The following is a 57,671-nucleotide window of genomic DNA, read 5'->3' as shown; positions in this document are numbered from 1 at the left end:
CAAGTTATTCTGTACATGATGATTTCTTATTATACGACGGAGTAAATACTTCAGGGGATATCTCACTAAAATACAAACCGCTAGCAAAAAGCAAAATTGCATCCAATGGCAACGAATTGCTTTTTGTAAAGGGTGCACGCTACGGCAGTTGGTTTGCCGATGGAAAAAGAAGTCTGGTAAAGACGGTTTCATTGCCTGGTTTAACAGCGGTCTCCGTTTCTCCAAATCCATTTGTCGATCACATTGTAATCAATTTAGAATCAAAAGAAGCGTTGGATGTCAATGCTAAAATAGTGAATGCTGCAGGTGAAATTGTTAAAAATCAGAATTTTAGTATGATATCTGGTTCAAATCAATTTGTTATGAACACAGATGACTTGACCTCAGGAGTTTACTTTTTGAGTTTGACTACCAAAGATGGATTCGCTAGCTTAAGCTTGATTAAATCTGGACATTGATTCGGTTTTAAATAGTTTACTTTAAGCGAATTAGAACAGTTTAATCGTTGAAACGGAAGATCTTGCTTATCCGCTTTAGTTCCATTGGGGACCTGATTCTAATTACACCAATAGCTCGTTGTTTAAAAATGCAATTGGATGCAGAAATCCATTTAATCACTAAAGCAGGATTTAAATCGGTATTAGGTAATAATCCTTATATCGAGAAACATTGGAGTTTTGAAAAGTCAATTTTAGAATGCCTGAATGATCTGAAATCTGAGTCCTTCGACCTGGTAATCGATCTACACAAAAATACCAGATCCTATTTATTGAGAATTTTACTTCGTAAACCAGTTTATAGTTTTAATAAAATTAATTTCTGGAAATGGCTTATGTGTGCATTTAAAATCAACTTAATGCCTGATAAACATTTAGTAGATCGTTATTTTGAAGGGTTGCAAGCACTACATGTTAAGAATGATGGCAAGGGACTTGATTATTTTTTTAACAAGAATTATAACTTTGATGCAATTATTGAGAGCTTGCCTCCAAAATATATAGTCGGCGTTTTGGGAGCTGCTCATTATACTAAGCAAATTCCTTTAGAAAAGTGGCGAGATTTAATTGGCAGCGTAAAATTTCCAGTTGTATTAATTGGTGGAAGAAAAGAAATTAATTTAGGGAGGCAATTAGAAATGGAATTTCCGGATGGATTTATAAATCATGCCGGCCAATTTTCAATAGAGCAATCAGCTGCAATCATAGCAAATGCCTTTATGGTTATTACACCGGATACTGGAATGATGCATATCACAGCAGCCTTAAGGAAACCCATGCATGTGTTTTGGGGAAATACCATTCCTCAATTTGGTATGTATCCTTATTACGGAACAAAACCAGGAATACATCGTAATCATGAAGTATTGAATTTAAGCTGTCGTCCATGTTCGAAGTTAGGTTTTCCTAAATGCCCTATGAATCACTTCAATTGCATGATGCAACAGCAGATTACATCAGACCTTTTAGATTTAGAAATGTGATGAAAAAAGCTTTTTATTATTCTGGTATAAAACCAAATCCTATACCAGTTGAAGTTAGTTTCGAACCCGATTCATTTAAATTTATAATTCAAAAAGATAATCAGGTTCAATCGGTTGAATGGCCTATTAATCAAATAAAACCAGACTCTAATTATTCTGGTACTAAATTGATCCTTTCGCATGGTGCCAAACCACCTTTTGAATATTTAGAATTTGATTCAATAGAAATATTGGACTTCCTTCAAAGTAAATATCCATTTTATAAATGGATAAAAAAGGATGATTGGATCAACAAACATGCAATTGGATTAATTTCTGGGGGAATAGCCATATTGGTCATAGGAATTTTAGGACTCTATTTCTTAATTGCTCCAAAAGTTTCAGATGGGTTAACAAAAACAATTCCGATTAAATGGGAAGTTGAATTGGGCGACAAAATTTTTGCGCAGTTTATGTCTGCAAATAAAGAAAATCAGCTAAAATCAATGCAGCTGGATTCTTTTTTTAAATTAATGAATGTAGCTACAGAGTATCCTATTCGCATGCATTTTTCTGAGGATACGATTGTGAATGCATTTGCCATTCCTGGAGGTCACATTGTGGTTTATAAAGGATTGATAAATAAATTAAACAATTACGAAAGTCTTGCAGGATTGCTTGGACATGAATTCACTCATGTTGATAAGAAGCACAGTTTGAAAACGATCTTGAGATCCGCATCCTCTTATTTGATTTTGGCAGCGGTCTTTGGTGATTTAACTGGTTTAGCCGGAATCATCCTGGAAAATGCAAATTCAATTCAAAATTTGAGTTACTCTAGAAAATTTGAACAAGAAGCAGATCAGTATGCGGTTTCGATCCTATTGGATCGTAAAATAGGATTGACAGGAATGCTTGATTTGTTTAAAGTGTTTTTAAGTATAGGTAATAAAGGCTTATCGGTGCCAGCATTTTTAAGTACGCATCCAGTTACAGAGGATCGGATTAAATACATTGAATTACGTATGGCTACGAGTGAATCTGAAACGATAGAACATCAAGAACTTAAACAACTTTTTCTTAGATTGAAATTATAAGCATTGTTGAAAATTAGCAATTGAAAGCCTTTTTCATGAGTATATTCGCATGTTTTTTGAATTTTACCCAATAATTTGGGACTTTTTTCGTAATATCAGCATACACAAAACGACGAAACATGGAGGTATTAAGTTTTAATGAACTCTTTAGATTGATCTGGAAAAATTTCCGACTGTTATTTATCATTGGTTTGTTGACAGTAATAGGTTCAGCCTGTATTGCATTAGTTCTTCCTGTATATTATAAATCAACAACAACAATTTTTCCGGTAAAACTTGCCCAGGTTCCTGTAAATGAAACTGCATTCAGAAGAGGAAATATCAGTGATTTTGGAGAAACAGGGGAGGCCGAACAAGCTCTTGAGTTGCTAAACTCTACGAGTTTAATGGAACGGGTCGTAAATAAATTTGACCTTTATACACATTACAAAATCAAACAATCCGATGCTGCAGCTAAGTTTTTTGTTTTTAAAACATATGAAGGCAATGTAGACATAAAGCGAACAAAATTTAATTCGATCCAAATTACAGTAAAGGATAAAGATCCAAAAATAGCTTCTGATATGGCCAATGCAATTGCATCTTATCTTGATACTTTAAAATATGAAATGGTTCAGCTTCGTGCAAATGAACTTGTTACAAATTTAGAGCGTCAACATACAATTCAACAAGATTTAATTGACAGTCTTAAATTAGAAATGGATTATCTGACCAATAAAGGAATCATGAGTCAGTTTCAAAGGGGCTATTTATTAGAAGCATATGCACAGGCAGTAGGAGCCGAGCGAAATCAATTAAAAACGCTGGTTGATTCAAATATTAAATACGGAGAAGAATTTGATAAAGTGGAACGAATATTTGATCGTGAAATAGAAAACATCATGCTAATTAATAAATATTTAGTTCAAACAAAAGCAGATGGAGAGATCCAGTTTTCTCAAAAATTTGTTGTCGATGCAGCAGAACCAGCTGAACGAAAATCATACCCTGTTCGTTGGCTAGTTGTTTTAGTTAGTCTGATTAGTTCAATGTTTATTTCCATTGGCTTATTATTGATTAAGCAAAGTTGGCCAGAGTACAGAAAGAACCTGGAGGCTTAATTCCGTAAACATGGAAAATAGTAGATCTGTATTTTACAGCAGTCTCATTCTTTCATTGGGAACCATTTATTTTGCATTTCGTTTTGAATTATATCCCTTGCTCGGATTGCCTTTAATTATTTTGTTTATCCCTTTAATAATTAAAAAACCGGATCTTCTTTTTTTTCTATTGGCTTTTATAACTCCTTTATCAATTAACCCTGCGGATGTAGAATGGTCTCATTTGAGTCTTGCATTACCCTCCGAACCTTTAGGATTAATTCTGGTACTCTTCTTTTTTCTTCTCTTTGTTACCAGCGATAAAGTGGATGCAAGTTTTCTAAAACATCCTATAACAGTTTTAATTTATTGTTTTTTTATTTGGTGGGTAATCACAAGTTTTACCAGTGTACACAAATTAGTATCCATTAAATTTATTATTGCAAAACTTTGGTTTATTATACCATGTTACTTTTTAGCGGGTGTATTCTTTAAAGACAACTTAGCTATTCGGAAATATTTGTTTCTATTTGTATTAGGGATGTTTTTTGTAAGCCTGTTTAATATTGTTCATTTGTCTTCCTATGGTTTTGAAGATAAACCTTCACAATGGACCATGCAACCATTTTTTAAAGACCACACCATATTTGGGGCTATTTTAGCATTGGTAATTCCTTTGAGTATTGGATTAATCAAATGGTATAAAGGAAATTTCATCCTTCAATGGTTCTTACGTATTGTGCTTTTAGTTTTAATTACTGGCTTGGTACTAACTTTTTCTAGAGCGGCTTGGGTTAGTATTGTGCCTGCATTATTATTGTTCTTGATTTTTTTATTTAGAATTCGAATGAAATGGGTATTGGCAGGGGTTGCTGTCGGGCTCTATTATCTGATAGTCAATTTGGATCCATTAATTATGGAAATGGAGCGTAACAAGGTAGCAGGCAGTGATGACATAGTACAAAATGCAGAATCTATTTCAAATATTAGTTCAGATCCGTCTAACCTGGAGCGAATCAACAGGTGGTCTTCAGCAATTGAAATGTGGAAAAGCAAACCCATTTTTGGCTTTGGTCCTGGAACTTATATGTTTGAATATGCCCCATACCAATTATCTGGAAATTTCACAAGTATCAGTACCAATTTTGGTGATGTAGGAAATGCACACAGTGAATATTTGGGACCTTTGGCTGAATCTGGATTGATCGGTCTGCTGTTGTTTCTGGCTTTGTTTGTGAGCGTATTCATTATAGGATTTAGAGCATATTATCATCCGCAAATAAATAAAGAAGATCGATTTATTTTATGCACAGTATTGTGTGCATTGTTAACATATTTTGTGCATGGCTTTTTAAATAATTTTCTAGACACAGACAAAGCCAATAATATTTTCTGGCCTTTAATTGCATGTGTTGTTGTTTTGGATTTAAAAAATAGGATGTCGAAATTACAAGCTACGATTCCAGATCACAAAATCGGCGATGTAAAATAGAATACATTTTGCCTTTTAACAAACTGTCTCTTTCATCATCTTTAAAACGTATGATTCCTTTTGTGAAATTTAAAATATAATCTTTCTCCCATTCTTTAAAATTGGCAGCAAGCTCTTGAATGGATTTTACTAAATAATGGGCTTCCTGGTTCGTCATGCAAGGATGGATGGATATGCGGATCCAACCAGGTTTGGTGGAATAATCTCCAGTATTGATTCGATCCGTAATTTTATGAGAAATTTCCGGGCTAACATTTAACAGATAATGTCCGTAGGTTCCGGCACATGAACAGCCGCCGCGAGCTTGAATTCCAAATCGGTCATTTAATAATTTAACTCCTGCATTATAATGTAAATCATCAATGTAAAAAGAAATGATACCAAGCCGATGTTTATGTTGTGATGCTAAAATGTGTAAATTGGGAATTTGTGATAAACCGTTCCATAATATTTGCATCAACTCTTCTTCTCGCAATAACATCAATTGAACATTCATTTCTTCTTTTAGTAAGATGCACATGGCCGCTTTAATCGTTTGGAGAAATGCAGGGGTTCCACCATCTTCACGCTCTTCAATATTCTCAAGAAATTTATGTTCTCCCCAGGGATTGGTCCAATCTACAGTGCCTCCTCCAGGATCATCCGGAATGGTATTTGAATACAATTTATTATCAAAGACCAACACCCCTGAACTTCCGGGACCTCCTAAAAATTTATGTGGTGAAAAATAGATTGCATCCAAGCTGGCATCCGGATCCTCAGGGTGCATATTAATTTGAACATAAGGAGCAGAGCAGGCAAAATCAACAAAGCACAACCCCTGATATTTATGAATCAATTTTGCAATTTCATGAAAAGGGGTGATGATGCCGGTTACATTTGAACAGGCAGTTATTGCAGCAATTTTATAGGGTCTTTTGATGTATTGGAAGATGCAATTTTCAAAAGATTCTAATGAAATCAAGCCATCAGTTGCTGGTGGAATAACAACCACATCTGCAATGGTTTCAAGCCAACTGGTTTGATTTGAATGATGCTCCATGTGGGTGATAAATACTACAGGACGTTCTTCCTCATCCAACTGCACCTTAGAACGAAATCGTTCATGTAACTTTAATCCGAGAATTCGTTGAAATTTATTGACGACTCCGGTCATCCCGGAATTTGATGAAATTAATACATCTGTATTATGCGCATTTACATGCTTTTTGATAATCTGATGCGCTTCATGATAGGCAAATGTCATGGCCATACCGGTGCCACTCGTCTCAGTATGGGTATTAGCTACAAAAGGCATAATTTCCTTTTGGATGCGTTCTTCAATCAACTGATAGCTTCGTCCACTTGCAGTCCAATCAGCATATACAATTGGATGCGTATGTCCATCTGGCGTCTCCAGACATTGATCAATGCCAATTATATTATTGCGAAAAACTGAAAAATATTCTTCCAGATTGATCGCTCCGTTTTTTGTTTGTTCTGTCATTAATAAATACAAAGATCAAATAAACAATTCATTTTCACAAAAAGAATCCTTGAAAGATCATCTTATTTAGGTTCGTATTGGTCAAGTTTAAATTGACTTATTTCTAGGAGCTGCTTGGACCTATTCCAGATATAACACTTAAATTCATCTTTATGTGATCTCATTTCTGGGGTGAGAAATACCATTTTATAATTTACCCAATTCATGGGCAGGCTGTCTGGTTTTAACTCAAGGGCATGATATGCATAGATTCCATGTTTGTGCTCCATAGACATAACCAATAAAGGGGATCTTGTTTTGACTCAACAGAGTAATCCGGAAATCTAATGGAAATGCTTGCTTCTATCCATGCATGATCTTTAGATGTGATTTCATTAAAACGATAGGAGAATGTTTTTGAAAATTCTTCATCTTTTACCATGCGATAGATACCAATGCCAGCGCTATCCTTTTCAAAACGTGTGTCTTTTTCATTAATAAAATCCCAGGATGCTAATACTTTATGCAAGTAATTTTCTCTGTTCTTAAATTCAAATTTTCCGGAAAAATCTCGTTCAACCAATTTGTATTGGTCCCATTCTGGATTTTTATGTGTTTTTCCAAATATTGCCCAGTAATATTCCTTTGTTGTTCGATATGGATCTAAAATAAAATGACGCAATTGCCACCATTGAAATTGATTTAAAATAATTAAAATACAAATACTTAAGTAAACAGAATATTTAATTGGTTTACTCTTTTCAGAAATAAAATTCAGAAAATAACCTAAACTTATTGCCAATAGTGGATAGCTGGTAATCATCGGTCTTAGTGAATACGCAGCGCCATACCACCATTCCGACCAACTGCAAATAATGTAAAATGTTACCAGAAAATAAATGAATATTCCTGAAAATAAAGGTTTGTCTTGTTTCTTTAAAATGTAAAATCCTACGATTGAAAAAACCATAACCGGTGTATAGATAAACCATCCTTTCCGATAACTAAATAAGGCTTCTAAAATATGCGGTGAAAACAAGTCCAGGCCTACACCCGGATTTTTGTAGCTGTCATACAACCATTTGCCTGTGCGTTCATGCCAATAATACATTTGTGGAAAAAACAAAAGCAGTCCGCCAAGTAGACAAAGTAGAATCGTTCCTTTGAATTGAACTATCAAACGCATTTTGTCTTTAAATGCAGCAATTGAACTTACATTCCAAAAGAGTGGAATTAACAGTGCAACAATTTCACTTGGCTTTACCAGACCCATTAAAAAAATAGGAGCGGCAATCCAAACTAAATTTCTGGTATTCGCCTGTTTGTGAAATTGGATCGTATTCCAAACTAATATGCTCATCAGCATAAACAATACATTTACCGTAGCAAGATTGTCAATTGTGAGATGGTGAATGTAATTCGTACCAAGGACAATGATCAGCATCGTAAAAACGGTAGTGCGCTCTGAAAAAAAGTTCAATAAAATTTTGCGTAGAAAAATTAATCCGATCAGTGTATAGACTAAACCACCAAAAACCAAAGCAATTTGGTAGGGCGGACTAAATCCATCGGGCAAATAATGGGTCAATTGGACTATTCCATGTCCCAATAAAAAAAACGGAAGATAAAACAGAGCCATTCCCATCAAGAAAAAATACATGGGCTCTCCCTTTGAATTTGATCCGACCTGGTAAAAAGTAGCCGTTAATTGTTGTTCATCATTGATTTTTTGTAACCATTCAATTGAATGCAAACCGGGATCATGATGAATAAAACTGGCAGGTAAATAGAGATAATATCCAAGTACATCCCAGGAAATTTCTTTAGTATGAATATGGCTTATCCTGAATATAAAGATTGCTGAAAACAGAATGATCAGGCAAATAAGCGAGGTTTTCTTGTTAATTTGGTCGGGCATCTGCAAAGTTTAGCTAACTATTTAATTAAGTAAAATAAGGTCATTCTATAGAACATTCTGACTTCTTGGTCTAAATTTATAAATATTTTAATTTAAAGGAAACTTTTAATTTCGTTGTTTGGTTATCAAATAAAAAAGTAAAATATGCAACTAACCCGGTTTTCTAGAATTCTCATCGTATTATTGATTTTAGGGCTTGTTTTTTTAGCCTATCAAAAATTCGCACCCTCATTGCAGGAAAAATTTGGGGCCGTTCAATCAACTGAAGAACCTGCACAGAATGAGAATACAACTCCCGAATCGCAGCTTCCCGATGCAAATGCATCTAAACAAGGCGAAAATACTGCTGCCGCGGCTAGGCCATCTTTTGACTATCAAGCTCCAGAACCTGTAAATGGCAGTTTAAAAGGAGTGGTGGAATTAGGGGCTGCTGGGTTTAATTCGTTTATAGTGCGTATTGATAAAGATAAAAACTGGAAGTTGGAAAAATCAGAATTTGGTTCCAGCTTGGTTCATGAACACATGGCAACAGACGATGATGTGCGTGGAGGACTTAAAAACTATATTAGGGGAATGCTGGATTTTGGAGTTCCTGGAAAGGACATCCATTTTGTGGTAAGTTCCGGTGCAAAATCTGAACCGAATGTGGTTAAAATATCGAATGGTCTGAAGGCCTTGGGATATTTCGTCAACGAGGTGACTCCCCAACAGGAAGGAACCTTTGGCTTGAAATGCGTGATGCCTGCAAGCCTTGAGTCTGAATCCTTTATGGTGGATATTGGTTCAGGAAACACCAAAATTTCTTGGAAAACCGGAACAGCAATTCAAGCTTTGGAATCCCATGGGTCAAAGTATTTTCAAAAAAACTTGACAGACGATCAGGTTTACACGGATGTGCGTAAAACAATTTCAAAGATACCTTCAGCAAACAGAGGTTATTGTTTTATAATAGGTGGAATTCCCTTCGAATTGGCTAAACAAGTCCGCACTGGAAAAGAGCGTTATACGGTATTAAATGCCCCAGCTGATTACAAAGTAAACGGAGAGAAACAACGTGCTGGAATTAACATTTACAAAGCGATAGCTGAAGAAACCGGATGTAAGAAATTCGTTTTTGACTGGGATGCTAATTTTACAATCGGGTTTTTACTTGGTTTAAAATAACTTTTGCAATCAGATTGTTTGCTATTGATTTATAGAAACCTGCAATTGTGAAGATTCTTCATATTGTAATATTCAAGCATTTCGTTGGATCTTTTCATGATTTCAGAAAATAATGAATTACATGATCCGAAACCAATTGATGACTTCATATGCTTTGATCCTTTTAAAATCTGGAAATACCTGATCTGCATCCTGGAATTTTTCAAAATCACCAATGCAAACAATTTTCATTTTGGCCCTGATGGCAGCTTCCAATCCGAGTTGTGAATTTTCAAATACAATGCATTGTTTTACTGGATATTTGAACCTTTCTGCTACAGTTAAATAAATAGATGGATCAGGTTTTGGAGGCGAAGCCTGATTTCCATCCATAACTAGCTGAATCATAGGCTTTAAGCCGGTTTGTTCAATTACAAAGTGGGCATTTACATTTTCTGAAATAACTGCAATCGGAATTTGAATGCGTTTTGCACCAACCAAAAAATTTCGTACACCGGGCAACAAATCATCTTCATTGAGATATCGAATGTTGTGGAGATATTTTTGATTCTTTTTTATTATGATTTCATCGCGATCGGAAATAGGAAGCGAAATTTTTGACGATTTCAAGAGATGATTTAAAAATTCTGCATCACGAAGACCTTGTAATTTGTAAAATTGAGTTTGATTTAAGTCAATGTTAATTTCTTTTAATTGTTCTTGCCAGCTTGTATAATGGGCAAATAAACTGTCTGTTAACAGTCCATCCAGATTCATTAAAAACAAATAACCCTGAGGCCCTTTTTGATCAAGTAAATTAACAGATTTCAAGATTAATTAATTGAGCGTTCTTTTCCACCAAAAATTAATTTAGTCACTTTACATCCGGCCACCTCTGCATCATTACATTCCAGCAAGTTCCTATCCAAGATTATAAAATCAGCAAGCTTTCCAACTTCAAGACTGCCTTTAATAGATTCTTCAAATGCAGCATAAGCATTCCAGATGGTATAAGACCGTAAGGCTTCGATCCGATTCATTTTTTGTTCAGGAAAGAACTCCAGTCCGTTGTCCAATCGCTTTCTGGTAATGGCAGCATACATGCATTCAAAAGGATTTACAGACTCTACCGGACAATCTGTACCATTTGCTAAATGTGCTCCAGCATTTAATAAAAATCTCCAGGCATAAGCTCCTTGTCGGGCTCTTTCAAATCCAAGTCGTTTGATTACAAATGGCGCATCTGATGTGCAATGGATTGCTTGCATGGAGGCAATGACGCCTAAAGTTTTAAAACGGGGTATGTCTAATGAATCCAAATGTTGAGCATGCTCGATTCGCCAGCGTTGATCGTAGTTTGATGATTTTAATTGGTTTTCAAATACGTTTAGTATTTCTCTGTTTCCACGATCGCCAATTCCATGTACACAAAGTTGGAGTCCTTTCTGCTTGCAGGTTGTAGCAATCTGTTGAAGTTTTGAAATGGGCAAGGTGTTTTGCCCATAAAAATCAGATTTATCAGCATAAGAGGCGAGTAGCCAGGCACCATAGCTTCCCAGTGCTCCATCCAAATAGGCTTTGACTGCTTTACAACTAAACGATTGATTCTGATTCATTGGAATTGGTAATTGGTCGAGATCAGTTAAAGTGCTGTCCGTATCATTCAGCAACATGACGTAAAGCCTTATGGAAAGTTGTTGTGAATCACAAAGTGATTTCAATGCCCGAATTTCTTCCAAACTGCTGCCAGCATCCTGAAAACTAGTAATCCCAAATTGATTGCATAAGGTATTTGCATGGTATGCCTGTAATTTTAATAAATCCAGTTGCTGGCTTTTGGTTTTTTGTTGAAAGGACTGTTGAAATGCATTGAATATCAAATTCATGGCATTTTCTTCAAAGACTCCGGTGAGTTTTCCACTTGCATCTTTTACAATTCGACCTCCAGCAGGTGAATTGGTTTCAGAATTTATTGAAGCAAGTTCCATCGCTTTTTGATTTGCGATTAATGCATGACCACTGGCATGTTTTAAAATAACAGGATTATCAGGGCTTATTTTGCTGAGATCATCATGAAATGGGTAACCATTTACTGTTAAGCCAGGATTTTCATTCCATTTTTCCTGATGCCACCCCATACCCTCAAGCCATTCACCTTCAGGGATCGTTTTTAATTTTTCAGCAACCTTTTGGGTAATTTCATTCCAATTTTTAGTTTGAAGCAAATTTAAATTCAAAACACTCTTGCCTAAACTTAAAAAAATGACCATGCCCTTCAATCAATCCGGGCATCACAAATTGACCTTCCAAGTCATTCATTTGCGTAACATCCGATTTGAATTTGAGAATGTCTTGATCAGTCCCAACTGCCAGAATCTGCCCTTTTTTTATAGCCAGGGCCTGAACAACTGCATCTTTAGAATCAGCGGTATAAATTTTACCGTTGAAAAATATACTGTCCGCTTTTTCTTCTACCTTGCATTGAACAAAGAAAATAATCAGTATCAATCCATATTTTTGAATCATCAGCATGCCCATTTTATTATGACAAATGTAAATTCAATCGGCGAGTTACTCAAATCCTTTGAAATGTATATGGCCAAAGTTCAATGGACTAAACAACCTGTTGAATTGTATGATCCGGTAACGTATATCTTATCGATAGGCGGGAAACGACTTCGGCCAATTACCTTATTATATCTGGTTGATATTTTAAAAGGGGATAAGCTCCGTGCACTGGATGCGGCTTATGGTATCGAACTTTTTCACAATTTCAGCTTGATCCATGATGATATTATGGATGCATCTTCCAAGCGAAGAAGTTTTGATACAGTTCATGTGAAATATGGACAAAATGAAGCCATATTGTCGGGCGATTTAATGTTGATTGAAAGTGTTTCATTTATACAGAAGGCGCAAGCCGGAGATACTAAAATCAACTTGATGGATTTATTTTTAAATACGGCACGCGAAGTTTGCGAAGGCCAGTCTCTGGATATGAGTTTTGAAATCAAGCTGGATGTTTCATTGGAACAATATCTGGAGATGATTCGACTTAAAACAGCTGTTTTATTGGCGTGTTGCTTTGGGTTGGCTGCCAAAATTTCTAAACGTGAAGATTTAACAAATGCGCTCTACTCACTTGGAATTCAAATAGGATTGGCATTTCAATTGGAAGATGATTGGTTGGATTTTTATTCTGAAACCACGGATTTTGGTAAAATAAAGGGAGGAGACATTCTGAGGGCAAAAAAATCAGCTTTGATTTTAGAATTGTGTGAAGCCATGAATACGGAAGTTCGTAAAGAATTTCTAGAAAAATACGTAACGGGTAATGATCCAGCAAAACGCTTACAGGAAGTCGCCTCCTTGTTGAATCAATATTCAATTAAAGAAAAACTAAAGCAGCGGATTACGAATTATAAATTAAAAGCACAATCCGTATTAGATGATTTATATATAAACGACGAACAAAAAAATGAATTAAAACTTTGGATGCAATTTATTTTAGATCGACGGCATTAGTTTGATTGCAGATTCTCTTAACTTACTTCGTGTTAAAATTTTAAATAATTCAGCATTTCGAGCCGTCTTTTAGCATAATTGAGTTCGGAGCACAATTTAATTCGAATTTCATTTTTAGGGATTTCTTGATGTGTATAATAATAACTACAAGATACCAATTTTGGTTTAACATGTTTTAAAGACATTCCAGCAATCAAGAAAGCTCCATGCCATTGATTGGAATTAAAAATATCATAACAAAAATTGCCTAAGGAAAATGCAATTAATTTTTGTTCATTTTCAAATGGGATCAATTCTGCAGGTTGTGGACAATGGGTATGATTTCCAATAATCATATCCCAGGTATTTAATAAATTATATGCAAAATCCTGATGTTTCTTAATGGGGTAGCGTTGCATTTCGTAGCCCCAATGAGGTAAAAAAATATTAAAATAATTTTTTGAAATATTCCGATTAATTTCTTCATGCATTTGGTAAGTAAAGCGGTTGATCACATTAAATTCCTGATTGGACCAAAGTGATGCACTGTAAAATCGGATATTATTTAGTTCAAAAAACGGATTTTCACGATATCCAAAAATAGGAAAATTATTCCGGTTTAAATATTCCAGATGTTTATAAAATGCATTTTCTCCAAAATCACCGGAATGATTATTGGCCACATTCAATAGTATAGGTCCCTGATAAATTGTTCTGAGCTTTTCTAAGATTTCCGGATGATGAACTTGTGCTAAAAACCGCTTCGAATCTGTAATGACACCTTCAAAATTTACTACAAGCAAATCAAGTGATTTCAAGTGGTCTGATAATTCAGGAGATAAAACAAAATTTTTACCATTAATAGGCATTAAGTCTCCTATAAATCCAATATTAAAGTCAGAAGGTTCTGAAAGAATTTGAAGTTGTTCAGGACTGATTTCAAAATGAAAGTTGTTGCGATATTGTGTCCGTGGAGTTAAAATTCTGTATTGAAATAATTCTAAAATTTCTGCAACCGAAAGTCCGGAAGACCACCAATAAAATTTTTCTTGTTCAACTCCATTTTTAATTTCTGACATGATCATGTATTAATAAAATCATGTGAATGTAATTTGAACTATTGAACTAGATTGAAATAAAACATATGCAGAATTAAAAATCATTTTTTAAAATACAAGAATATTAATTTATAATTTAAATTTCCACAAAGGGGGCAATTCATCATCTTTCGAATTGGAAGTACTCACCTTGTCATAAATTTCAGGATGCGTGTAATAATAAAATCTTCTAAGGAAATAACAGACAAGATATGAAATCACGATAGCACCTAAAATATCAATGGTGTAATGAATGTGTTGAATCAAAATTAATGGAATGATCAAACTTAAACTACACAAATGAAATATTTTTTGATTAGGAGTTTTAGCAAAGAAATACAAAATATACATTGCGGACGTATGACCTGAGAAAAACAAATCTTTGCTATAGATTTTGCCTGAATAAACAACGGCTCCTAAAATCGCATCTTTTAACGGGACATACCCTTCAGGTGGTTCTAAAGGCAATAAATAAATAGTGAAAAGTCGAATGGTCTGAAGAAGAAGAAAAGCAGCAATTACATTAACCATGGTATCGTAATTCCTGATATTGAAAAATAAAAACACACCGATGCTGAAATATTGAATTAGAAATACAAACAATGCAACATTATGTGAAGGAATAATATTAAGTAAATAATCATTAAGCAGGGCACCGGGGCGGGATTCAAAATAATGGATGGCATGCGGATGAATGGCCGTATAAATTACGCTCATTACAATTAGTATGAGGATGGTAATATGTTTTTTGTAGCGTTTCATGCGTCCGATATACTGATCCTATTGTCTTAATTTAAATTTTATCGAATTGAAATCCGAGTCAAGAAGATCAGAATTGTGTCGAAAATATTGAATTTAAAAATTGATTCAAAATTTTCTTTTAAGCGCAGTCCGATTAGGGATTGGATTATATGATTGCCTGTAGTCATATATTCGGGCAAATATATATAAAATATCTATCGGTGGTTAGAATCCTGTCGAATTAGAAGGCAGATCGAAATTCAGCCAAATTCAATTTATCCAACATCTGGTTAAAGGGGTTCAAACTCGATGATTCCATTTTCCCAACCAGAGATAAATTTAGTGGAGTAGTGGCGATAGAAATTTTTAGCGGGTTCATTCCAATCCAAGACTTGCCACTTTAATTTTCGGGCTCCTTGAACTTTTGCTTCTTTAATAAATGCCTCAAAAAGGATACGGCCCAATCCAAATCCTCTAAAAGACTCTTTAACAATAAAGTCCTCTAAATACATTGTTTTGCCACCCCAGGTTGAAAAATAGGGAAAGTATAAGCACATTCCGAGGATTCCAAAATTCGGGTGTTCTGCTAATAACACCTGAAACAGACCAGTTTGAAGCCCATTTTGGTAATCTGAAGGCTCCGTTTTTACCTCATGGGCAGCTTTTTCATAAACCGCCAGTTCTTTTACTAGGTCCAGAATAGCTTGTGCATCCAGCGCTGTAGCCTTCCGAAGGCAAATCTCTTTTATAAAATCCATGGTTTCTGATGGTTATGTGTGTTAAGGTCTTGCAAACTTATTGAATAAATATGCAATTGGATTTTGCTATTTATCGAAAGAGTTCTATTTTTGCGTCTCCTTATGGGATAGGTATGTCATAAGGCGTTGAAAATCTGTTATATATAAAATATTAAAATTAAGTACAAGCCAATTTATGCCTACTATTAACCAGCTAATTCGGAAAGGAAGGGAAAAAGTTGTGTACAAAAGTAAATCTCGTGCACTGCAATCCAACCCTCAAAAAAGGGGTGTTTGCACCAGAGTTTATACTACAACTCCCAAAAAGCCAAATTCCGCTTTACGTAAAGTGGCCAAAGTTCGTTTGACCAACGGTATTGAAGTTATTTGTTATATACCAGGTGAAGGCCATAACCTTCAAGAGCACTCAATTGTGTTAGTAAGAGGGGGAAGGGTAAAAGATCTTCCAGGAGTACGTTATACCATTGTTCGGGGTGCATTAGATACAGCCGGGGTAAACAACCGGAAAAAAAGCCGTTCGAAGTATGGTTCTAAAATGCCTAAAAAATAATTTGATAAAATCTCTTTTTCAATAGTCCATGAGAAAACATAAACCAAAGAAACGAATTATAGAAGCCGACCCGCGTTTCAATGATCCACTGGTAACTCAATTCGTAAATAATATGATTTGGGAAGGTAAAAAAAGTACCGCCTATAACATATTCTATAAGGCTATGGATACAGTTGAAACGAAAACAACTGAAAATCCACATGAAGTTTGGCAAAGAGCTCTTAATAATGTAATGCCTCATATTGAGGTAAAACCTAAACGTATTGGAGGAGCCACTTTTCAAATTCCTCAAGAAATGCGTCCAGCTAGAAAAATATCCACCGCCATTAAATGGTTAATTAAATATTCAAGAGCACGTGCTGGTAAAGGAATGGCAGACAAATTAGCCAATGAGGTTATTTCAGCAAGTAAAAATGAAGGTGCGGCTGTTAAAAAACGGGAAGACACCCATAAAATGGCTGAATCCAATCGTGCATTTGCCCATTTTAAATCGTAATTCAATAGAATATTAAGTAAGTAGGAATGTCAAGGGATTTAAAATATTTGAGAAACATAGGGATTGCAGCACACATTGACGCAGGCAAAACAACTACTACAGAACGTATATTATATTATACAGGTCTCACGCATAAAATTGGAGAGGTTCATGATGGTGCAGCAACTATGGACTGGATGGCCCAAGAGCAAGAGCGTGGAATTACCATTACTTCTGCTGCCACTCAGACAAATTGGATTTGGAAAGATTCTCCTTATATCGTAAATATAATCGATACACCAGGTCACGTTGACTTTACAGTCGAAGTAAACCGGTCTTTAAGGGTATTGGATGGCCTTGTTTTCTTATTTAGTGCCGTCGATGGGGTAGAACCTCAAAGTGAAACCAATTGGAGATTAGCTGACAATTATAAGGTGCCTCGCTTGGGATTCGTAAATAAAATGGATAGACAAGGTGCTGACTTTTTTAATGTCATCAGTCAGGTTAAATCCATGTTAGGTTCTAAAGCCGTTCCATTACAAGTACCAATCGGTTCAGAAGAGCATTTTAAAGGAGTCGTTGATTTAATAACAAATAAAGCCATTGTTTGGGATGAAGAATCTCGTGGCATGACGTATCAGGAAATTCCAATTCCAGCAGAAATTGCTGAACAAGTGCATACCTGTCGTCAAGAATTAATAGAATCGATTGCGGAATATGATGATGATCTGATGGTCAAGTTTTTTGACAATCCAGACAGCATTACAGAAGAAGAAATGATCAAAGCGATCCGTGCTGCAGTTTGCGATATGAAATTCGTACCCATGCTGTGTGGTTCTGCTTTTAAAAATAAAGGAGTTCAAGCGGTATTAGATGCTGTTTGTGCATTTTTACCATCTCCATTGGATGTGGAAGCGGTTAAAGGAACACATCCGAAAACGGATGAAGAATTATGGAGAAAACCATCAGTAACAGAGCCATTTGCAGCGCTAGCTTTTAAAGTTGCAACAGACCCTTTTGTTGGAAGACTTGTATTTATGCGGGTTTATTCCGGGAAACTGGATGCAGGTTCCTATGTAATGAAAGTGCGTTCTGAAAAAGACCGGGTCAATATGGATAAAGAGCGAATATCAAGAATATTCCTGATGCACGCAAATGACCGTAAATCAATTGATTCTATCGAAGCTGGAGACATTGCTGCGGCAGTAGGTTTTAAAGATATTAAAACAGGAGATACTCTTTGTGATGAGAATCATCCAATTATTCTTGAAGCAATGAATTTCCCTGAACCGGTAATTTCCATTGCAATTGAACCTAAAACACAAAAAGATCAAGATAAATTAGGGATGTCTTTGGCAAAATTGGCTGAAGAAGATCCAACGTTCAGGGTATTTACAGATGAAAACACCGGCCAGACGATTATTAGTGGTATGGGTGAATTACACCTGGAAATTATTGTAGATCGTTTGAGAAGAGAGTTTGGTGTTGAATGCAATCAAGGAGCTCCTCAAGTAAATTATAAAGAAACACTTACCAAAACCATTACCCACCGCGAGCGACTCAAAAAGCAAACTGGAGGTTCCGGTATGTTTGCCGATATGGAATTTGAAATTGGCCCAGCGGATGAAGTGTTTCTTGAAAGTGATGAATATAAAAATGGCAAAACCAGGATGCAATTTGTTTGGGATGTATATGGTGGAGCCATTGATAAAACATATATAGCCCCAATTACCAAGGGATTTGATTCAATGATGAATAACGGTATTTTGGCTGGCTATAACATCGAAAACATGAAAATCAGGGTTTTTGATGGGTCTATGCACGCGGTCGACTCTAAGCCACAGGCATTTGAATTGTGTGCTAAAGACGGTTTCCGGGAAGCTGCGCCAAAAACAGGTCCGCAGTTAATGGAACCGATTATGAAATTAGAGGTGATCACACCTGAAGATTATGTTGGTCCGGTTATTGGGGACTTAAACCGTCGTCGGGGGATGCCTAAAGGACAAGAGCAAAGAATGGGTGGTGCTGTAGCAATTCAAGCAGATGTACCGCTTTCAGAAATGTTTGGGTACGTAACACAATTGCGTACAATTACGTCCGGACGTGCGAGTTCGACCATGGAATTTTCACATTATGCACCAGTGCCAAAGCAAATTGCAGAAGATGTAATTGCAAAGGCAAAGGGTTCAGTTAAAGTATAAAACGTTTAATAAATAAATAAAAAAACAAATTAGTAATAGGCATGAATCAAAAAATTCGGATCAAACTTCGTTCTTACGACCATAACCTGGTTGATAAAAGTACGGAGAAAATTGTAAAAACCGTGCGCAACAGCGGTGCTGTAGTTGCCGGTCCGATTCCGCTGCCAACTGAGAAAGAAATATTTACCGTGTTGCGCTCGCCACACGTGAATAAAAAAGCTCGGGAGCAGTTTCAACTTCGGACGCACAAGCGCCTTATCGAGATTTACACACCCACCAATAAAACGGTGGATGCATTGTCAAAACTCGAATTGCCGAGCGGGGTGGATATTCAGGTTAAATTATCCTGATCCATTATTAATCCTAATTTTTTATTCAGCATCTTTTCACTTGTTGGAAAGGTGATTTAAAAACAATTAAAATATCACGTATCGTGAATGGAATAATTGGAACGAAAATCGGAATGACCAGCATCTATGGTGCAGACGGTAAATTTATTGCCTGTACTGTTGTAGAAGTTTCTCCAAACGTGGTCACTCAAGTTAAAACAGAAGAATCGGATGGTTATTCTGCTTTACAGTTTTCTTATGGTGAAGCAAAGGCAAAAAATGCCAACAGAGCCATAACCGGACACTTTGCCAAAGCAAACACAGGTCCAAAGAAGAATTCATTTGAATTCAGGGATTGCTCTTTGAATAAAGGACTTGGCGAAGAAGTTAGTTTGATGGACATCTTTAATGAAGGGGACACCATACATGCTTCTGGTATATCAAAAGGAAAGGGATTTCAAGGGGTAGTTAAAAGACATGGGTTTAGTGGAGTTCAAAATGCTACCCACGGTCAACATAACAGACAACGGGCTCCAGGTTCAATTGGTGCATCTTCTTATCCATCAAAGGTGGTCAAAGGATTGCGTATGGCCGGACAAACAGGAACTGACAACATTAAAGTGCGAAATTTGAAAATTGCTCGCATTTTGGCAGATAAGAATTTATTATTGGTTAAAGGAGCCATTCCAGGTCACAAAGGCTCTATTGTTATCATAGAAAAAAAGTAATCGCATGAAATTGGATATACTTAGCGTAAATGGTTCCAGCACGGGAAGAAGTATCGAACTTCCTGAAAGTGTTTTTGGAATTGAACCAAATGAGCATGTCTTATACCTGGCGGTAAAAGAATATTTGGCAAATCAACGTCAGGGAACACATGATTCAAAAGAGCGTCATGCGGTTGCTAGATCAACTCGTAAAATAAAGAGACAAAAAGGAACCGGTGGAGCCAGAGCAGGTTCAATGAAGAATATCATGTTTAAGGGTGGAGGTCGTGCCTTCGGACCGCATCCTAGAGATTATTCTCAAAAGTTGAATAAGAAAGTAAAGGTATTAGCTCGAAAATCAGCACTTTCTCAAAAAGCTTCTGCAAATGGGATCGTGGTTGTTGAAGATTTTAACATCAACGCTCCTAAAACAAGTGAGTTTGTAGGAATTGTGAAAAATCTCAATATGGTGAATGTAAAGTCCTTATTTGTTACACCAGACTATAATGAGAATATACATCTGTCTTCCAGAAACATTCCATATGCTGCATTGCAGGTAGCAAAGGATTTAAGTACCTATGATATATTAAATTGCAAAAAACTGGTATTGTTGGAATCTAGTATTACTAAAATAGCAGAAACGCTTGCATAAATTATTAGAATCATGAAGCAAATAATTATAAGACCAATGATTACGGAGAAAGCTGAAAAACTTTCTACCAAAAGAAATCAATACACTTTTGTTGTTGCAAGAGATGTCAATAAAATTGAAGTATCAAAAGCAATAGAGAAAATGTATAACGTTTCTGTAGAATCAGTAAATACCCTGATGATGCCCGGCAAAGCTAAATCCAGAAACTCCAGAAATGCAGTGATCAAAGGACGCAAGCCATCCTATAAAAAAGCAATGGTTACCTTGAAAGCAGGTGATGAAATAAACATATTTGGTGAATAGTATTAATCAAATCAGACTATGCCAGTTAAAAAATTAAATCCCATTACGCCCAGCATGCGTTTTCGCGTGCAGCTGACTCATGAAGAGTTAACTACCGATCGTCCTGAAAAATCATTGGTAGAAAGTATCTCTTCAACAGGCGGAAGAAATAATCAGGGCCACCGGACTATGAGAAATCGTGGAGGTGGTCATAAAAAGCAATATCGTAAAATTGATTTTCACAGAGATAAGGATGGTATTCCAGGAACTGTGAAAACAATTGAGTACGATCCAAACCGTTCAGCACATATTGCATTGATCAATTATGCAGATGGGGAAAAACGATACATTGTTGCGCCACATGGATTAAAAGTTGGGGCAAAAATTTTAAGTGGAAAAACAGCCACTCCTGATGTAGGAAACACCCTGTTTCTTGGAGATGTGCCGCTCGGTTCCAGTATTCATGCCATTGAATTGCATCCTGGACAAGGAGCTACGATGGTACGAAGTGCCGGTACTGCTGCAACGATGATGGGAAAAGAAGATCGCTACGCAGTAATTAAAATGCCTTCTGGTGAAATCCGAAGAATTTTAACAACCTGTAAAGCTACTATGGGATCTACTTCAAATCCAGATCACAGTTTGGAGGTAGTAGGGAAAGCAGGAAGAAACAGATGGTTTGGTTGGAGACCACGGACCAGAGGGGTTGCAATGAACCCAGTCGATCACCCAATGGGTGGAGGTGAAGGACGTGCATCCGGAGGACATCCTCGTTCCAGAAATGGTCAATTTGCAAAAGGAGCAAAAACCAGATCGCGGAATAAGCAATCGTCTAAACTTATTATAACAAGAAGAAAAACAACTAATTAATAGGAATTCCTATGGCAAGATCAATTAAAAAAGGTCCATTTGTACATCATAAGTTGATGGAAAAAATCCAAAAATCAAAAGGAGCCGGTAAAAAAACCGTGATCAAAACCTGGAGCAGGGCTTCTATGATTATTCCGGATATGGTTGGGGAAACCATTGCGGTACATAATGGAAAAACGTTTGTTCCGGTTTATGTGACGGAAAATATGGTTGGACATAAATTAGGTGAATTTTCTCCAACGCGTACATTTAGATCACACGCAGGTAACAGATAAACTTAAATAAAGCAAAATAAATAATATGGAAGCTGTAGCCAAATTGAGAAACTGCCCAATGTCTCCTAGGAAAATGAGACTTGTGGTGGATTTGATCAGAGGTAAAAATGTAAACGACGCACTCAATATATTGAAGTTTACCAAAAAGGAAGCATCAATTTGGCTTGAGAAGTTGTTGCTTTCTGCCATTAATAACTGGGAGCAGAAACATGGAGAAGGCGGTGCGGAAGCAGCAAAACTTTATGTTAAAACAGCATTTGTGGATGGGGGCATGGTTATCAAACGATTTCAACCCGCACCTCACGGACGTGCACATAGAATTCGCAAACGCAGAAACCATGTTACACTTATTGTTGCAGGGAGTCAGGCTATTAATACACAATCAGAAAATTAAAATTTAAAATAAATTCTCAATGGGTCAAAAAGCAAATCCGATAGGCAATCGCTTAGGTATTATCCGAGGCTGGGAATCCAATTGGTTTGGTGGTAGGAACTTTGCACAAAAAGTAGTGGAAGATGAAAAAATCCGAATCTATTTAAATGCTCGTATCGCCAAAGGAGGAGTCGCCAGAGTGATCATTGAACGAACACTGAAGAGAATTACAGTGTCCATTCAAACATCAAGACCGGGTATTATCATAGGTAAAGGAGGTAGTGAAGTAGATAGCTTGCGTGAAGAATTGAAAAAACTCACCAATCAAGATATTCAAATCAATATCATTGAAATTCGGAAACCTGAATTGGATGCTGCGATCGTTGCAGAATCAATTGCAAAACAAATTGAATCCCGTATCAACTATCGAAGAGCCGCTAAAATGGCTATTCAATCAACCATGCGGGCAGGAGCAGAGGGAATTAAGATTAGAATTTCCGGTCGTTTAAATGGTGCGGAGATGGCCCGTTCTGAAGAATACAAAGAAGGACGGATTCCATTGCACACGTTTCGTGCAGATATTGATTATTCTATTAAAGAAGCACAAACCGTTTATGGAAAAATAGGAATTAAAACCTGGATCTGTAAAGGGGAGGTGTTTGTAAAAAGAGATCTTTCTCCATTGGTTGGATTAGAAAAGAAGGAAACCAAACCAGGAATGGGTGGTGGAAACCGTAGAGGTGGTAATGACCGGGGAGATCGTGGAGGGGATCGCGGAGACCGCAGAGGGGGAAGTGATCGTGGAGGTGATAATCGTAGAGGCGGAGGTGGAGACCGTGGACGAAGAAAATAGGTTTAATAATTTATCGTAATTTTGCGACTCTTTTTTAAAAATAAGATCATGTTACAACCAAAGCGCCTGAAATACAGGAAACAGCAGAAAGGAAGAAATAAGGGAATGGCTCACCGTGGAAGTACCATAGCTTTTGGCACATATGGCTTAAAATCAATGGATTCTGCTCGTTTAACCAGTCGGCAAATTGAAGCCGCAAGGGTGGCTATGACCAGACATATGAAAAGAGAAGGGACGGTTTGGATTCGAATTTTTCCAGACAAACCCATCACATCCAAACCTGCAGAGGTTCGTATGGGAAAAGGTAAAGGGGCCTTGGATCATTATGTAGCTGTAATCAAACCAGGTACCATCCTTTTTGAAATGGACGGCATTCCTTATGATGTTGCTGTAGAAGCTTTTGCACTTGCAGCTCAAAAATTACCAATAAAAACGAAAACGATTGTACGAAGAGAATTTCAAAATCTTGCAACCGCTTAAATAAACTGACATGGCATTAAGAAAATATGAGGTATTTACCGGAATGAATCAGGAGACGCTTGAGAAAGATCTTACCGGTGCACTAAATCAATTGCATTCATTAAAACTGGAGCACAAAGTAAAAGGGCTGCAAAATCCAAAGCAAATCCTCTTTTTAAGAAGAGAAATTGCAATGATGAAAACTGAATTAACTAAACGATCAACAGTACAAGCATAATACGCAATTATAATGGAAAGAAATCTTCGAAAGCAAAAAGTGGGAGTGGTCAGTAGCAATAAAATGGCCAAAACTATCACAGTTAAGGTTGAGCGAAGTTTGTTGCATGACAAGTATGGCAAACGAATGAATAAGAGTAAAAAATATTTTGCTCATGATGAAAACAATGAGTGTACAATAGGCGACTTGGTTCGTATTATGGAAACCAGACCGCTCAGCAAGAATAAATGCTGGAGACTCGTAGAAATTATTAAGAAAGGAGAATAATAAATTTAAGCAGCGATGATACAACAAGAATCAAGACTAAACGTAGCGGATAATAGTGGTGCAAAAGAAGTGCTCTGTATTCGTGTGTTAGGTGGAACCAAAAGAAGATATGCTTCTATTGGAGATAAAATCGTTGTAACGGTAAAATCAGCTACACCAGGTGGTGTAAAAAAAGGTACTGTTTCAAAAGCGGTGATTGTTCGAACCAAAAAAGAAATTCGTCGTAAAGACGGTTCTTATATCCGTTTCGATGATAATGCGGTAGTACTCTTAAATGCTGCTGACGAACCAAGGGGTACACGTATATTCGGGCCAGTTGCACGGGAGCTTCGTGAAAAAGATTATATGCGGATTGTTTCATTAGCTCCAGAAGTACTCTGATTATTTTACAAGATTAATTTGAATAGGAATTATGAAATTTAAAATAAAAAAAGGCGATAAAATCCGGGTCATTTCCGGTTCCAATAAAGGAAAGGAAGGAATCGTAAGCCAGATTGTAAGTGAAAAAAACAGGGCAGTTGTTGAAGGGATCAATATTGTTAAAAAACATATGAAACCTACAAACAACAACCCAGGTGGAATTGTAGAATTTTCAGCTCCAATTCACATATCCAATTTGTCTTTGTTAGACCCAAAGAGTGGAAAACCAACACGTGTAGGTTATGAAATTCGCAATGACCAAAAAGTACGTGTTTCTAAAAAATCAGGTGAAATAATTAAGTGATGAGTTACACAAACAGACTTAAAGCACATTATCAAAAAAATGTAGTTCCGGTATTGATGGAAACGTTTCAATACTCTTCTATTATGCAGGCTCCTAAATTGGTGAAAATAAGCATCAATCAAGGAGTAGGAAGTGCAACCCAGGATAAAAAATTAGTGGATATTGCAGTGAATGAAATCACGACGATTACTGGTCAGAAAGCAGTTGCCACCCAATCTAAAAAAGCAATCTCTAACTTTAAATTAAGAGAAAAAATGCCCATTGGCGCAAAAGTAACTTTGAGAAGCGACCGGATGTATGAATTTATGGATCGACTCATTACAGTAGCGTTGCCTCGTGTTCGGGACTTTAGAGGAGTTTCTGATAACAGTTTTGATGGAAGAGGGAATTATACATTGGGGATTACAGAACAAATCATTTTTCCTGAAATCGATTTAGATAAAATTAATAAGATTGCAGGAATGGACATCACGTTTGTTACTACAGCAAAAACAGATGCGGAAGCTTTTGAATTGCTAAAACATATGGGTATGCCTTTTAAAAATCAAAAAATTTAAGTTTCGTTTTTATGTCTAAAAATCAATTATAGCAAGACAGGCAAAGCGTGAACGTGTGGTAGCAAAATACCATGATGTGCGTGCTCAACTTAAAAAAGACCATGACTATGATGGACTTTCAAAATTGCCAAGAGATGCATCTCCGGTACGTTTAAAAAACAGATGTGGGCTCACAGGTCGTCCAAAAGGATTTATGCGTCGTTTCGGACTATCACGAAATGTATTTCGTTTGATGGCTTTAGATGGAAAGATTCCTGGTATCGTAAAAGCAAGTTGGTAATTTTAAATTTATAAATTAGTATTATGTCAATTGTAACAGATTCAATCGCAGATTACCTAACCAGAATTCGCAATGCGCAGTTAGCTGGTTTTCGGATCGTAGATATTCCTGCATCCAATACAAAGAAAGCGATTACGGAAATACTCTATAAAAGTGGTTATATTTTAAAATATAAATTTGAGGATTCTGAAAACAAGCAAGGCTTGATCCGCATTGCCTTAAAATATGATCCTGTTTCAAAATTACCCATTATTAGAGAATTAAAACGGGTGAGTAAACCTGGAAGAAGAGTTTACAGTAATGTGGATGAATTACCACGTATTATAAGCGGTCTTGGAATATATATTGTTTCAACTTCAAAAGGACTTTTAACTGACAAAGAAGCAAAGAAAGAAAATGTTGGTGGGGAAGTACTTTGTTACATATATTAATAAATTGATTTAAGATGTCAAGAATAGGAAAAAAGTTGATTCCAATCCCTAACGGAGTGGAAATTAAAATTGATAAATCGACTGTCACGGTTAAAGGTCCTAAAGGGTCGTTGACTCAGGCGATTGATCCGGATATGAAAGTCACAACAGAAGATGGAAATATCAGCATCAGTAGACCCACAGAACAAAAGAGACACAAATCGCTTCATGGCTTAACCCGTGCATTAGTAAGTAATATGGTCACTGGAGTAAATGAAGGCTTTACAAAACAAATGGAATTGGTCGGTGTGGGTTTCAGGGTTTCGAATACAGGAAATTTATTGGAATTGTCTATTGGTTATTCACATCCAATCTTGTTTTATATACCCAGTGAATTAAAAGTGGAAACGATCACAGAAAAAGGTTCGAATCCTAAAATAATATTAAAAGGTTCTGATTTGCAATTAATCGGTCAGATCTGTGCTAAAATACGTTCATTCAAAGCACCTGAACCATTTAAAGGGAAAGGTATCAAATTTACTGGTGAAGTTCTTCGTAGAAAAGCTGGTAAATCTGCAGGTAAGTAATAATTAGTTTTTTAATCGGTAATTCGATTGACATGAAAAAAAATAAAGATACACAACGTCAAAAGATAAGATTTAGAATTCGCAAATCAGTTGTCGGAACTCCAGAGCGTCCGAGATTGGCGGTATTTAAAAGCAATACGGCAATTTATTGTCAACTTATTGATGACACAGCAGGAAAAACATTGTGCGCAGCTTCATCCAGTGATAAAAGCTTGGGAAAAGCAAGCAAAAGTGATCTTGCAAAAAAGGTTGGAACGTTGATAGCCAGCAAAGCTAAAAGTATAAATATCGATGCAGTGGTTTTTGATCGCGGTGGATTTTTATATCATGGCAGAATTAAAGCATTGGCTGAGGGAGCCCGTGAAGGTGGATTAAATTTTTAAAATTAAATTTCTATAATAAAGATCATGGCAAAATCGCATGTAGTACGAGTTAAGGCAGCTGGTGAAACGGAGTTAAAAGAAAAACTGGTTAACTTAAACAGGGTAGCAAAAGTTACCAAAGGAGGTAGAACCTTCAGCTTTTCGGCATTGGTTGTAGTAGGAGATGGCCACGGAATTGTAGGCCAGGGAATTGGAAAAGCTAGAGAAGTTTCTGATGCAATTTCTAAAGCGGTAGATGATGCAAAGAAAAATTTAATCAAAGTCCCAATTCAAAAAGGGACCATCGCACATGAACAAAAAGGAAAATTCGGTGCCGGTCGGGTATTTATAAAGCCAGCAGCAGATGGAACAGGAGTTATAGCAGGTGGAGCGATGCGAGCTGTATTGGAAATTGCCGGAATTCATAACGTATTAGCAAAATCAATTGGTTCTTCCAATCCGCACAATGTTGTAAAAGCAACCTTGGATGCTCTGACAAAAATCAGAAGTCCCTATGAAGTTGCAAAGCAGCGTAAAATTGAATTGATAAAAGTATTTGAAGGTTAATAATTTAGTATTGAATCATGGGAAAGATAAAAATTACTCAGTCTAAAAGCGTTATTAAAACGAGCGAAAGACAAAAATTGACCATAAGAGCATTGGGCTTAAGAAACCCTCATGATTCTGTTGAAGTTGAATCAACGCCACAGATCTTGGGAATGGTTAATAAAGTTAAACATCTTGTTCAAGTTGAAAAGATATAAGTATCATGGAATTACACAATCTTAAACCGGCTAAAGGAGCCATCCATAAGGAAAAACGTATTGCTAGAGGTGAAGGATCCGGTCACGGAGGAACCTCAGGAAAAGGACATAAGGGTATGAAAGCCCGTTCTGGGGCAACAACCACTAAAGGGTTTGAAGGGGGTCAAACACCGCTGCAAAGACGTATTCCGAAATTTGGATTTAGAAACATCAACCGGATTAATTATAAAGAAGTCAACCTTGATACACTTTCTAACTATGCAGAAAGATATCAGGTAACTGAAATAAATCAGGAATTTTTTAATTCCAACAAAATTTTTAATGTCAACGACAAAATAAAAATTTTGGGACGTGGAGAAATTACTAAGGCTTTCAAATTAAGAGTACATGCATGCACTGCTTCTGCTAAAACCAAAATTGAAGCAGCAGGTGGATCCATCGAACTCATTTAACTTTTCTGAATGAAAAAATTAATTGAAACTTTAAAGAATATCTGGAGCATTCAAGAGCTAAGGGATAAGATTATTTATACGCTTACCTTGCTTATAATTTTCAGAGTAGGATCATTTATCGTATTACCGGGAGTTGATCCTTCAATATTGAATCAAAAAGCATCAAATTCTGCAAATAGCTTGTTTGGATTAATTAATAGCTATACAGGTGGTGCTTTTGATAAGGCGTCTATTTTTGCATTGGGGATTATGCCCTATATCACGGCTTCCATTATTGTTCAGTTATTAGGTTTTGCTGTGCCATATTTTCAAAGACTTCAACAAAAGGAAGGAGAGTCCGGCCGCAAAAAATTAAGTCAAATCACAAGGATCCTTACGGTGTTTATTACCCTGGTTCAGGGTGGTGGATATTTGACCTATGTAAAATCCATGGGTGCCGTTGATCCAAATGTTAGCGCGTTCATTTTCTGGTTTTCCAATAGTATCATTCTGGCTACGGGTACAGTATTCTGTATGTGGCTGGGTGAACGGATTACAGATCGCGGAATTGGAAATGGTACTTCATTGATCATCATGATCGGGATTATTGCATCCTTGCCATCTGCGTTTGCATTCGAATTGAATTCACAGTCATTTTTACTCTTTTTATTGGAGATTATCATTCTATTCCTGATTGTAATAGCCACGATCCTGGTCATTCAGGGAGTCAGAAAAATACCCATTCAATTTGCAAAGCGAATGGTAGGAAGAGGTACCGGTTCGATGCCAATGGCTACCAACCGGGATTACATTCACTTAAAGTAAATGCAGCCGGTGTTATGCCGATCATTTTTGCCCAGGCTATATTGTTTTTGCCATTGACAGCAGTACAATATATGACCTCAGATCCAACATTAGGAACTACAGGGGTAATGCATACTTTGACAGATCCTTATGGGTTTTGGCATAATTTTCTGACTTTTATTCTGGTTGTTGGGTTTACCTATATCTATACCGCTTTAATTGTTAATCCTCAGAATTATGCCGAATATCTTAAACGGCAGAATGCATTTATTCCAGGAATTAAACCTGGAGAAGATACAGAAGAATACATTGATACGACTACTACCCGGATTACTTTGCCAGGGGCCATTTTCTTAGGTTTTTTAACGATACTTCCTTCCATTGCAGTGGTATTTGGTGTAAATCCACAATTTGCAAGATTCTTTGGTGGGTCTTCCGTTCTGATCATGGTAGGGGTTATTCTGGATACCTTGTCTCAAGTGGAATCTTATTTACTCATGAGAAAATACGATGGCTTGGTGAAATCAGGAAGAATTGAAGGACGCTTTAGTCAAGGAGTTGGTCCGATTGTAAACGGTTAATCGAGAATTGAATGATTTACCTCAAAACAGAAGAGGAAATCGAAATAATGCGAATTAGTTCGCTGCTGGTTTGTGCAACGTTAGCAGAAGTTGCGAGCCTTTTGAAACCAGGGATTTCTGGCCTGGCTTTGGATAAAAAAGCAGAAGAATATATAAGAGATCATAAAGCATTTCCGGCATTTAAAGGTTTTCACGGTTTTCCTGCCAGTTTGTGCATTTCAATTAATGAACAAGTGGTGCATGGAATTCCATCAAAGGAACCTATAAAAAGTGGGGATGTCGTTTCTGTAGATTGTGGAGTGTGTTTGAATGATTTTTATGGAGATTCAGCATACACCTTTGTGGTGGGAGAAGTTGCCCCTGAAATTTTACAATTATTGAAGGTGACGGTAGAATCCTTAGAACTTGGAATTAAGGAAGCCAAATTTGGAAACCGAGTTGGAGACATCAGTCAGGCCATTCAAGATCACACAGAAGGAAAATATGGCTATGGTGTTGTTCGGGAATTGGTTGGACATGGAATTGGAAAACAATTGCATGAACCCCCAGAGATTCCAAATTTTGGAAAAAAGGGTCGTGGGCTGGTTCTAAAAGAAGGATTGGTCATTGCGATAGAACCCATGATTAATTTGGGCACCCGAAGAGTCAAGCAACTTAAAGACGGGTGGACCATGGTTACTCAGGACAAAAAACCTTCCGCACATTTCGAACATACCGTTGCAGTTCGAAGGGATGGGGGAGAAAAGCTTTCAGATCACAAAATCATTGAAAAATCTGTGAAAAATAACATAGAATTGACAAAAATTGATTAAAAAGATAGATATTTGCACTCCGAAAATTTTAAGATGACCAAAAAGAACCTGATTACCCAGGATGGTACGATAGAAGAAGCACTTTCAAATGCCATGTTTAGGGTAAGACTTCAGAACGATCATCTTATAATTGCGACAATTTCGGGCAAAATGCGGATGAATTATATAAGAATTCTTCCCGGTGACAAAGTATCGGTTGAAATGAGCCCATACGACTTGTCAAGGGGGAGAATTACCTATAGATATAAATAAAAAGAAATGAAAGTAAGAACCTCCATTAAAAAAAGAACAGCTGACTGCAAGTTTGTACGTCGGAAAGGGAAGTTGTATATAATCAACAAGAAAAATCCTAAATTCAAACAACGTCAAGGTTAATTCAAAACAAGAAATTCTATGGCACGTATTGCAGGGGTTGATTTACCAAGAAATAAAAGAGGAGTTGTAGGCTTAACCTATATCTATGGGATAGGTTCGACTACAGCTAAAAACATATTGTCCAAAGTTGGGATCGGAGAAAGTGTCCGGGTTCAGGAATGGTCAAATGATCAAGTCCAATCAATTGCAAAATTGATTCAGGAAGAAATTAAAGTCGAAGGGGAACTTCGATCAGATGTCCAATTGAGTATTAAACGATTAATGGACATTGCATGCTACCGTGGAATCCGTCACAGAAAAGGCCTTCCAGTTCGTGGTCAGCGTACAAAAACCAATGCGCGTACTAGAAAAGGAAAGCGTAAAACCGTGGCAAACAAGAAAAAAGCAACCAAGTAATATTATTTATTCCATTCATTTATGGCAAAAGGAAAAAAGGTTAAAAAGAGAAAAGTTAAAGTTGATTCTGAAGGAATTGCATTCATTCAAGCAACTTTTAACAATATCATTATTTCATTGTGCAATAAAGCAGGTGAAGTTATTTCGTGGTCAAGTGCCGGTAGATCTGGTTTTAGAGGTTCAAAAAAGAATACCCCATTCGCTGCACAAATGTCTGCAAATACAGCTGCGGCTACTGCATTTGATGCCGGTATGCGCTCTGCAGAAGTATTGGTAAAAGGTCCTGGTTCAGGTCGTGAAGCTGCCATTAGAGCATTGGATAGTTCTGGAATTAAAATCACTAAAATTATTGACACGACACCGATTCCGCATAATGGTTGCAGACCTCCTAAACATCGTAGAGTATAATCCTTCAATAGTAGAAATTAAGATATGGCGAGATATACAGGCCCGGTTACTAAAAAATCAAGATCGTTCGGACAGTCTTTGACTGGTTATGATAAGTCTTTTGAAAAGAAAAAATATGCTCCGGGGCAACATGGTCCTTCCCGTAAAAAGAAGCAAAAATCAAACTATGCTTTGCAGCTGATTGAAAAACAAAAAGCTAAATATACCTATGGCGTTTTAGAACGTCAATTTAGAAATATATTCCATGATGCACATAAGAAAGAAGGTGTAACTGGTGAAAACTTATTCCAATACTTGGAAGCACGTCTTGATAATACCGTATACCGGATGGGGATTGCTCCAACCCGGAAAGGGGCTCGTCAAATGGTTTCACACCGTCACATCAATGTAAATGGAAAATTGGTAAATATTCCATCATTCCGTTTAAAACCGGGTGATGTATTAACCGTAAGAGGAAAATCTCAAGGATTGGAATTCATCAAGCACCACGTTGCTCAAAAAACCGATACACGCAAATTTCCTTGGTTGGAATGGAATGCTGATAAGATGGAGGGTAAATTTCTTCAATATCCTAATCGCGAGCAGGTACCAGAACCAATCAACGAACAATTGATTGTCGAGTTGTATTCTAAGTAATCCTATTAATAATAAAAACGTTCACAGCATGAGTATTCTTAACTTTCAAAAGCCGGATCAAATCATTCTTCAAAAATCAACCGACTTTGAAGGTACTTTTGAATTTAAGCCGTTGGAACCTGGATTCGGACAAACAATTGGAAATTCCTTAAGAAGAATTCTCTTGTCGTCCCTTGAAGGATTTGCAATTTCAAACGTACGTATTGCCGGCGTTGAACACGAATTTGCTACCATTAAAGGAGTAATGGAAGATGTGGTTGAAATCATTCTGAATCTGAAACAGGTTCGATTAAAACCATTGATGGATGCCAATACCATCAAAGAAGAAAAAATTTACATCACCATCAGTGGTAAAGATAAATTTACAGCAGGAGACCTTGAAAACAGTACCAATGTTTTTAAAGTTACCAATCCAGACTTGATTATTTGTAGAATGGAGCCTTTTGTGAATTTAGAATTGGAATTAACCATTGCAAAAGGCCGTGGGTATATGCCAGCGGATGAAATGATTACTAAGGATTTACCTATAGGAATCATTCCTGTTGATGCCATTTACACGCCAATACAAAAAGTAACTTACAGCATTTCAAATACCAGGGTTGGACAAAAAACAGATTACGAAAAATTAATCCTTGAAGTTAGAACCGATGGTACGATTCATCCAGAAGAAGCTGTAAAAGAAGCTGCTCGGATTATGATTCAACATTTGATGTTGATTACAGATGAAAACATCACATTCGAAGATGCAGTGCGTAAAGAAGATACGATTGTTGATGAACACGTTCTTCATATGCGCAAATTATTAAAAACACCTTTAGAAGATTTAGATTTATCAGTTCGTGCTTACAATTGCTTAAAAGCTGCTAAAATTAATTCATTGGCAGAAATGGTTAAGTATGACACACATGAATTGTTAAAGTTCCGGAATTTCGGAAAAAAATCATTGGTGGAAATTGAAGAATTATTACAAACTAAAAACCTGAGTTTTGGAATGGATCTATCCAAATATAAATTGGACGAAGATTAATTTTTAAACGCGGAGTATAAACTAATAGCATGCGACACGGAAAAGCATTTAATCATTTAGGCAGAAAAAAAGGACATCGGGTAGCTCTTTTAAGAAACCTGGCCTCTGCTTTAATTAAACACAAGCGTATCAATACCACGCTTGCAAAAGCAAAAGCATTGAGAGTATTTATTGAACCCTTAATGACTAAATCAAAAAGCAATACCACACATTCAAGAAGAACGGTATTTAGCTATTTGCAGGACAAAGATTCAATCACAGAATTATTTGGGACAGTTGCTGGTAAAATTGCTACCAGACCAGGTGGTTATACCCGTGTAATCCGTACAGGATTCAGAAAAGGGGATGGAGCTGAAATGGCAATGATTGAAATGGTTGATTTTAATGACATCATGATTTCTGCTTCTCAGTCAAAAGCACCAACGGCTGAAATTAAAAAGACTCGTAGAGGACGGACAAAAAAGTCAGATTCAGCCAATCCATCGGTTGAAACCGGCGGGACTGTTGTTTCTGAAGAGAAGGAATAAAAATTTAAAGCGGCTTTAGCCGCTTTTTTTTTGTACATACAAAAACAATCAGCATTCAAAGAATGCTTTATATATTTGTGAAAATCTAATATAATTTATTTATATGCCAACCAGCTCTACTCAAAACGCATGGCTGCTTTTACAAGACGGTACCTATTTCAAAGGCTTCGCAGCAGGCAAAACAGGTACTTTTGGAGCTGAGATTTGTTTCAATACCGGGATGACCGGTTACCAAGAAATATATACCGATCCGAGTTATTACGGTCAGATTATGATTAATACCAATGTCCATATTGGAAATTATGGAATTATTCATAATGAAGCAGAATCTGCAAATGTTCAAATACGGGGTTTGGTTTGTCGAAATTTTTCATGGCATCTGAGTCGGACCCAAGCAGAAGAGAATCTAAATGATTATCTCGAAAGAAATGGCGTAATATGCATTCATGGCATTGATACCAGAGCCTTGGTGCGACATATTCGGATTCATGGTGCTATGAATGCTGTCATATCTACAGAACTAAGTGATATTAAAGAATTAGCGAAATTTTTAGAAAGTGTGCCTAACATGGAAGGCCTCGAATTGGCATCAAAAGTAAGTACAGAAACGGCCTACTTAATAGGAAATTCAGAAAGCAAACTCCGATTGGCGGCAATGGATTATGGTATCAAAAAATCCATTTTGAAGCAACTTGAAATCATGGGATTTTATATAAAAGTATTTCCAGCAAAAAGCACCATCCAAGAAATCAATGCATGGAATCCAGATGCGTATTTCTTGTCCAATGGTCCAGGAGATCCCGAAGTTATGGAGTATGCCATTGATACCGTAACCGCAATGATCGCAACCCGGAAACCAGTCTTTGGAATTTGCTTGGGTCACCAATTGGTAAACCTGGCTTTAGGTGTTTCTACATTTAAAATGCATCATGGGCACCGTGGGACCAACCATCCTGTAAAGAATTTAATCAGTGGATTGGGTGAAATCACTAGTCAAAATCATGGATTTGCTGTAAAGCCGGAAGATATTCTGAAACACAATTCTGAAATTGAATTAACCCACATCAATTTAAATGATCAGTCGGTTGAAGGCATACGCCATAAAACCTTGCCTGTTTTTAGTGTGCAATACCATCCGGAAGCAGGGCCGGGTCCGCATGATTCAAGGTACTTGTTTAAACAGTTTTATCAAAATACAGCGAAACTAAACCAAGAAAGTTTAATACATGAGTGAGATCATAGATATCCGTGCAAGGCAAATTTTAGACAGTAGGGGATTTCCAACAGTCGAAGTCGAAGTAGAAACTGAATTTGGAATTGTTGAGCGAGCGGCGGTTCCTTCCGGAGCATCAACAGGCAAACATGAAGCCGTAGAATTGAGGGATGGTGATCAAACTAAATTTCTGGGTAAAGGGGTGCTCAAAGCATGTCAATTCATTGAAGAAGAACTTGCCGAAGAAATTCTTGGAATGGATGTTTCTCAGCAACGTGTAATTGATAAAACAATGATCGAAGCGGATGGAACTGAAAATAAATCCAGATTTGGAGCCAATGCGATTCTGGGAATTTCATTGGCAGTTGCAAAAGCAGCGTCAACAGAGGCCAATCTCCCTCTTTACAAATATATAGGTGGGGTGAATGCACATACGCTCCCTGTCCCTTTAATGAATATCGTCAACGGAGGTGCCCATGCAGACAATAAGCTCGATTTTCAGGAATTTATGATAGCACCTATTGGAGCTTCTTCGTTTGCAGAAGCTCTGCGGATGGGTTCAGAAGTTTTTCACAATTTAAAAGCCGTATTAAAATCGAAAGGCTTTTCTACCAATGTTGGGGATGAAGGAGGTTTTGCTCCAGCTCTGAATACAAATGAAGAAGCCTTGGATCTGATCATGCTTGCCATAGATAAAGCGGGCTATAAGGCAGGACAAGACATTGCAATGGCAATGGATCCGGCTGTATCTGAACTTTTTGATGAGAAAACTCAAAGATATGTTTTTCATAAATCGGATGGTAGGTCTTTAAGTAGCGAACAAATGGTAGATTATTGGATCCGGTTAGCTGCAAATTATCCACTTGTATCGATTGAAGATGCTTTGGCTGAAGACGATTGGAATGCATGGATTGCATTGACCAAGGCCATTGGACATAAGATTCAATTGGTTGGGGATGATTTGTTTGTTACCAATCCAAAACGAATCCAACAAGGAATCTCACTCCACGCTGCCAATGCGGTTTTGATTAAGCTAAACCAAATTGGAACCTTAACAGAAACCATCGATGCCGTTCATTTAGCGCAAAGCAATTCATATAAGTGCGTGATGAGTCACCGTTCTGGAGAAACGGAGGATACAACCATTGCGGATTTAGCCGTTGCACTTCATTGTGGGCAAATTAAAACAGGTTCGTTATCCCGTTCCGATCGGGTCGCAAAATACAATCAACTGCTTCGAATTGAAGAAGAATTGGAAAATCAGGCATATTATCCGGGCAAAATGATATTTGATAAATAAATAGTATATATATTTGCCTTATATTCCTGTGATTGTGTCTCAAAAGAAGAAAACGATCCCCATAATTACCTATTTACCTCATTGGATTTCGATCCATAAGTATTGGTTGACAGCAGTGTCATTCCTTGTCTATATGTATTTTTTTGATCAATACAGGATCCCCGTTGCCCTAAAAATTTACTCGAATCTTATGGCGCTTGAAAAGGAGCGGGATGAATTTCTAAAATTAATCGTAAAAGTTCGCGACGATAAACGTGATTTTGAGAATAATTATGAGAAATTTGCGCGCGAAAAGTATTACATGTCCAAATCTGATGAGGATGTGTTTATAATCGAGAAACAGTAAATACAATTTAACAACATGGCGGTATTGGTTGGATCCCATTCAAGGGTCTTAGTTCAGGGTTTTACAGGAAAGGAAGGTAGTTTTCACGCAGAACAAATGATAGCGTACGGTACCAATGTAATTGGCGGGGTAACTCCTGGTAAAGGTGGGCAAACCCACTTAGACCGTCCTGTTTTTAATACGGTGTTGGATGCAGTCAACAAGGTGGATGCAAACACTTCAATAATCTTTGTTCCTCCAGCTTTTGCTGCGGATGCGATTATGGAGGCAGCAGAAGCAGGAATCGGAGTAATTGTTTGCATTACAGAAGGAGTGCCCGTTCAGGACATGGTAAAAGTTAAAGAATATCTCAAAAATTATCCATGCCGGCTTATTGGCCCAAATTGTCCTGGAATCGTTACACCAGGTGAGGCAAAAGTTGGCATTATGCCAGGGTTCATTCATCAAAAAGGACATATTGGAATCATTTCCCGTTCTGGGACTTTGACTTATGAAGCCGTAGATCAAGTTACAAAAGCTGGAATGGGACAATCTACTTGTATCGGAATTGGGGGAGATCCTATTCCTGGAACCACGACCCTGGAGGCTGTCCAATTATTGATGGCAGATTATCAAACCGAAGGCATCATTATGATTGGTGAGATCGGTGGAAACATGGAAACCGAAGCTGCCGAATGGATTAAAGAATATGGTACGAAACCAGTCGTTGGATTTATTGCCGGACAAACTGCACCCAAAGGGCGTAAAATGGGCCATGCTGGGGCCATCATAGGAGGCACGGCTGATACAGCAGAAGCAAAAATGGAAGTGATGGCTGCTTGTGGAATTCACGTAGTCCAATCTCCAGCCAATATTGGCATTACCATGAAACAGGTTTTATCAAAATAAATCTGAATGAGCCAATTTCTTAGTTGGCAGTAGCTTTTTTCTTTTTAGAGAAGTAACGGGGATTGACCAGCAACATTCCGAAGGATTCACAATCTTCTTTAGTTTGCTTGGCATGGTGTGCACCATGGGCTTTTAATACAGCCTTAGAATACGGACTGTCCAATTGTTTAAACCAACTAAATCTCCGATGGATATACACATCATGAACCAAGAAATAACAGAGACCGTAAATAGAAATTCCAATTCCTATAAATAACAAAAATCGAAACTCAGGAAAGTAGGATCCGGCCATATAACAAATCATAGAAGGTATGGCAAAAACCAAAAAGAAGCGGTCATTCTTTTCCCAAAAACCGGTTTTCATTTGATGCGGTTTGTGATGGTCTTCATGCCAGGACCAAAGGACGCCGTGCATGATAAACTTATGCGTAAACCAGGCAACAAATTCCATTGCTAAAAAAGAAACTACGATTAAGCTGATATTTATGAGCATATATTGGGTATAGTATATATACAAATCATGTTCTGTATTGTTTATTTCAATACAAATTAATCTAGCTCATTAGAATCTTCAGGTGTATTCGGCACAGAACGCATCAAAGGCAACTCAATATAAAAACTCGTTCCCACGCCCGGTATCGTTTTAAAATAAATGCGGCCATTTGCAGACTCAATGATTTGTTGACACATTGCCAATCCTAAACCAGTTCCGGAACTCTTGGATGTAAAATTGGGTAGAAACACTTTGGCTTGCATGTCTTCAGGTATGCCCGTCCCATTATCACGAACCATGATAATTGCATTCTTTGAATTGGCATCTAATTGAATATCGATGTGACCTCGTTTTGTTTCCGGTATTGCCTGGATTGCATTGTTGATCAGATTGTTTAAAACCCGGATAATTTGATTTTTATCAGCGAAGACAAATAATTCATCAATTGGGACGGATAAAAGGATGTCAAGATACTCTCTTTTGCGAAATAAGTCATGAACTGATGAAACAATTTCATTTATGATGATTTTTTCATTTTCAGCGGTTGGCATTTTAGCAAAATTGCTAAACTCAGTAGCAATCTTAGTCAAATTGTCAATTTGTTCGATTAAGGTCAAGCTTACTTTTTGAGCCATTTCTTTAACATCTTCTGCACCTGAGCGGATGTGTTGCTGCAAATATTGGATGCTCAGTTTCATCGGTGTCAATGGATTTTTAATTTCATGTGCAACTTGTTTGGCCATCTCCCTCCATGCACTATCCCTTTCAGATTTTGCAAGTAGCTGAGCGCTTTCATCCAATTGACTTACCATTTGATTGTAATTGCTGATGAGTTCGCCGATTTCATCTTGTCCGCTCCATTCTAATTTTTCGTTTGTTTTACCCAACCGAATCTGTCTGATTTTATTTCCTAAATTTACCAGAGGTGCTGTGATTGAATTTGCTAAAAGGGTAGCCAAACTGGCTGCAATTAAAAAGAGAAATACATAGATGTTTAGTAATGTATTTATCAAATTAGCGAGCCGGTTTCCAGATTTACTTTCCTGAGATGCTTTGGCTTCCACTTGAAGAATTGCAATTCGTTTATTGTTGTAAAATAAATTGCGGTAAGCATTGAGATCATCGTCCGGACTTTCAGTGATGGTGATGTCTTCAGAAAAACTGGGATAACTAAAGAAGACATTGGGATCAATTAATTTAAAAATTGGATCTTGTTCTGATTGATTGTTGGCATATACCTTTTCTTCAACGCCTTTTGTATTAAAAAGATTGACATTAAAATCAACCATTTGACTGGATTGCCGGATTTGTTCTGATAAGATCAATTTGGCATCATCCAGCGTATTCGAATTCCGAATTGTGGTTTCCAGAAAATTGCAAAGATTATTGGTTTTGCTTTCTAGATTTTCACGAAAAATCTGATCTTCAGATTGACGTGTAAAAAATACGGTTGTAATTGCAATGATTAAAAAGCTGATGACGATTCCTAATATTACATAAAACTGGATTCTGTTTTTTAATGAAGGTTTATCCTGAAATGTAATTTGTAATCCTTCCGGTAAAAAAGGCAAGCGTTGGTGGATTAAACTGATCAGGTAGGATATTAAAATTAGGACTGTAAACAAATAAGAAAACAAAGAGATTCCTTTAAGGGTAGATTCCAATGGGTTGCTGATAACCAGATATTGATTTGGTTTGGATCTGGTGTACAATACGTCTTTATCTCCTTGTATCACATGACGAATGCTGTCTTTTTTTAATACCTTTTGGACATGATCTATGGATGGTTTATATACACTGCTGGAATATTTTAAAAAATTATCTTCAAAAAAATAAAGTTCATATTGGTTTGTCGTACAATTTTGAATCAATTCCGGAACACAATCCTTCCGGATCTTAAGACATTCAACATATTGTCCGATCATTTGATCTTTTACGTAGCGTTTTTTTTGATTTTGGAAGTGAAAAATCATGCTGGCATTTAAAATGCTAATCACAATGATCCAAGATATCAACCACAATATATTTTTTTGATATTCCTCAGAAAAGAAATCCTGCATCCAAATAATGATTGAAACTCCCAGAAAGAATGTGAGCAATCCAATGTTAATGTTTGATTGATAGATGAACCCAGCTAGAATAAGAAATGCCAATAGATAAATCAAAATTTTATGACGGAAGGGTAATTCAAAACTGGCAGTACTGAGCGTGAGTTTATTGGTAATTAAAAATATAGCAAGCAGCGCAATCAATAAATCAAAAAGTAAAATATAATTTTCTACCCGAATTGAAAAAATATTGTTGAGGTCAAAGTAAAAATCAGAATGAATAAATACGGCGCTAAAAAATAAAGCAATAGATAATCAGTGCAACGATGGATGCTAAATAATTAAACAACACTACACCATAGCGAAATTTCAGGACACTTAAAGTATTATCTATATTGGCATATTTATAAAAGAAAAAACTTAAGTGAAAAAAGATACCTGAGAATACGGTGAATTCAAATAGGGTGTAGTCATAAAATTTTGTATGGACCAATTTATCGGTCAACATGCTGTGATAAAAATCATTTTGATGTACGATCCATTGGCACATACTGGCAGTCACTAGCACGCCAGTTGATAGGATGAGATTGGCCCAGGGATAATTTCCTCTATTAAAAAAATCACGTGCAATGCGATGAAAAGGAATGTAGAATATGATGAGGGTAAGCAAATAAAATAAAATCAATGCATTTCCATAATAGGGTGCCAGAAAAGGACCATCCACATTCAAATAAAATAATGGTTTTTTTGTATTTGATTTTGCAAAAATTGGTAGATCTTTTTGAGTCTTACGCGTTTTTGTAAGTGTAAACCCTTGTTTAATATCTTGGGTGCTGTTAATGTGGTACTGTCTGATGCAATTGATCTTTTGACTGTCGTTGTTTAATTGCGTATCAAGAGTCAGGAAGTATGAACCATTGTATTTAATTAGTGAGATGCTATCGGATTTGAATGCATCGGTACACCAAAGCGCTTCAAAAAAACCATCTTTGCCATTCCAAAAGCGAATTTCTCCTTCCTTACAGATTACTTGCTTGATTTCACTTTGTCTGGCGATTTTGATGATTTCTGAATTTTCAAAGCCAGTAAGCGAATTGACGTCAACTAATAAAGGATTTAGTTGCCTGAGGTATTTAGAATCCTTGTCCAGGTGTGCATTGAGTTCACCTTCCAGTTTTATTTTCAGGAAATGGTGGTAATCGTGTTGGAAAGATGGATAAACCCATTCGTAAACCTTTGCCAAGGTCAACAAGAGCAAAGCCACAATCCAAACCAAATACCAATTTCTATTTATGGAAAGGTTTACCATTGTAATTTGCCGTAAAAATAGGAATTTATACATTAAGTTTTATTATAATGTATTGAATACGAGCTGTTGACAGGGTATTTCGTAAATTTGTGCAGCCATAGCTTATCGCTGCATAGCAATATGCAGAGGAAAGTCCGGACAATGTCGGGTCATCACACCATTTAACAGATGGCTCAGGATTCGCGTCCTGAAGAGAACGTGTCACAGAAAATTACCGTCCCGCCTGGCGGGATAAGGGTGAAAACGTGTGGTAAGAGCGCACGCATCAGGCTGGTAACAGCTTGTTGGGATAAACCTTGTGAATTGAAATGCCATGTATATCTATCGTTCGAAAGAATGCCAGGACCCGTGGTTGCGCAAGCAGATAGAGGGGTAGGCAGCTTAGATAAATGATAAGCACTTTATGATTTATTCATAAAGTACAGAATCCGGCTTATTTGGCTTTTTTAAAAATTGGAGTTGTTTTTAGGAATAACTCCTTTTTATTATTCTCCACTTTGTTTTCCAATTGAACCTCCGTCAAAATCATAACTGATGGAGAATCGGATGGTATTTGCAAGAGGACTTCTATTATTGGTGGTAGGGACCAGATAGGAGAGGTTTAGTCCAAATACATTGTACTTTACACCGCAACCTAAGGTCATGTATTTCCGGTTTCCTTTTAGAGCATTTTCATGGAAATAGCCCATGCGAACAGCAAATTGTTTGTCATACCAATATTCCAAACCTAAAGAATACATCAATTCCTGTAATTCTTCTTTTCCTCCTCCAGGTGCATCATTTAATGAACCAAAGATGCCCTCAAATAAACTTTTTTCACGATAATCTGCTATTTTATTATTGTCGACATCGTAGAGTGGATCCCCTGGTTTTCTAGGAGATGGAATTAATAATTTGTTGATTTCAAAGGTAGTTGTCAAGGAATTGTAATCATCAAAATTCATTTCATAAGCAGCACCTAAAGCCAGATTGGTTGGAATGAAGTCTTTCACCAACCCTTTGATATAAGTTACTTTAGAACCAATATTTGTTATGGCAAGACCGACATTCAAATAATTTCTACGTCCACTTGCCCCTAATTTATTGCGATATAAAAATCCAAGATCTGCCCCAAAGGTTTTTGCAGAAGTAATATCATAAGCACCTACTGTTTTACCAGTTGCAAGATTTGAATAAGCAAATTTTGCAGAAAGGCTGGCAGAAAATACATCAGAAAGTTTTCTGCTATAAGCTGCCGCTATTTCAAATTCATTGGGTTGGCCGGTACCGATATCATTCCCATTTTCATCTCTAAAATCAATTTTACCTAAACTAAAATAGCGAACTGCTAATCCAGCCGTCTGAAATTTATCGATTTTATAATATCCTGATAAGTACAATAGATAAATATCATCAATTCCAAGGTTTCTTAACCAGGGAGAATAGGTAGCTGAAATGCCCATATTGTTTTCTGACCACGCCAATCGAGCTGCATTGTGGTGCATCGCATTGGGGTCCGTTGATAAAGCAACGCCCGCATCTCCCAGACCGCCCGAACGGGTATCCGGGTTGATCCTTAAAAAGGGCAGCGCTGTTAAAATGGTATTTTGAAGGCATTCGCCACTGGCATCGACGATACAACCTTTCGCAGGATTCCAGGTTTGAGCTGAAAGATTCATGCCTAGAATTAAAAAGCAAAAACATGTTAGAAAACGCATAAAACAGGGATAATTGATTTAAAATGCAAATTTAGCATACAATTAGATATAATTCTTTTTTTAATATGATGCTATTACTGGAACTTATATATATCGTAAAAAAGCTACTTTTTATTATTTAAGAAGGACTAATTTTTGATATGAAGACCGTTTGTGAATGATTTCATTTCCGGTTTTTGCATTCATGCTCAACCGATACAAATAAACACCATTTGCCAAATCACTGCCAAAATCATCATTTCCATCCCATTTAATCCCATCTATGCGATATCCGTTGTTTAGGATATTCTTAGTTAGGGTTTTGACTACGCGACCAGAAATTGATTGAATCTGAATAATGATTTCCATTTCACTTGCAAGGATGTTGGTTTCAAACTGAAACTCCGTTTGATTGGAAAATGGATTGGGGTAATTATACACTCGATCCACAGTAATATCCGATTCATCGATTACATTAAACTCGAGATGACCCGAACCGGGATTATTTGAAATATCCCAGGCTGTGATGGTAACCGTATGTTTGCCGGGACTTAAATTCTTTAGTGGATAATTTAATTCACCTTCCCGGGGATTGTTTAGCTTGGATTTATAAACTTGATTCAAAATGATTGGAGCTTGTGAATTTTGATCAATGACTGCGGTCAAATCATGACCAATGCTGTTGCCACTGATATTAATTCCAAAATCATCGCTTATTTGTGAATACAGTATCGGATTTCGACTGCAAATTCCTCCGTTTACAAAATCAGCATTGTTCATAAACACCTTTACGACCGGAGGCCGATCGTCTTTAATGCTGTCATTGGAAACGCCGCCAATAATTAAACGATCCTCATAACCTGCTGCATCTTTTGTTTTTTCATCAGTAGCATACAAGCTTATTTTTCCTTTGCCAAATTCGTAATTGATATCTTTTGGAATAATAAAAGAAAAATTCCATTTGCCTGCATTCACATTTACCAATCCTTTGTAAATAATATTTTTTGCAACTTATAAGTTGCGGTATAGGAAGTCGGATCATTTGCCTTTGTACGTAAACTTATTTCTTTATCGTAAACGGTTACATAAAGTTTGCCATTAAAATCAGATTGCAAAACGCCGTTTTGATCTGTAACACGGCCAATTACATTCATAGTTTCCAATGCATGAAAGGTATCGGCAACTGCAGATAATGGCTTACTATTAATTGAATCTACTTCGTTTTTTAAAAGGGGTATTGCCAATCGTTGGGCCGGATCTCCAAACAGTAAAAATTTACGGGAATTGGTACGAATAAATCCAGCAGAATTATCATTTTTTGCACGACGCATAATTTCACCTAAAGGCAAGGGCAAGCCATTTTCAAATTGAAAGATGTAATTATAAACGGAACTGGTCAAATCAAAATTATCATCGCTGTAAACCGCACGTACTGTTGAAAACAAAGCGAGAAATCCTCCTTGTTGATTGTGAAGGCCCTCTTCACCGGCATTTGTTTTTGTTGGATCATCAAATCCATTGAATGTGCAAGAAGCTACTATTACCAGTGGAAGTTTGTAATAATTTTCCAGTGTTTTGATATCCGTATTTTGCAAAATGCGTTCTTGGGCCAGTCCGCTGTAACCGCCATGGCCCATATAATTAACTACCAGCGCTCCTTGAAAAAAGGCATTTGCAAACGCTTTATTAACTTCCGGATAGCGTTCACCTCCCGGGGTCGTTACTTGCTCATAAGCATCCAGGTGAATTTTTTCTTCATTGTAAATTGGATAGTTGGAATGTACTGATTCAGAAATGCGCTCGGACTGATTAAAATGCACATTGGAATCTTCATCATCACTTGAGAAAACAACATGAAGCCTCCAATCTTCCATAGTTTTTGGATCGGTATCGTAGCGAATGATTTTATCAACGAGATTTTTTGCTTCTTCGGCAGTACGTGCAACCAACCGGCCAATGTTTAAATCCAATTTACCTATTAAATTGATCCCTTCTCCGGGGTCCAATAAACCATAATAGTCATCTGTTGGAAATGAAGTGATAGGATCCAGGCTTTCGTCCGTCTCATAAGTTGGAACAAAATTCTGATCAGCATCTCGTTTATTTATATGACGAAAATCATACGAACCATCACCAAACAATGCGAGGTATTTAAATTTTGGATTTCTTAAATACAGCATGCGCATAAAATTTCGGACAGCTGTCGGATCTTGTGAGCCACTTGAAAATTCATTGTACACCTGACTAATATCAACGGTCTGAACAATCACATTGGAATGTTTGCTTCGATGGGTTTGTAGCCGTTCTGCCTCCGTTTTATAATCTTTATGGTAGAGGATAATCATTTCAGGATCCTTTAAACCATGAAGATTTTGATTACCAACGCTTCCAATAAATTGTGGGATATCAAACGTCAAAGATTCATCCAATACAACAAATTGTTTGTAGCTATTCATGGTATTTGATGTAAAACGAAGTTGATTATTGGACTGTGTCCCGTTTATTTGAATCACATCCAGGGGATTGGTAATATCCCAAATTCTCTTTGCAGAAAGCACATTATCAATTGTAAATTGACTTGCATCAAAAGCAAAAGAAGCAGGATCCATGATGTACATCAGTTTATTAGACCAAATCAATTTTTTCCATACTGAAATCTGCATAAAATCGATCCAGCCTTCAGAAACCGTTCCACCTGATTGTGGAAAGTTAATTTTAGCTTTTACTAAATCACTGATTGGTTGAAACGATGCAGTTTTGCGGGCAATATTTGCAAATCGATTGATGCTGCTGTAGATTACATATGGAATGGATACATCAACTTTTTGATTTTCGACAATAGCCGATACACCATGATTTACAGGAGCCCGTCCTGCAAATGCAAATGAAAATAATCCGGTTTTGTTGAGATCAATATGATCAAAAATAAAGCTATTTCCAAAATCAAATTCCCGGGTATTGCTGAGTTCTTCTCCGTACCAATTTTTACCGGAACCTTCGCTGCCGGCATCTAAATCTAATAAGTTTACCAAATCATTTTCTATATGCTTAAAGTCAAAACTTGAATTCGTTTGATAGCTTTGATTTGCCGGTCCATCTTGTTGTGGGATACGTTTGCCTCGATTCTGATCAATTTTAATAAAGAAATAAGATACATCCGAATATGGATTTTTTGTATAACTGTAATCAGACAATGTTGGTTCATATTGAAAAAGATCTGGTCCATTTGCGTAAAACAATATAAAATCATTTTCATCAAAACGACCGTCATCTTCCCCTTTGATATAAATTGCATTTTCTTTTAAGTCATCTTCGAATACCGCATCGGTTGATTCTGGAAGTGGACTGCCACCATTTCCATAAATTCGAATGTTTCTGGGGTCTAAGGTGTTAAAGTCCAGTTTGAGGTTTTTTTCCAAAAAACTCTTGTCTATTTTATAAATGCCACGTTGTTTTATGGATATTTTAAACCAGCTTCCATTGGAAAGAACTGATTCATTAGCATAATTCGGTAAGGGATTAGTAGGGAACCCTGTTGGAATAAATTCGACCATTAAATCAAATGCCTTCAAAATTTCAAGTTGCTGTGAATTTCGATATGGAATCAGTTCGATGCTTGCAACATATTTATCGCGGGCTTTGAATACGTGTGCATAAATATCAAATTCAGATTTAAGGAGTTTAATTGCAGCCTCTAATCCTGTAGATTGAATCGCTTCGGTGGCTTTAGGAGTTAATCGAACCTTTAATTCACCGTTTCCAGAAACTTCAAATTCTTTTTTATAAATTGCGATCCCTGGTAGGTCTGCCGAATTAAAAGATTGATCAAATCGAAGACTTTGGATACTTTGACCTGAGGAATTACGTACTAACTGAGGATTCCAGTTAATTTTTTCAGAGAATTGAAACGATTGCTGGGCCGAAAGAAAAAAAGTTCCGAAAACAAAAAACAAAATAATTTTGAGCTTCATTTTTACTGAGATAGGATTTAGTCTGTTCAAATGTATCAAAAACGTCCTGAAAATCATATTATTGCCAATGACACCATTTATTAAACGATTCTTGATGGCATTCAGTTGCTTGCTGGTTCTAGGTTTTTCCAAAACCAGTTTCGCCCAAGATCCGGTGTTTAGTCAATATTATGCGCAGTCCTTGCATATGAATCCTGGTTTTACAGGTTTGAGTTTTGCTCCTCGGTTTGAAATGATCTACAGAAATCAATGGCCTTTAATAGACAAATCTTTTGCAGGGTATGTAACCTATGGTTTAAGTTACGATCAGTTTTTTAAAAAACTCAACAGTGGATTTGGAATTCAATTAATGGCCGATGATGCGGGAGGAGGATTGCTTAAAACAATCAAAGTGGCTGGTCTTTATGGATATCAGGCTCAAATTAGTGAATCCAATTATTTAAGGGGTGGGATCGAATTGGCCTTTGTGCAAACGAATTATGACTGGGATCGATTGGTTTTTGGAGATCAGATTGATCCGGTTTTAGGACCCATATCGCCAGGAGGAACCCCATATCCGACCGATGAGTTCAGACCGGACAAAACCAATGTTTCCTATTTGGATATTGGTACAGGACTGCTTTATTACAATCCATATTTTAATTTGGGAGTTTCAGCAAAACACATCAATACCCCCCAAAATGATATTCTAAAAGTAAATGCTTCCAGTTATAATGGAATTCCGGTTCGATGGATGTTTCATGGGGGGATACAACTTGATTTGGCACGATCCAACCGGGTTGTTTCGATCCTATCCCCAGCATTCCTTATCGTCAAACAATCTGAATTCTTTCAAATGAATCTGGGAGCCCAATATCAATTTAGCACGGTATTTGCCGGATTATGGTATCGGCAGGCTCGAAATAATACGGATGCGTTGATTGCAGTCCTTGGATTTAAGAAAGGCGCCTGGAAAATGGGGTACAGCTTTGATTTTACGCTTTCCCAGCTTGGAATTGCCCAGGGAGGAAGCCATGAATTAAGTTTGGGACTGTTTTTGGGAGAGATCCGTAAGGAAAAGGCAAATATCAATGATTGCTTCGAAGCATTCCGGTAGAAAAAATTCTTTGTCAATACAATAAATTATTATATAACTTTGTTCCCCTAAAAAAGAAAGTAGTAGGATGAAAGGCAATTGTTCAAAAATCGTCTTTTTGCTGGGCTTTGCATTGGTAATCGGAGCCTGTAGTAAAAGCAAACAAAACGAATCAAGCTCTACCGGTTGGAAATACAACGACAAGGAGTGGGGTGGTTTCGAGAAAGTAGATTATAGAGGCCAGGCTACTGGTCCAAATCTAGTGCTCATTGAAGGGGGAACCTTTTTAATGGGTTTAACAGAAGAAGATGTAACTTATGAATGGAATAATATCCCCAGAAGGGTGACGGTTTCATCATTTTACATGGATGAAACAGAAGTGAGTAACATCAATTACCGCGAGTACATTTACTGGTTAAACAGGGTTTACAAATCCTATCCGGAAGTTTACAAGAAAGCCTTACCTGACACACTGGTTTGGCGTGAAGAATTGGCTTATAATGAGCCATTTGTAGAAACTTATTTCAGATATCCATCGTATGATGATTATCCTGTAGTTGGTGTAAATTGGCTTCAGGCTAATGATTTTTGTAAATGGCGTTCTGACAGGGTCAATGAGTTTATCTTAATTGAAAAAGGCATTTTGAATCCAAATCCAGACCAGGTTGATTCTGATAACTTTAATACCGGATCTTATTTAGCCGGTCAGTATCAGGGCAATGTGCGTAAAAACCTGGAGGACATTCAAACTGGCGGTGAGCGCCCTGTTAAGTTTGACGATGGTATTTTATTGCCGGTTTATCGTTTACCTACTGAAGCTGAGTGGGAATATGCAGCACTCGCTTTAAAAGGGAAACAATCGGACAATAAAGACGAATTGATCACAGATCGTAGAAATTTTCCTTGGGATGGCAATACAGCTCGTTACAAGAGAAGAGATAAATACATGGGTAATATTTTGGCAAACTTTAAAAGAAGCCAGGGTGACTACATGGGTATGGCAGGAAAATTAAATGACCATGCACACATTCCGGCACCAGTTCGGACATTTTTCCCCAATGATTTTGGTCTTTACAACATGGCAGGAAATGTGAACGAATGGGTAGCTGATTTATTCAGACCTTTAACGTCAACTACCTTGCGTGATGTTGAAAACCATGATTTAAATCCATTCCGTGGTAATGAATTTAAAGAATTAGTCCTTGATGAATCTGGTAATCCAGTCGAAAAAGATAGTTTAGGAGATCTAAGATTCCAAATGGTTACCGATTCAGCAGTAGAATTCCGTGAGAACTATAACAAAGGAGATGTTAAAACCTACCGCGATGATGACGACGAAGTGATTAAATACCAATATGGCAAATCATCACTTATCAATGCAAAATCAAGAGTTTATAAAGGAGGTTCCTGGTCAGATCGATTGTTCTGGTGTTCTCCTGGAGCTCGCAGATTTAAAGATGAAGATAAATCAGACCGTTCCATTGGATTCCGTTGTGCTATGACCCGCACAGGTGGTCCAGAAGGAAATGAGGATGCCGGTGGTTTGGAATTCAAACGCAAAATGCCGAAAGTCAAGAGAGACTATAAATAAATCGATAAAAAATTAAAATTTGAAAAACTCACAGCAATCTTTGTTGTGAGTTTTTTTTATTTATGCAATATCCTGAATCATATCAACGGTTTCTCGACCAAGATGCCAAGGTGTTTACCGACACCCGAAAGCCATTGAAGGATGGTATTTTTGTTGCTTTGAGTGGTCCCAATCACAATGGCAACAGCTATGCCTTGGAAGCATTGGAACAAGGTGCGGCCTATGCAATTGTAGATCAATTTGTTTCTCAAGATCCAAGGTTGATTCGTGTCGAAAACACTTTAAAGGAATTGCAGGAAATGGCCAAGATTCATAGAAGAAGATTTAAAGCTAAAATTATTGCTATTACCGGTACCAATGGCAAGACAACCACCAAGGAATTGTGCCATTCAGTTTTTTCAAGAGCATACCGCACGCAGGCCACTGAAGGCAATTTAAATAACCACATTGGAGTGCCATTAACCCTATTAAAAATTAAGGAAGACACAGAATTTTTAATCCTGGAAATGGGTGCCAATCATCCAGGTGATATTCACGAATTATGTGCCATAGCAGAACCAGATAGTGGCTTGATAACCAATATTGGCAAAGCCCACCTGGAAGGATTTGGAAGCTATGAGGGCGTACTTAGAACCAAACCTGAATTGTTTGATTACCTCAAAGCGCATGGGGGTCAGCGCTTCTGTAGTTTGTTTTCTGAGCCTTTGCAAAAATATGCAACCATTGAACCCAATGCAATAGCATTTGGACCGCAACAGGATGCTTGCGAATTTTCAGGCAGATTGATTCAATCATTTCCTGAAATTTCTTTGGAATTTTACAATAAACAAGAATCATTTTTGATAGACTCCCATTTGTTTGGAGAATACAATTTCCAAAACATAGTGGCCGCTTGTTGTTTGGCAAGCTACTACGGTGTACCTGCTTCAGCCATTCAAAAGGGGATAGCCGCTTATGTTCCCAACAACATGCGCTCGCAGGTTATTAAACACAATTCCAATACCATCATCTTGGATGCATACAATGCAAATCCAAGTTCGATGATACAAGCAGTCCAAGCTTTCGAGCAGATGGATTTTAAAAACAAATGGATTGTGTTGGGTGAGATGGCCGAACTGGGAATTTATTCAGATATAGAACATCAGGACTTACTGAATCAGGTAATGGATAAAACGTTTCAAAAGCGAATTTTTATTGGAACCCGTTATCGTTTGGACGGAATCAAACTGCCAGATATGCATTTTGAAAACGCAGCCTCATGCAAAGCTTGGTTGGATATGAATTGGCCAGAAGATACAGCCATCTTGATAAAAGGATCTCGTGCAGCTGGATTAGAACGATTGTTACAATAAGCTGTAGATATCCTTAATTATTTATCAATTCAAGAATGCGTGAAGGTATTTTGTCTTTTGCAGTAGCTTGATATTCTTCGTAGGTGCAAGGAATCAGTTGATTGGAAAATTCATTATCCAATAAAGGTTCCTCAAACCACCATTTGCCCGTGTTTTCTGATTTATAGAATTTGATGATGTAATCCAGATTTTTAATTTCAACCAAATATTGGGTAAGGGATTCCCGTTTAACATTTTGATCTAATTGTTTAAGATGACAGCCTTCCCAAAAATACCAGGCCATTTGGGCTACTAATCGAGCAGTAATCCCGTCAAGGTCTTCAGATTCATTCCAGGGTGAAATAAAATACATTTTAACGCGATCGCTCATTCCAGCCATTCGGGAAAGGGTAGATGCTTCTTCAGAAAATAATCCACTCGGGTTTTTTGTGCGATTGCCTGGACTTTCGCTAGATCTTATGGCATTTAAATCAAAATAAATGAATTCCGAACGACGTAAGGGTGGATCAAATGAAGAGGCACTGGCTCTGAATTCACCCGTTCTGTAATAATTTATTTTTTCAATATCGAATGCAACGTGTTGGCGTTGAAAAGCCAGAAAATTAAGTTCTTTCAGATACAACGATGCAATATCCACTGAATCCAAAAATCCGGAATGGTCACTGATGCAACTGGAGCGTAAAGGGCTCTTGAAGTTTTTGCTGTTGGAATTGGATCTCGTGGATTAATTTCAAATCAGCTCCAATAATGAGCAGGGTTTTATTTTTTGCGTATGCAAGATTTAATAAATTGCTTGCACGTTCTGTTACGGTGAGTGAATTTAAATTACCTCCATCTGCAATCAGCCTGTCATCAAAATAAGAAGCGGTAAGATGGTAAAAATGTTTTTTGAAGCTAGATTCAAATTCAGGCGAACAAAAATAAACTATGAATTTTGAATTGGCTGCAAGATGGTAATTTGCATCCTGATTTATCAAAATGTATCCAAGGCTTTGTTGATGAAAATCTGAGACAGAAGGGTCTTTTTGTCGAAACGCATTGTGGTCCATCATGTAAAACAAGTTTAATAAACACAAATTTACATATTAAATCTATATTTAATATGAAATGATATAAATTTGAATTATGATCCATTTTCTTCAAGATTATTTAAATAAACCCGCTGAAATTGTATTCGAATGGAACGATCCAAAATCAGAAGCAAAGGGCTGGTTGGTAATAAACAGTTTGACCGGTGGAGCAGCCGGAGGCGGTACCCGCATGCGAAAAGGCTTAACCCGCAGGGAAGTCGAAGATCTCGCAAAAACCATGGAAATAAAGTTTAAAGTATGTGGTCCATCCATCGGAGGAGCCAAATCAGGAATTGATTTTGATCCTCAAGACCCTCGGAAAGAAGAGGTTTTGCAACGTTGGTTTACAGCTATTAAGCCCTTATTGTCAAATTATTATGGCACTGCCGGGGATCTCAACATTGATGAACGAAAGGAAGTGAGGCCTTTTCTGTTGGACATGGGTATCAATCACCCACAATTTGGTGTATTGGAAGGTCATTTTCATTATCCGGATCACACCAAAAATGAAGTCTTAGAACAATTGAAGAAAGGTTGCGCCTTATTGGTAAAATCTGAAAAATTTAATCCCTCTAAAGAAAGTACCCTTTATTCAACCATTGATTTAATTACTGGGTACGGGGTGTATCAATCCATCGTTGCATTTTATAAAATATTTAAACAACAAACGGTAAGCGGTAAACGGGTTGCTATTCAAGGTTGGGGAAATGTAGGTGCAGCAGCAGGTTGGTACTTATCTCAGGCCGGTGCAAAGCTGGTCTTGATACAAGACAAGGAAGGGTTTATAGTAAACAACGAAGGTTTTGGCCGGGAATCGGTCGGCGATTTTATGAATCAAAAAATCAACCATACCATACAATCAGATCAAAAACGGCCCGCATCAGACTTAGATCAGGAATTAGAAAAACTTCAAATTGATTTGTTCATTCCAGCAGCTGCATCGAAATTGGTCGCTGAATCCAGTTATGATATTATGAAGCGGAATGGCCTCGAACTCATTGCCTGTGGTGCAAACGTTCCATTTAAGGAAGAAGGCTTATTATTTGGGCCACTGACAGAAAAAATCGACCGGGAGCTCGCTTTGATTCCAGACTTTATCGCTAATTGTGGGGTTGCCAGATTGTTTGCCTATTTAATGCAAAAAGATGTCGAAATCAGTGAAGAAGCTATTTTTCAGGATATTGAAGACACCATGCAAACTGCAATCTCCCAACTTTATACCCAAACACAACAAGCCCTGAAGTTGTCAGAAAACGCCTTGCGTTATTATGCTAAAAATTAATTTAAGTTATTGATTATCAGTAGTAAATGCATATATATTAATATTTATATTCCAGCCTACAAAAATGGCTGAATTTTTGCATAGCTTTGTTTGGGGTTTTAGGTGAAGATGAATTTATTAATAAAATCGAGCTAAATGGCTACAAAATTCTACCATGTACTCTTGCTTATCTTATGGGCGAATTTTACGTTCGGTCAGCAACATGATACCATTCCAGTAAGACAGGACAACAGTCTGATCTCTACCTCTGATACAACAGGTACCAATGATGGCTTAACAAAAGTTTCAAAATCTAAGATTGTATTGGGTAACAGCAATGAAGCTGACTGGAAATCCGGTAAAGCAAAATATCCGCCAAAACCCAAACATATGTGGGAATTAGGTCTTGGAGGCGGACATTATTTTATTCATGGTGACGTAGACCCTAAAATTCCTGGTTATGGTTTGTCCCTTCACCTGAGAAGAGCAATCAATTATACATTTTCATTCAGAGTAGATTTCTTTTATGGAACCGCCTTTGGATTAGAGCCACAACCTTATACCAAAGCACTTGAAGTAGAAACATCCGTTTTTCAAGGCTATGGTTCACAAAATGCCTGGTTTCCTGCTTATAAAACCCAATATTTTTATGGAGCAATTGAAGGCATTCTAAACATAGGAAATATCTTATTTCATAAAGACCGCAACAAATGGAATAGCTATTTGATTTTAGGAGCGGGTCTCGACCACAACAACACAAAATTAGATTTAAGAGATGCCAATGGCAATGTATATACCAATCTGATTTCTTTAAGCGAATATTCGGATGCCGCATTTAACAAGAGGCAGGGTAGAATAGACATCAAGAAGAAATTAAGAGGACTTTATGACGGTGATTATGAAACGCCAGCCTTCAAGAAAAAAGGAATTTTTCGTTTGAACGATAAGACCAATATTCATCCGATTTTTATTGGAGGAGTAGGAGTGTCAAGGAAGATCAACCGGAGGATTAATATTGCGTTAGAGCATCAGGTTCATTTTTCGGACAACGATTATTTGGATGGGATCATTTATCGCAGCGATGTAGATCAAACAACACAAAATGATTATCAGCACTATACCAATTTGAGATTAAATATCAATTTGGGAAGATTTAAAAAACGGAAAGAACCCTTGTATTGGTTAAACCCATTGGATGCGGCATTTACTGATATTGCTGATTTAAAACGCAGACCAATCTTTGATCCAAAAGATACTGACCAGGATGGTGTCATTGATTTGTTGGATCAAGAAAACGAAACGCCTGCCGGTGCGCCTGTAGATCCTAAAGGAATTGCATTGGATAGTGACAATGATGGCATTCCGGATCATAAAGATGCTGAACCATTTTCTCCACCGGGCTTTCAGGTTAATGAAAAAGGAATCGCACAGGTGCCAGTCGTGCAACCTGGAATGTCAGAAGATGATGTTAAGCGTATTGTAGATAATCGATTGGGAGTTCCACCTGGAACTTTTGATAGTACTGGAGGAAAAGGATTATTAAGCAACATAGAATGGTTTTTACCTATGATCCATTTTAAATTGGACGAGTACTGTATCGATTTAAAATATGTTCCACAATTAGCCAGCGTTGCCCATGTAATGCAAACACATCCTTCATTGAAAGTAACGGTTTTTGGACACACGGATATCCGTCATTCCAATGCATATAACAAAGTACTTTCTTACAATCGAGCAAATGAAGCAATAGAATATCTTGTAAATACCTTCAACATTCCTCGTACCAGATTTAAATTAATGTATGGAGGTGAAGAAGCACCTCTCGGAGGGCATAACAAAAACTACCATGTAAATCGTCGCGTTGAATTCAGAATCAGTCAAGCAGACGATGCTGAAATGCCAATGCCAGATGGCCCAAAGGCTGGAGCTTGTCATAAATCATGGAGTCGCAAAGCCGCTACAGAATCAAAAGAGGCAACACAAAAGAAATAAGGAGTTGATTGTTTTCAATCAGCATGCTTTTATAAAAGCATGCTGATTGGATTCTCTAAAATAGTTTTTAAACTTTGTAAAAATTTTGCCCCACTTGCTCCATCAACGGCGCGATGGTCGCACGATAAAGTCATCTTCATCCTGTTTGAAATTACCAGACTGTCATTTTTTACAGCAGCTTTCTTTTGTATTGAACCAATCGCCAATATGCAAGCATCCGGTGGATTGATGATGGCGGTAAAATGCTCAATGTCAAACATTCCCAAATTGGAAATCGTAAAGGTGTTTCCTTGCATTTCATCCAGGTTCAGTTTGCGTTCTTTAGCACGTGCTGCTTTGTCTTGAATTTCATCCTTAAGGTGGGTCAATGTTTTTTGATCTGTATTACGGACAACCGGCACTACCAATCCATCCTCAATGGCAACCGCAATTCCAATATGGATGTCGTTGTGGTAAATCATTTTATCATTCGTCCAGGAAACATTAACTGCTAAATTGGAGCGTAAAGCAATCGCACATGCTTTACAATTAAGTCGTTGTAAGATATTTTTTGAGGAGAAACTGCATTTAATTGATTGCGAGCTTCAGCGCAAGCATCCATATCCACCTCAGTAGTAAGATAAAAATGGGGAGCAGTAAATTTGCTTTCTGAAAGTCGTCTTGCGATCGTTTTCCTCATTTGGCTATTCATAACTTCCCGATCGCCTTGTTGCGTTGGTGCGGCGTAGGATGTGGAGAGACCAGGTTTAGCGACTTGGTTTGCCAGATTTTCTACATCTCTTTTGACAATGCGACCTTGTTCGCCTGTACCACTTAGATGTTCCAAACTAAGCCCTTTCTCTTTGGCCAATGATTTTGCCAGGGGAGATGCTTTGATCCGGGTATCTGTAGGCTCTGGAGGCATCACCTGGCTATCAGCAGGTGCGTCTGAAGCTTGAGGTTCCGGGGATTTGGTTGCATCTTTAGCTTCAATTGAAACTTGTTTCGAGCTATCTAAGAAATTTTCAAAGTTTTCTCCTTTTTGACCGATAATAGCAATGATTCCATCAACGGGTACCGCCCCTTCATTCACTGCAATGTGCAACAATACACCATCTTGATAGGCTTCCAGATCCATAGTGGCTTTATCAGTTTCCACTTCTGCCAAAATATCACCAGGTTTTATGGTGTCTCCGACTTTTTTATTCCATGTTTTAATAAATCCTTCTTGCATGGTATCAGAAAGTCGGGGCATCTTTATTGCAATAGCCATCTTTTGTAATTTTGCGTAAAATTAATCTATTCGGTTGTTTTCAAAGATAAACCGCAACGATTCTAAATATAAAGATTCATAATCAATCGTTTATAGTTGAATAAATTCTATAATTTTAACGCATGAATTCAATCTCGAAAATTGTGGATGAGGCTGTTGCCGCATTCAGTACCTTGCCCGGAATTGGAAAAAAGTCAGCCCTTCGCATGGTCTTGCACCTGGCTCAACAAGACAAAAAAAAGCTGGAAGATTTGTATGTGGCGGTAAAGAATATCTCAGAAAAACTGATTCGTTGTAAACAATGTTTTGCTTATTCAGATTCAGAATTATGTACGATTTGTAGTGATCCGGTTCGAAATCAACAGACCATCTGTGTAATTGAATCGATACGGGATTTATTTGCTATTGAAGAATTGCAACAATTCAGAGGCGTTTATCACGTTTTAGGAGGATTAATTTCTCCAATTGATGGAATGGGACCGGAAAATTTAACGATACATTCTTTGTTTAAGCGAATTGAAAATCAACCCATCACTGAATTGATCTTTGCAATACGACCGACGATTGAAGGGGATACTACATCCTATTACATTACCAGACACTTAAACAATCCGACGTTGAAAATTAGTATGCTTGCCAGGGGTGTTTCATTTGGGTCTGAGTTAGAATATGCCGATGAACTTACTTTAAGTCGTTCGCTACTCAATCGCACGCCCTATATTATTAGTGAATAAACCAAACGTGAAATTAAGCATCCTCATTGTAAACTACAATGTTCGCCATTTTTTAGAACAATGTTTGACTTCGGTTGAGAAAGCCATCCGGAATGTCGATGCAGAAATTATTGTAGTGGATAATGCCAGTGTCGA

At 37.2% G+C, this 57,671-nt stretch carries 66 protein-coding genes, 1 other RNA gene and 2 pseudogenes (2 of these 69 only partly in view); 52 read left to right on the top strand and 17 right to left on the bottom strand.

The window, feature by feature from the left end; translation table 11 throughout:
- The 5 genes from IPK91_04860 to IPK91_04840 form a co-directional block, all read left to right on the top strand.
- Positions 1-458 carry the end of a M4 family metallopeptidase gene (locus IPK91_04860; protein ID MBK8296604.1) on the top strand. It extends 2,674 nt beyond the left edge of the window, so only the last 458 of its 3,132 coding nucleotides appear in the window; its start codon lies beyond the left edge, outside the window; the stop codon is at positions 456-458.
- A 47-nt stretch (positions 459-505) separates the two neighbouring features.
- Positions 506-1,480, top strand: a complete 975-nt coding sequence (locus IPK91_04855; GenBank protein MBK8296603.1) for a glycosyltransferase family 9 protein — start codon at positions 506-508, stop codon at positions 1,478-1,480.
- Positions 1,480-2,556: a M48 family metallopeptidase gene (locus tag IPK91_04850; GenBank protein ID MBK8296602.1), complete on the top strand. Its 1,077-nt coding sequence runs from the start codon at positions 1,480-1,482 to the stop codon at positions 2,554-2,556. Before IPK91_04855 ends, IPK91_04850 begins: the two co-directional genes overlap by 1 nt.
- A 119-nt stretch (positions 2,557-2,675) precedes the next feature.
- The gene (locus tag IPK91_04845) at positions 2,676-3,656 is read left to right on the top strand and encodes a hypothetical protein (protein ID MBK8296601.1); all 981 of its coding nucleotides are present in this window, start codon (positions 2,676-2,678) and stop codon (positions 3,654-3,656) included.
- 10 nt (positions 3,657-3,666) lie between these two features.
- Entirely contained in the window at positions 3,667-5,127 is a 1,461-nt protein-coding gene (locus tag IPK91_04840; protein MBK8296600.1) for an O-antigen ligase family protein, read from the top strand.
- On the opposite strand, the gene IPK91_04835 is transcribed toward IPK91_04840, so the two are convergent.
- Entirely contained in the window at positions 5,090-6,613 is a 1,524-nt protein-coding gene (locus tag IPK91_04835; GenBank protein MBK8296599.1) for an aminotransferase class V-fold PLP-dependent enzyme, read from the bottom strand. The genes IPK91_04840 and IPK91_04835 overlap by 38 nt on opposite strands.
- A 223-nt stretch (positions 6,614-6,836) precedes the next feature.
- Complete coding sequence (locus IPK91_04830) at positions 6,837-8,510, bottom strand: hypothetical protein (GenBank protein MBK8296598.1); 1,674 nt, start codon at positions 8,508-8,510, stop codon at positions 6,837-6,839.
- 144 nt (positions 8,511-8,654) lie between these two features.
- On the opposite strand from IPK91_04830, the gene IPK91_04825 reads away from it, so the two are divergent.
- Positions 8,655-9,674 (top strand): hypothetical protein, encoded by a 1,020-nt coding sequence (locus tag IPK91_04825; protein MBK8296597.1) that lies wholly within the window; start codon positions 8,655-8,657, stop codon positions 9,672-9,674.
- A 117-nt stretch (positions 9,675-9,791) separates the two neighbouring features.
- Here IPK91_04825 and IPK91_04820 read toward each other — a convergent pair whose 3' ends face one another.
- The 3 genes from IPK91_04820 to IPK91_04810 are packed head-to-tail and all read right to left on the bottom strand — an operon-like array spanning position 9,792 to position 12,179.
- Positions 9,792-10,484 carry an HAD-IA family hydrolase gene (locus tag IPK91_04820; protein ID MBK8296596.1) on the bottom strand — a complete coding sequence of 231 codons (693 nt, stop codon included), beginning with the start codon at positions 10,482-10,484 and terminating at the stop codon, positions 9,792-9,794.
- Positions 10,485-10,486: 2 nt separating this feature from the next.
- Positions 10,487-11,878: an amidohydrolase gene (locus IPK91_04815; protein ID MBK8296595.1), complete on the bottom strand. Its 1,392-nt coding sequence runs from the start codon at positions 11,876-11,878 to the stop codon at positions 10,487-10,489.
- On the bottom strand, positions 11,865-12,179 hold the full coding sequence (locus IPK91_04810) for a hypothetical protein (GenBank protein MBK8296594.1): 315 nt from the start codon (positions 12,177-12,179) through the stop codon (positions 11,865-11,867). The genes IPK91_04815 and IPK91_04810 overlap by 14 nt, the downstream gene beginning before the upstream one ends.
- Here IPK91_04810 and IPK91_04805 point away from each other — a divergent pair.
- The gene (locus IPK91_04805; GenBank protein MBK8296593.1) at positions 12,171-13,178 is read left to right on the top strand and encodes a polyprenyl synthetase family protein; all 1,008 of its coding nucleotides are present in this window, start codon (positions 12,171-12,173) and stop codon (positions 13,176-13,178) included. The two genes, IPK91_04810 and IPK91_04805, sit on opposite strands and share 9 nt — an antisense overlap.
- 32 nt (positions 13,179-13,210) lie before the next feature.
- On the opposite strand, the gene IPK91_04800 is transcribed toward IPK91_04805, so the two are convergent.
- The 3 genes from IPK91_04800 to IPK91_04790 form a co-directional block, all read right to left on the bottom strand.
- Entirely contained in the window at positions 13,211-14,236 is a 1,026-nt protein-coding gene (locus IPK91_04800; GenBank protein MBK8296592.1) for a CapA family protein, read from the bottom strand.
- A 108-nt stretch (positions 14,237-14,344) separates the two neighbouring features.
- Entirely contained in the window at positions 14,345-15,016 is a 672-nt protein-coding gene (locus IPK91_04795) for a hypothetical protein (GenBank protein ID MBK8296591.1), read from the bottom strand.
- A 269-nt stretch (positions 15,017-15,285) separates the two neighbouring features.
- Positions 15,286-15,753, bottom strand: coding sequence for a GNAT family N-acetyltransferase (locus IPK91_04790; protein MBK8296590.1), 468 nt, complete (start codon positions 15,751-15,753; stop codon positions 15,286-15,288).
- Between the two features lie 175 nt (positions 15,754-15,928).
- Between IPK91_04790 and IPK91_04785 the strand changes: the two genes are divergently transcribed.
- From IPK91_04785 to sucD, 37 genes and pseudogenes are all read left to right on the top strand, one after another.
- Positions 15,929-16,303: a 30S ribosomal protein S12 gene (locus tag IPK91_04785; GenBank protein MBK8296589.1), complete on the top strand. Its 375-nt coding sequence runs from the start codon at positions 15,929-15,931 to the stop codon at positions 16,301-16,303.
- Between the two features lie 28 nt (positions 16,304-16,331).
- Positions 16,332-16,799 (top strand): 30S ribosomal protein S7, encoded by a 468-nt coding sequence (gene rpsG / locus IPK91_04780; protein MBK8296588.1) that lies wholly within the window; start codon positions 16,332-16,334, stop codon positions 16,797-16,799.
- A gap of 26 nt (positions 16,800-16,825) precedes the next feature.
- Positions 16,826-18,979: an elongation factor G gene (gene fusA, locus IPK91_04775; protein ID MBK8296587.1), complete on the top strand. Its 2,154-nt coding sequence runs from the start codon at positions 16,826-16,828 to the stop codon at positions 18,977-18,979.
- A gap of 41 nt (positions 18,980-19,020) precedes the next feature.
- Positions 19,021-19,329 (top strand): 30S ribosomal protein S10, encoded by a 309-nt coding sequence (gene rpsJ, locus IPK91_04770; protein ID MBK8296586.1) that lies wholly within the window; start codon positions 19,021-19,023, stop codon positions 19,327-19,329.
- A gap of 83 nt (positions 19,330-19,412) precedes the next feature.
- Positions 19,413-20,036, top strand: coding sequence for a 50S ribosomal protein L3 (gene rplC / locus IPK91_04765; GenBank protein MBK8296585.1), 624 nt, complete (start codon positions 19,413-19,415; stop codon positions 20,034-20,036).
- Between the two features lie 4 nt (positions 20,037-20,040).
- Complete coding sequence (rplD, locus tag IPK91_04760) at positions 20,041-20,667, top strand: 50S ribosomal protein L4 (GenBank protein MBK8296584.1); 627 nt, start codon at positions 20,041-20,043, stop codon at positions 20,665-20,667.
- 12 nt (positions 20,668-20,679) lie between these two features.
- Positions 20,680-20,970 carry a 50S ribosomal protein L23 gene (gene rplW, locus IPK91_04755; protein MBK8296583.1) on the top strand — a complete coding sequence of 97 codons (291 nt, stop codon included), beginning with the start codon at positions 20,680-20,682 and terminating at the stop codon, positions 20,968-20,970.
- An 18-nt stretch (positions 20,971-20,988) separates the two neighbouring features.
- Complete coding sequence (gene rplB, locus IPK91_04750) at positions 20,989-21,819, top strand: 50S ribosomal protein L2 (GenBank protein MBK8296582.1); 831 nt, start codon at positions 20,989-20,991, stop codon at positions 21,817-21,819.
- An 11-nt stretch (positions 21,820-21,830) separates the two neighbouring features.
- Positions 21,831-22,094: a 30S ribosomal protein S19 gene (gene rpsS, locus IPK91_04745; protein MBK8296581.1), complete on the top strand. Its 264-nt coding sequence runs from the start codon at positions 21,831-21,833 to the stop codon at positions 22,092-22,094.
- Between the two features lie 25 nt (positions 22,095-22,119).
- On the top strand, positions 22,120-22,488 hold the full coding sequence (gene rplV / locus IPK91_04740) for a 50S ribosomal protein L22 (GenBank protein MBK8296580.1): 369 nt from the start codon (positions 22,120-22,122) through the stop codon (positions 22,486-22,488).
- A gap of 19 nt (positions 22,489-22,507) precedes the next feature.
- Entirely contained in the window at positions 22,508-23,320 is an 813-nt protein-coding gene (rpsC, locus tag IPK91_04735; GenBank protein ID MBK8296579.1) for a 30S ribosomal protein S3, read from the top strand.
- 48 nt (positions 23,321-23,368) lie between these two features.
- Positions 23,369-23,800: a 50S ribosomal protein L16 gene (gene rplP, locus IPK91_04730; GenBank protein MBK8296578.1), complete on the top strand. Its 432-nt coding sequence runs from the start codon at positions 23,369-23,371 to the stop codon at positions 23,798-23,800.
- Between the two features lie 10 nt (positions 23,801-23,810).
- Positions 23,811-24,017, top strand: coding sequence for a 50S ribosomal protein L29 (gene rpmC / locus IPK91_04725; GenBank protein ID MBK8296577.1), 207 nt, complete (start codon positions 23,811-23,813; stop codon positions 24,015-24,017).
- Positions 24,018-24,026: 9 nt separating this feature from the next.
- Positions 24,027-24,284, top strand: coding sequence for a 30S ribosomal protein S17 (gene rpsQ, locus IPK91_04720; protein MBK8296576.1), 258 nt, complete (start codon positions 24,027-24,029; stop codon positions 24,282-24,284).
- A gap of 15 nt (positions 24,285-24,299) precedes the next feature.
- The gene (gene rplN / locus IPK91_04715) at positions 24,300-24,665 is read left to right on the top strand and encodes a 50S ribosomal protein L14 (GenBank protein ID MBK8296575.1); all 366 of its coding nucleotides are present in this window, start codon (positions 24,300-24,302) and stop codon (positions 24,663-24,665) included.
- A 31-nt stretch (positions 24,666-24,696) separates the two neighbouring features.
- Entirely contained in the window at positions 24,697-25,008 is a 312-nt protein-coding gene (gene rplX, locus IPK91_04710) for a 50S ribosomal protein L24 (protein ID MBK8296574.1), read from the top strand.
- Positions 25,008-25,565 carry a 50S ribosomal protein L5 gene (rplE, locus tag IPK91_04705; protein MBK8296573.1) on the top strand — a complete coding sequence of 186 codons (558 nt, stop codon included), beginning with the start codon at positions 25,008-25,010 and terminating at the stop codon, positions 25,563-25,565. The genes rplX and rplE overlap by 1 nt, the downstream gene beginning before the upstream one ends.
- A gap of 25 nt (positions 25,566-25,590) precedes the next feature.
- Entirely contained in the window at positions 25,591-25,845 is a 255-nt protein-coding gene (gene rpsN / locus IPK91_04700) for a 30S ribosomal protein S14 (GenBank protein MBK8296572.1), read from the top strand.
- Positions 25,846-25,868: 23 nt separating this feature from the next.
- Positions 25,869-26,276: a 30S ribosomal protein S8 gene (gene rpsH / locus IPK91_04695; protein ID MBK8296571.1), complete on the top strand. Its 408-nt coding sequence runs from the start codon at positions 25,869-25,871 to the stop codon at positions 26,274-26,276.
- A gap of 14 nt (positions 26,277-26,290) precedes the next feature.
- The gene (gene rplF, locus IPK91_04690) at positions 26,291-26,842 is read left to right on the top strand and encodes a 50S ribosomal protein L6 (protein MBK8296570.1); all 552 of its coding nucleotides are present in this window, start codon (positions 26,291-26,293) and stop codon (positions 26,840-26,842) included.
- Between the two features lie 26 nt (positions 26,843-26,868).
- Positions 26,869-27,225 carry a 50S ribosomal protein L18 gene (rplR, locus tag IPK91_04685; protein MBK8296569.1) on the top strand — a complete coding sequence of 119 codons (357 nt, stop codon included), beginning with the start codon at positions 26,869-26,871 and terminating at the stop codon, positions 27,223-27,225.
- A gap of 24 nt (positions 27,226-27,249) precedes the next feature.
- Complete coding sequence (rpsE, locus tag IPK91_04680) at positions 27,250-27,771, top strand: 30S ribosomal protein S5 (GenBank protein ID MBK8296568.1); 522 nt, start codon at positions 27,250-27,252, stop codon at positions 27,769-27,771.
- Between the two features lie 17 nt (positions 27,772-27,788).
- The gene (gene rpmD, locus IPK91_04675; protein ID MBK8296567.1) at positions 27,789-27,968 is read left to right on the top strand and encodes a 50S ribosomal protein L30; all 180 of its coding nucleotides are present in this window, start codon (positions 27,789-27,791) and stop codon (positions 27,966-27,968) included.
- 5 nt (positions 27,969-27,973) lie between these two features.
- Positions 27,974-28,420, top strand: a complete 447-nt coding sequence (rplO, locus tag IPK91_04670; GenBank protein MBK8296566.1) for a 50S ribosomal protein L15 — start codon at positions 27,974-27,976, stop codon at positions 28,418-28,420.
- A 9-nt stretch (positions 28,421-28,429) separates the two neighbouring features.
- Positions 28,430-29,784: pseudogene (gene secY / locus IPK91_04665) on the top strand (preprotein translocase subunit SecY).
- A gap of 11 nt (positions 29,785-29,795) precedes the next feature.
- Positions 29,796-30,596 (top strand): type I methionyl aminopeptidase, encoded by an 801-nt coding sequence (gene map / locus IPK91_04660; protein MBK8296565.1) that lies wholly within the window; start codon positions 29,796-29,798, stop codon positions 30,594-30,596.
- A 33-nt stretch (positions 30,597-30,629) separates the two neighbouring features.
- On the top strand, positions 30,630-30,848 hold the full coding sequence (infA, locus tag IPK91_04655; GenBank protein ID MBK8296564.1) for a translation initiation factor IF-1: 219 nt from the start codon (positions 30,630-30,632) through the stop codon (positions 30,846-30,848).
- A 6-nt stretch (positions 30,849-30,854) separates the two neighbouring features.
- Positions 30,855-30,971: a 50S ribosomal protein L36 gene (rpmJ, locus tag IPK91_04650; GenBank protein ID MBK8296563.1), complete on the top strand. Its 117-nt coding sequence runs from the start codon at positions 30,855-30,857 to the stop codon at positions 30,969-30,971.
- An 18-nt stretch (positions 30,972-30,989) separates the two neighbouring features.
- A complete protein-coding gene (rpsM, locus tag IPK91_04645; protein MBK8296562.1) occupies positions 30,990-31,367 on the top strand; it encodes a 30S ribosomal protein S13 in 378 nt (125 codons plus the stop codon).
- Positions 31,368-31,388: 21 nt separating this feature from the next.
- On the top strand, positions 31,389-31,775 hold the full coding sequence (rpsK, locus tag IPK91_04640; GenBank protein ID MBK8296561.1) for a 30S ribosomal protein S11: 387 nt from the start codon (positions 31,389-31,391) through the stop codon (positions 31,773-31,775).
- Positions 31,776-31,799: 24 nt separating this feature from the next.
- Positions 31,800-32,411: a 30S ribosomal protein S4 gene (rpsD, locus tag IPK91_04635; protein MBK8296560.1), complete on the top strand. Its 612-nt coding sequence runs from the start codon at positions 31,800-31,802 to the stop codon at positions 32,409-32,411.
- 28 nt (positions 32,412-32,439) lie between these two features.
- On the top strand, positions 32,440-33,438 hold the full coding sequence (locus IPK91_04630) for a DNA-directed RNA polymerase subunit alpha (protein MBK8296559.1): 999 nt from the start codon (positions 32,440-32,442) through the stop codon (positions 33,436-33,438).
- A 29-nt stretch (positions 33,439-33,467) separates the two neighbouring features.
- Positions 33,468-33,965 (top strand): 50S ribosomal protein L17, encoded by a 498-nt coding sequence (gene rplQ / locus IPK91_04625; protein ID MBK8296558.1) that lies wholly within the window; start codon positions 33,468-33,470, stop codon positions 33,963-33,965.
- Between the two features lie 103 nt (positions 33,966-34,068).
- Complete coding sequence (carA, locus tag IPK91_04620; GenBank protein MBK8296557.1) at positions 34,069-35,199, top strand: glutamine-hydrolyzing carbamoyl-phosphate synthase small subunit; 1,131 nt, start codon at positions 34,069-34,071, stop codon at positions 35,197-35,199.
- Positions 35,192-36,478 (top strand): phosphopyruvate hydratase, encoded by a 1,287-nt coding sequence (gene eno, locus IPK91_04615; protein ID MBK8296556.1) that lies wholly within the window; start codon positions 35,192-35,194, stop codon positions 36,476-36,478. The genes carA and eno overlap by 8 nt, the downstream gene beginning before the upstream one ends.
- Before the next feature lie 190 nt (positions 36,479-36,668).
- The gene (locus IPK91_04610; GenBank protein MBK8296555.1) at positions 36,669-36,824 is read left to right on the top strand and encodes a hypothetical protein; all 156 of its coding nucleotides are present in this window, start codon (positions 36,669-36,671) and stop codon (positions 36,822-36,824) included.
- Positions 36,825-36,839: 15 nt separating this feature from the next.
- A complete protein-coding gene (gene sucD, locus IPK91_04605) occupies positions 36,840-37,712 on the top strand; it encodes a succinate--CoA ligase subunit alpha (GenBank protein ID MBK8296554.1) in 873 nt (290 codons plus the stop codon).
- 19 nt (positions 37,713-37,731) lie between these two features.
- Here the strand turns inward: sucD and IPK91_04600 are convergent, their stop codons facing one another.
- The 3 genes from IPK91_04600 to IPK91_04590 form a co-directional block, all read right to left on the bottom strand.
- Complete coding sequence (locus tag IPK91_04600) at positions 37,732-38,205, bottom strand: sterol desaturase family protein (protein MBK8296553.1); 474 nt, start codon at positions 38,203-38,205, stop codon at positions 37,732-37,734.
- Between the two features lie 56 nt (positions 38,206-38,261).
- The gene (locus IPK91_04595) at positions 38,262-40,178 is read right to left on the bottom strand and encodes a HAMP domain-containing histidine kinase (GenBank protein ID MBK8296552.1); all 1,917 of its coding nucleotides are present in this window, start codon (positions 40,176-40,178) and stop codon (positions 38,262-38,264) included.
- 367 nt (positions 40,179-40,545) lie between these two features.
- On the bottom strand, positions 40,546-41,562 hold the full coding sequence (locus IPK91_04590; GenBank protein ID MBK8296551.1) for a hypothetical protein: 1,017 nt from the start codon (positions 41,560-41,562) through the stop codon (positions 40,546-40,548).
- Between the two features lie 93 nt (positions 41,563-41,655).
- Here IPK91_04590 and rnpB point away from each other — a divergent pair.
- Positions 41,656-42,009: RNase P RNA component class A (gene rnpB, locus IPK91_04585), an RNA gene on the top strand.
- Positions 42,010-42,047: 38 nt separating this feature from the next.
- On the opposite strand, the gene porV is transcribed toward rnpB, so the two are convergent.
- The 3 genes from porV to porU form a co-directional block, all read right to left on the bottom strand.
- Positions 42,048-43,220 (bottom strand): type IX secretion system outer membrane channel protein PorV, encoded by a 1,173-nt coding sequence (gene porV / locus IPK91_04580; GenBank protein MBK8296550.1) that lies wholly within the window; start codon positions 43,218-43,220, stop codon positions 42,048-42,050.
- A 153-nt stretch (positions 43,221-43,373) separates the two neighbouring features.
- Complete coding sequence (locus IPK91_04575; GenBank protein MBK8296549.1) at positions 43,374-44,213, bottom strand: T9SS type A sorting domain-containing protein; 840 nt, start codon at positions 44,211-44,213, stop codon at positions 43,374-43,376.
- Positions 44,214-44,215: 2 nt separating this feature from the next.
- Positions 44,216-47,209, bottom strand: coding sequence for a type IX secretion system sortase PorU (porU, locus tag IPK91_04570; protein ID MBK8296548.1), 2,994 nt, complete (start codon positions 47,207-47,209; stop codon positions 44,216-44,218).
- Between the two features lie 67 nt (positions 47,210-47,276).
- On the opposite strand from porU, the gene IPK91_04565 reads away from it, so the two are divergent.
- The 3 genes from IPK91_04565 (at position 47,277) to murF (ending at position 51,227) form a co-directional block, all read left to right on the top strand.
- On the top strand, positions 47,277-48,305 hold the full coding sequence (locus IPK91_04565; GenBank protein ID MBK8296547.1) for a PorP/SprF family type IX secretion system membrane protein: 1,029 nt from the start codon (positions 47,277-47,279) through the stop codon (positions 48,303-48,305).
- Between the two features lie 67 nt (positions 48,306-48,372).
- Positions 48,373-49,875: an SUMF1/EgtB/PvdO family nonheme iron enzyme gene (locus tag IPK91_04560; GenBank protein ID MBK8296546.1), complete on the top strand. Its 1,503-nt coding sequence runs from the start codon at positions 48,373-48,375 to the stop codon at positions 49,873-49,875.
- 62 nt (positions 49,876-49,937) lie between these two features.
- Entirely contained in the window at positions 49,938-51,227 is a 1,290-nt protein-coding gene (gene murF / locus IPK91_04555) for a UDP-N-acetylmuramoyl-tripeptide--D-alanyl-D-alanine ligase (GenBank protein MBK8296545.1), read from the top strand.
- 13 nt (positions 51,228-51,240) lie between these two features.
- Here murF and IPK91_04550 read toward each other — a convergent pair whose 3' ends face one another.
- On the bottom strand, positions 51,241-51,873 hold the full coding sequence (locus IPK91_04550) for a hypothetical protein (GenBank protein ID MBK8296544.1): 633 nt from the start codon (positions 51,871-51,873) through the stop codon (positions 51,241-51,243).
- A 13-nt stretch (positions 51,874-51,886) separates the two neighbouring features.
- Positions 51,887-52,279 carry a hypothetical protein gene (locus IPK91_04545; protein ID MBK8296543.1) on the bottom strand — a complete coding sequence of 131 codons (393 nt, stop codon included), beginning with the start codon at positions 52,277-52,279 and terminating at the stop codon, positions 51,887-51,889.
- A 73-nt stretch (positions 52,280-52,352) separates the two neighbouring features.
- Between IPK91_04545 and IPK91_04540 the strand changes: the two genes are divergently transcribed.
- Together IPK91_04540 and IPK91_04535 are read left to right on the top strand one after the other, a co-directional pair.
- Positions 52,353-53,579, top strand: a complete 1,227-nt coding sequence (locus IPK91_04540; GenBank protein MBK8296542.1) for an amino acid dehydrogenase — start codon at positions 52,353-52,355, stop codon at positions 53,577-53,579.
- Between the two features lie 135 nt (positions 53,580-53,714).
- Complete coding sequence (locus tag IPK91_04535) at positions 53,715-55,550, top strand: OmpA family protein (protein ID MBK8296541.1); 1,836 nt, start codon at positions 53,715-53,717, stop codon at positions 55,548-55,550.
- 29 nt (positions 55,551-55,579) lie between these two features.
- Here the strand turns inward: IPK91_04535 and IPK91_04530 are convergent.
- Positions 55,580-56,802 (bottom strand): annotated as a pseudogene (locus tag IPK91_04530) (2-oxo acid dehydrogenase subunit E2).
- 122 nt (positions 56,803-56,924) lie between these two features.
- On the opposite strand from IPK91_04530, the gene recR reads away from it, so the two are divergent.
- Together recR and IPK91_04520 are read left to right on the top strand one after the other, a co-directional pair.
- Positions 56,925-57,536 (top strand): recombination protein RecR, encoded by a 612-nt coding sequence (recR, locus tag IPK91_04525; protein ID MBK8296540.1) that lies wholly within the window; start codon positions 56,925-56,927, stop codon positions 57,534-57,536.
- Between the two features lie 7 nt (positions 57,537-57,543).
- Positions 57,544-57,671, top strand: the 5' end (the start) of a protein-coding gene (locus IPK91_04520) for a glycosyltransferase (GenBank protein ID MBK8296539.1). It continues 1,810 nt past the right edge of the window; the window shows 128 of its 1,938 coding nt (coding positions 1-128); its start codon is at positions 57,544-57,546; its stop codon lies beyond the right edge, outside the window.

This window comes from Saprospiraceae bacterium, from assembly GCA_016712145.1.
Lineage (GTDB): Bacteria > Bacteroidota > Bacteroidia > Chitinophagales > Saprospiraceae > Vicinibacter.
This window is presented reverse-complemented; position numbering and strand designations above follow the sequence as displayed.

Bases quoted from the DNA above. Each gene is read 5' to 3' on its own strand.
- rplX (MBK8296574.1), top strand. From the start codon at position 24,697: ATGAAATTTAAAATAAAAAAAGGCGATAAAATCCGGGTCATTTCCGGT.
- rpsC (MBK8296579.1), top strand. From the start codon at position 22,508: ATGGGTCAAAAAGCAAATCCGATAGGCAATCGCTTAGGTATTATCCGA.
- rpsK (MBK8296561.1), top strand. From the start codon at position 31,389: ATGGCAAAAGGAAAAAAGGTTAAAAAGAGAAAAGTTAAAGTTGATTCT.
- rpsS (MBK8296581.1), top strand. From the start codon at position 21,831: ATGGCAAGATCAATTAAAAAAGGTCCATTTGTACATCATAAGTTGATG.
- porU (MBK8296548.1), bottom strand. From the start codon at position 47,209: ATGAAGCTCAAAATTATTTTGTTTTTTGTTTTCGGAACTTTTTTTCTT.
- rpsE (MBK8296568.1), top strand. From the start codon at position 27,250: ATGGCAAAATCGCATGTAGTACGAGTTAAGGCAGCTGGTGAAACGGAG.
- rplE (MBK8296573.1), top strand. From the start codon at position 25,008: ATGAGTTACACAAACAGACTTAAAGCACATTATCAAAAAAATGTAGTT.
- rpsM (MBK8296562.1), top strand. From the start codon at position 30,990: ATGGCACGTATTGCAGGGGTTGATTTACCAAGAAATAAAAGAGGAGTT.
- IPK91_04540 (MBK8296542.1), top strand. From the start codon at position 52,353: ATGATCCATTTTCTTCAAGATTATTTAAATAAACCCGCTGAAATTGTA.
- carA (MBK8296557.1), top strand. From the start codon at position 34,069: ATGCCAACCAGCTCTACTCAAAACGCATGGCTGCTTTTACAAGACGGT.
- recR (MBK8296540.1), top strand. From the start codon at position 56,925: ATGAATTCAATCTCGAAAATTGTGGATGAGGCTGTTGCCGCATTCAGT.
- IPK91_04600 (MBK8296553.1), bottom strand. From the start codon at position 38,205: ATGCTCATAAATATCAGCTTAATCGTAGTTTCTTTTTTAGCAATGGAA.
- fusA (MBK8296587.1), top strand. From the start codon at position 16,826: ATGTCAAGGGATTTAAAATATTTGAGAAACATAGGGATTGCAGCACAC.
- IPK91_04590 (MBK8296551.1), bottom strand. From the start codon at position 41,562: ATGGTAAACCTTTCCATAAATAGAAATTGGTATTTGGTTTGGATTGTG.
- IPK91_04840 (MBK8296600.1), top strand. From the start codon at position 3,667: ATGGAAAATAGTAGATCTGTATTTTACAGCAGTCTCATTCTTTCATTG.
- rplO (MBK8296566.1), top strand. From the start codon at position 27,974: ATGGAATTACACAATCTTAAACCGGCTAAAGGAGCCATCCATAAGGAA.
- eno (MBK8296556.1), top strand. From the start codon at position 35,192: ATGAGTGAGATCATAGATATCCGTGCAAGGCAAATTTTAGACAGTAGG.
- sucD (MBK8296554.1), top strand. From the start codon at position 36,840: ATGGCGGTATTGGTTGGATCCCATTCAAGGGTCTTAGTTCAGGGTTTT.
- rplW (MBK8296583.1), top strand. From the start codon at position 20,680: ATGAAGCAAATAATTATAAGACCAATGATTACGGAGAAAGCTGAAAAA.
- rpsG (MBK8296588.1), top strand. From the start codon at position 16,332: ATGAGAAAACATAAACCAAAGAAACGAATTATAGAAGCCGACCCGCGT.
- IPK91_04560 (MBK8296546.1), top strand. From the start codon at position 48,373: ATGAAAGGCAATTGTTCAAAAATCGTCTTTTTGCTGGGCTTTGCATTG.
- IPK91_04595 (MBK8296552.1), bottom strand. From the start codon at position 40,178: ATGATTTTTCACTTCCAAAATCAAAAAAAACGCTACGTAAAAGATCAA.
- IPK91_04610 (MBK8296555.1), top strand. From the start codon at position 36,669: ATGGCGCTTGAAAAGGAGCGGGATGAATTTCTAAAATTAATCGTAAAA.
- IPK91_04565 (MBK8296547.1), top strand. From the start codon at position 47,277: ATGACACCATTTATTAAACGATTCTTGATGGCATTCAGTTGCTTGCTG.
- map (MBK8296565.1), top strand. From the start codon at position 29,796: ATGATTTACCTCAAAACAGAAGAGGAAATCGAAATAATGCGAATTAGT.
- IPK91_04800 (MBK8296592.1), bottom strand. From the start codon at position 14,236: ATGTCAGAAATTAAAAATGGAGTTGAACAAGAAAAATTTTATTGGTGG.
- IPK91_04825 (MBK8296597.1), top strand. From the start codon at position 8,655: ATGCAACTAACCCGGTTTTCTAGAATTCTCATCGTATTATTGATTTTA.
- rplF (MBK8296570.1), top strand. From the start codon at position 26,291: ATGTCAAGAATAGGAAAAAAGTTGATTCCAATCCCTAACGGAGTGGAA.
- rplB (MBK8296582.1), top strand. From the start codon at position 20,989: ATGCCAGTTAAAAAATTAAATCCCATTACGCCCAGCATGCGTTTTCGC.
- infA (MBK8296564.1), top strand. From the start codon at position 30,630: ATGACCAAAAAGAACCTGATTACCCAGGATGGTACGATAGAAGAAGCA.
- rplP (MBK8296578.1), top strand. From the start codon at position 23,369: ATGTTACAACCAAAGCGCCTGAAATACAGGAAACAGCAGAAAGGAAGA.
- rpmD (MBK8296567.1), top strand. From the start codon at position 27,789: ATGGGAAAGATAAAAATTACTCAGTCTAAAAGCGTTATTAAAACGAGC.
- rpsJ (MBK8296586.1), top strand. From the start codon at position 19,021: ATGAATCAAAAAATTCGGATCAAACTTCGTTCTTACGACCATAACCTG.
- rpsD (MBK8296560.1), top strand. From the start codon at position 31,800: ATGGCGAGATATACAGGCCCGGTTACTAAAAAATCAAGATCGTTCGGA.
- IPK91_04535 (MBK8296541.1), top strand. From the start codon at position 53,715: ATGGCTACAAAATTCTACCATGTACTCTTGCTTATCTTATGGGCGAAT.
- rplN (MBK8296575.1), top strand. From the start codon at position 24,300: ATGATACAACAAGAATCAAGACTAAACGTAGCGGATAATAGTGGTGCA.
- IPK91_04830 (MBK8296598.1), bottom strand. From the start codon at position 8,510: ATGCCCGACCAAATTAACAAGAAAACCTCGCTTATTTGCCTGATCATT.
- rplQ (MBK8296558.1), top strand. From the start codon at position 33,468: ATGCGACACGGAAAAGCATTTAATCATTTAGGCAGAAAAAAAGGACAT.
- IPK91_04810 (MBK8296594.1), bottom strand. From the start codon at position 12,179: ATGATTCAAAAATATGGATTGATACTGATTATTTTCTTTGTTCAATGC.
- IPK91_04545 (MBK8296543.1), bottom strand. From the start codon at position 52,279: ATGATGGACCACAATGCGTTTCGACAAAAAGACCCTTCTGTCTCAGAT.
- IPK91_04850 (MBK8296602.1), top strand. From the start codon at position 1,480: ATGAAAAAAGCTTTTTATTATTCTGGTATAAAACCAAATCCTATACCA.
- murF (MBK8296545.1), top strand. From the start codon at position 49,938: ATGCAATATCCTGAATCATATCAACGGTTTCTCGACCAAGATGCCAAG.
- IPK91_04630 (MBK8296559.1), top strand. From the start codon at position 32,440: ATGAGTATTCTTAACTTTCAAAAGCCGGATCAAATCATTCTTCAAAAA.
- IPK91_04845 (MBK8296601.1), top strand. From the start codon at position 2,676: ATGGAGGTATTAAGTTTTAATGAACTCTTTAGATTGATCTGGAAAAAT.
- IPK91_04790 (MBK8296590.1), bottom strand. From the start codon at position 15,753: ATGGATTTTATAAAAGAGATTTGCCTTCGGAAGGCTACAGCGCTGGAT.
- IPK91_04785 (MBK8296589.1), top strand. From the start codon at position 15,929: ATGCCTACTATTAACCAGCTAATTCGGAAAGGAAGGGAAAAAGTTGTG.
- IPK91_04835 (MBK8296599.1), bottom strand. From the start codon at position 6,613: ATGACAGAACAAACAAAAAACGGAGCGATCAATCTGGAAGAATATTTT.
- rplV (MBK8296580.1), top strand. From the start codon at position 22,120: ATGGAAGCTGTAGCCAAATTGAGAAACTGCCCAATGTCTCCTAGGAAA.
- rplD (MBK8296584.1), top strand. From the start codon at position 20,041: ATGAAATTGGATATACTTAGCGTAAATGGTTCCAGCACGGGAAGAAGT.
- rpmJ (MBK8296563.1), top strand. From the start codon at position 30,855: ATGAAAGTAAGAACCTCCATTAAAAAAAGAACAGCTGACTGCAAGTTT.
- IPK91_04795 (MBK8296591.1), bottom strand. From the start codon at position 15,016: ATGAAACGCTACAAAAAACATATTACCATCCTCATACTAATTGTAATG.
- rpmC (MBK8296577.1), top strand. From the start codon at position 23,811: ATGGCATTAAGAAAATATGAGGTATTTACCGGAATGAATCAGGAGACG.
- porV (MBK8296550.1), bottom strand. From the start codon at position 43,220: ATGAATCTTTCAGCTCAAACCTGGAATCCTGCGAAAGGTTGTATCGTC.
- rpsH (MBK8296571.1), top strand. From the start codon at position 25,869: ATGTCAATTGTAACAGATTCAATCGCAGATTACCTAACCAGAATTCGC.